The following is a 56189-nucleotide window of genomic DNA, read 5'->3' as shown; positions in this document are numbered from 1 at the left end:
CGGGAATTCAGATAATAAGTGCGACACTCATGGATGAATGGCGAGAGGTGGCCAACTGCTGATTGGTGGTACCCTTCTGCTCGCCAAAGTAAAAGCAGTATCACCATGAGCTATCAGCAGTTGACCGAGGGGCAACGATACCAGTTATCGGTGCTTCGCGCACAGGGGATGTCCATCCTTGCCACCGCACGCGCCATTGGCGTTCATCGCTCCACCCTCTACCGGGAGCTGCGTCGTAACGCCGGGCCGCAGGGCTACCAGCCAGACAATGCGCATCAGCACGCCACCCACCGACGGGCCAGTGCGGCCAAATCTCGGCTATCTGCCGATGTCATCCAGTTTGTCGAGCTGACACTCGCCTGGTGGTGGAGCCCGGAGCAGATAAGCGCGGTGGGCAAGCAGATAGGCCTCATGGTGAGTCACGAGTGGATATACCGCCATGTGGCCGCCGACAAAGCCCGGGGTGGCCAGTTGTACCGCCATCTGCGCCAGGGCCACAAGCGCTACCGCAAGGGGGCGAGCAGCCTGCGTTCTCCCATCAAGGAAGCCCGCTCTATTGATGAACGGCCGGCTATCGTCGATAGCCGGGAGCGGCTCGGTGATTGGGAGGCGGACACGGTGCTGGGCAAGCAAGGCACAGGTGCACTGGTCACCCTGGTGGAGCGCAAGAGCCGGCTCTATCTGGTCAAGCGGGTCGCGAGCAAACAGGCTGGGGTGGTGCGGGATGCGATAATCGAGATGTTAACGCCCTACATCGAGCAGGTGCATACCATCACCTTTGACAACGGCGGCGAGTTTGCCGAACACAAGGCGATAGAGGAAGCGCTGGGTGCCGAGACTTACTTTGCGCACCCTTACTCTTCGTGGGAGCGCGGTCTGAACGAGAACAGCAATGGGCTGTTGAGGCAGTTTATCCCAAAGGGAACAGACCTGAGAGAGGTCACGGACGAGGATGTCAGGAGAGCGGAGCAGTGGCTCAACCTACGACCTCGGAAATGTCTCGGATTCAGGCAGCCTGTCAAGGTATTCGAAGAGTACCGTCAGGCGGCATAGGCGAGTGTCGCACTTCGAAGTTGAATTCGCGAGGTAATTTCGTGGGCAAGTTTTTCTATTCTTTCGTCTTGAAGATGCTGAGCGGTAAATCCGGCCCCCCTCATCTGATCAACTATCAAATCCGCTGTTTGTTTTGGATGATTTTTAACGGTATCCAGTAGCTTTTTTTCACTTTCCTGGCGCATTGATTTAATTTGAAGCCACACTTCAATAAAATAAATAAAAATACTTAGACCAATTAACACCCACCCGGTTATAAACATTGGAGTTGATATTGGCCCACTATATTCTGGGAAGAATTTTTGGTTACTCAAAAGCCAATTTAAAATATCTAGCCATAAAGGAGTGTTGAGAATGCCTACTCCTGCCAACAACAACGGTACACTTAGTGCTTTCGCTAATGAAGGTCTATATAGTGCAACTAAAAATTTTATGTTTTTTCGCACAACATCCCAATCAATATTCATGTTGTTCTAAACCCTCTCTGAAGGTGGAGTTTCCTTATCAAATGGCTTGGATATCTGCGCCGTTTCGGTATTGGTTGGTAGCGTCACCTCTTTTGGTGGGCTCTTCTCTTATCAACTCGGTCATCTGTATGCCCATCTACCGCACAGAGAAGTAATCTCGTAGAGCTCATATTCCATGGCGCCATCGCAGATGGTTATTCCACTGCTGCATGTAGTGAATTCGCAGCATGGTGTCGAGTGGATAGGAACGGCTGCCGTTGTCAGCTTTCGGGTAGACCGGTTCAATGACACTGAGCATTCTGGCCCATGGGAGCAAAGCGTCCATGCGGGCTAGGAATGTCTCTTTGCGGGTTTTGCGGCGTTTACCATTGAACTTGCTATCCGCGAAAGTAAACTGTTGGACCATGCTGAACCTCATCCCTGATACCAAGTGAGACTGATAGTCTCACACCAGAGACTTGTTCGCACCTTCCCCAACACGGCTGAAAGATCAAAATGCGATCATTTTTATAATTTAATGACTCTCAGTCCACGGAATAATAAAAAGGCCCTGCTGTTGCAGGGCCTTTGAGTTTCCAACTTGAATGGTCGGTTTCCAACTTCAATGTCACGGTTTCCAACTTAAATGGCCGTGATCACGGCGCCGCGATTACTTGACGTAATCCTCGGTGGGTACGCAGGAGCAGAACAGGTTGCGATCGCCATAGACGTCGTCGATGCGGTTGACCGACGGCCACAGCTTGCTGGCGCGCACCGCGTCGGACGGGAAGACCGCCTCGGCGCGGCTGTAGCCACGGTTCCACTCTGCATCCATCACGTCGTCCTGGGTGTGCGGCGCATGGACCAGGGGGTTGTCGGCAAGGCTCCAGTGACCGTCCTGTACCCGGGCAATCTCGGCGCGGATGGCGGTCATGGCTTCCACGAAGCGATCCAGCTCGCGCTTGGATTCGGATTCGGTCGGCTCGACCATCAGGGTGCCCGCTACCGGGAAGCTCATGGTCGGCGCGTGGAAGCCGTAGTCCATCAGGCGCTTGGCCACGTCCATCTCGCTGATGCCACTGGCTTCTTTGAGCGGACGGATGTCCAGGATGCACTCGTGGGCCACCCGGCCGTTGCGACCTGTATAGAGCACGGGGAAGGACTCGCCGAGCTTCTTGGCCAGGTAGTTGGCGTTGAGGATGGCGACCTGGGTGGATTTCTTGAGCCCCTCGTCACCCAGCATGGCGATGTACATCCAGCTGATGGGCAGGATGCTGGCCGAGCCGAACGGGGCGGCAGACACGGCGCCGTTGTCACGGCTTTCCTTGTCGGTCTTGACCACGGCGTGACCGGCTACAAACGGTGCCAGGTGTTTCTTCACGCCGATGGGGCCCATGCCCGGACCGCCACCGCCATGAGGAATGGCGAAGGTCTTGTGCAGGTTGAGGTGAGAGACGTCCGCGCCGATAAAGCCTGGTGCCGTCAGCCCGACCTGCGCGTTCATGTTGGCGCCGTCCAGGTACACCTGACCACCATACTGGTGAACGATGTCGCACACCTCCTTGATGGTCTCCTCGTACACCCCGTGGGTGGAGGGGTAGGTCACCATCAGGCAGGAGAGCTGGTCTCCGACCTCGGCGGCCTTGGCGCGCAGGTCGTCCAGATCCACGTTGCCGGCCTTGTCACAGGCGGTGACGATGACCTTGAGGCCCGCCATCTGGGCGGAAGCCGGGTTGGTGCCGTGGGCAGAGGCCGGGATGAGACAGACATCGCGATGCCCCTCGCCGCGGGACTCGTGGTACTTCTTGATGGCCAAGAGGCCAGCGTATTCGCCCTGAGCGCCGGAGTTGGGCTGCATGCAGACCGCATCGTAGCCGGTCACCTTCACCAGCCAGTCTTCCAGATCTGCCAGCAGCAGCTGGTAACCCTGGGTCTGCTTGAGCGGCGCGAAGGGGTGCAGCTTGCCGAATTCAGGCCAGGTCACCGGGATCATCTCGGCGGTGGCGTTGAGCTTCATGGTGCAGGAGCCTAGGGAGATCATGGCGTAGTTCAGGGCCAGATCTTTCGCTTCGAGACGGTGGATGTAGCGCAGCATCTCGGTCTCGGAGTGGTACTTGTTGAATACCTCGTGGGTCAGCACGGCGTCGGTGCGCAGCAGATCTTGCGGAATGGCGTGATGAGTCTGGGCGGCCTGGTCGAGGGCCTCCACATCGAGGCCGTGACCCGCCCCAAGGAACAGGTCGAACAGCTCGGCCACATCCCCTCGGGTGGTGGTTTCAGAGAGGGACACACCGACCGCACCATCGAGATCCGCACGCAGGTTGATACCGAGCCCTTCGGCCTTGGCAATGAGTGCAGCCTTGTCCGACGTCAGTACTGTGAGGGTATCGAACCAGCTTCCGTGCTTGAGGGCCACGCCCTTGGCGGTAAGGCCGAGCGCCAGGATGGTGGTCAGACGGTGCACGCGGGAAGCGATGGTCTTGAGCCCCACCGGGCCGTGGTAGACGGCGTAGAAGCTCGCCATGTTGGCCAGCAGCACCTGGGCGGTACAGATGTTGGAGTTGGCCTTCTCGCGGCGGATGTGCTGCTCGCGGGTCTGCATGGCCATGCGCAGGGCGCTCTTGCCACGGGCATCCTTGGAGACGCCGATGATGCGACCCGGCATGGAGCGCTTGTAGGCGTCGCGGGTGGCGAAGAAGGCGGCGTGGGGGCCACCGTAACCCATGGGCACGCCGAAGCGCTGGGCACTGCCGAACACCACGTCGGCACCCAGTTCACCCGGGGATTTGAGCAGCAGCAGGGAGAGCATGTCGGTCCCGACGCAGGCCAGCCCCTTCTGGGCCTGGACGGCGGCAATGAGGGAACGCAGATCGGTCACATTGCCGGTGGTGCCCGGGTACTGGAACATGGCACCGAACACCTCTTCGCTCACGGCCTCGCCCGCAGGGCCGACCACCACATCGAAACCGAAGTGGACCGCGCGCTCCTTGACCACGTCGATCACCTGGGGGTGAACGTCGTCGGCCACGAAGAAGAGGTTGGATTTGGATTTGGCCATGCGCTTGGCCAGCGCCATGGCTTCGGCGGCGGCGGTGGCTTCATCGAGCAGGGAGGCGCTCGCCAGATCCATGCCGGTGAGATCCAGGGTGAGCTGCTGGAAGTTGAGCAGGGCTTCGAGACGGCCCTGGGCCAGCTCGGGCTGATAGGGGGTGTAGGCGGTGTACCAGCCCGGGTTTTCCAGCACGTTGCGCAAGATGACGTGGGGCACGTGGGTGTCGTGGTAACCCATGCCGATGTAGCTCTTGGCGATCTGGTTCTTGGCCGCATAGCCCTTGAGCTTGGCCAAGGCCTCCACTTCGGTCATGGGGGCGCCGATACCAAGCGGCCCCGGACGACGGATGGCGGCGGGGACCGTCTGCTCAATCAGATCGTCCAGGCTCTCGGCCCCCACGGTGGCGAGCAGGGCCCGCACTTCTTCCTCACCCGGGCCGATGTGACGGCGGATGAAATCGGTTTTTTGCTCGAGTTCAAACAGTGACTGGGTCATTTCCCTATTTCCTGGTAATAGGTCCTGGCATGACATCCTGATAACCAAGACCTGATGTTCCTGTAGCCGGTCGATACCGGCTCCACTCATGTTCTGTGTCCGCCGCGGGCAGACGGGGAATGCGGCAAGGGCATCCCGAAGGCGCAAAGGCTGCACCCTTCCTGCAACCGCCATGGCCGCAGGATGGCAATCATACAAGTGGGCCCTGCTGTGTTGGCAGGGCCCGGGGGCATTACTCTTCGTCCACCACGTTCTGGTAGCCTTCGGCATCCAGCAGGTTGGCGAGCTCGCCCGCGTCGTCCAGCTTGATGCGGAACAGCCAGCCGGCGCCGTAGGGGTCGGAGTTGACCAGCTCGGGGCTGCCTTCCAGCTCCTCGTTGACGGCCAGGATCTCGCCGCTCACCGGGCTGTAGATGTCGGAGGCGGCCTTGACGGACTCCGCCACGGCGCAATCTTCACCGGCGCTCACCTGCTTGCCCACTTCCGGCAGATCGACGAACACCATGTCCCCCAGCAGATCCTGGGCGTGCTCGGTGATGCCGACCACGGCTTCGCCGTTGGCTTCAACACGGACCCACTCGTGGGAGGTGGCATATTTCAGTTCGCTCGGGATATGGCTCATTTGTGCTTCCTTTATGCTCTTGGATCGCTTCAACAAAAATGGGGCGGCGAAGGTCAACCCTCGCCGCAATCAATGATTACACCAGCGGCTGGCCGTTGCGCACGAAGGCCGGCTTGGTGACTTTCACGGTGACCTGCTTCTTGCGGATCTCCACCTGGGCCTGTTCGCCGATATCACGGGGCACCCGCGCCAGGGCGATGCTGTAACCCAGGGTGGGCGAGAAGGAGCCGGAGGTGATCACCCCCTCCCGTGTCTCGCCGCTCTCGCTGGTGAAGGTGACCGGCATGCCGGCACGCAGCACGCCCTTTTCTTCCATCACCAGACCCACCAGCTTGGGCTGGTTGCCGGCGGCCTTCTGGGCTTCCAGGGCGGCGCGGCCGATGAATTGGCGGGAGGCAGGCTCCCAGGCCAGGGTCCAGGCCATGTTGGCGGCAAGCGGAGAGATTGACTCGTCCATGTCCTGACCGTAGAGGTTCATGCCCGCTTCCAGGCGCAGGGTATCACGGGCACCCAGGCCGCAAGGGGCCACGCCGTTGTCCAGCAGGGCCTGCCACAGATCGCACGCCTTCTCCTGGGGGACCACGATCTCGTAGCCATCTTCGCCGGTGTAGCCGGTGGTGGCGATGAAGAGATCCCCGGCCTGCACACCGAAGAAGGGCTTCATGCCTTCGACCGCCGCATTCTGCTCGGGGGTGAACACCTTGGCCGCCTTGGCCTTGGCGTGGGGGCCCTGCACCGCGATCATGGCAAGCTCGGGGCGCTCGGTCACGCTCACGGCAAAGTCGATGGCGTGATGGCGGATCCAGGCCAGATCCTTCTCGCGGGTGGCGGAGTTCACCACCAGGCGGTAGAAGGTATCGGTCAGGAAGTAGGTGATAAGGTCATCGATGACGCCGCCTTCCGGATTGAGCATGCCGCTGTAGAGGGCCTTGCCGGGGACGGTGAGTTTGGCCACGTCGTTGGCCAGCAGGTGTTGCAGGAAGGCTTTGACCCGCTCGCCGGTCAAATCGACGATGGTCATGTGGGAGACATCGAACATGCCTGCATCGGTGCGCACCACATGGTGCTCTTCCAACTGGGAACCGTAGTTGATGGGCATCTCCCAACCGTGGAAGTCCACCATCTTGGCACCCGCTTCCAGGTGTTTCGGATGCAATACAGTAGTCTGGATCATCGCTGTGTTTCCTTAAGCGTTCGCGACAACACTCGCAATCCGCCCCGGCTCGTCGGGAACTACGGACCACAAGCTCTGTGCTCGTTCCCGCCCGGGCGGGCAGGAGTGATTCCTTGAACGGAGCGGATTATATGACAAGCGTGCCGGGGCACCGCTCAAAAAAAACTAATCCTCACCCAACTCACTGACACCAGACACTAAGGCAAAAACAGTGATAAAAACAGCCAAAACCGCGCCACTGCGGGATTTAATGTTGATTTTTACCGTCCCGTCACAATTTACAGAAAAACGTTTCGCTTCTCGCCAACATTAAAGGCTGACACCCCGAAGGGGCATCTCGCCCTGTCAGATTAGTTTTTTTGTTAAAACCCCGGGGTAATATTAGATTTTTTCACCTTTGGCCAGGGTGGGCAGCTCCCCATCCAGCCCCATGGCGGCCCGGATCATGCCCTGCTTGAGGGGACCAAGACCGTCGACGGCGCGAAGCCCCACCCCGCGCACCAGCTTCTTGAGGGGGTTGCTGCCCGCAAACAGTCGCTTGAGCCCCTCCATGGCCGCCAGCATGCGCGCCGCCTCGCTCTTGCGCCAGCGCTCGTAGCCCCGCAGGTTGGCGAGCAGGCCGATGTCCGCGCCCTTGCCGTGATGAATGAGGATCTGCTCCGCCAGGGCGGCGGCATCCAGCAAGCCCAGATTCACCCCCTGCCCCGCCAGCGGGTGGATGGTGTGGGCCGCATCCCCCACCAGCACCAGGCGCTCGCGGGCAAAGTCGCGGGCGTAGCGGGCGGTCAGCGGAATGGCGCTGCGAGCCCCCTCCACCTTGCACAGCCCGAGGCGCCCATCAAAGGCGGCGGTGAGCTGGCGGTTGAAGCCGTCGTCATCCAGGGCGCAGAGCGCCTCGGCGCGGGCCGCGGGCACAGACCACACGATGGAGCAGAGGTCGGGCTGCCACAGGGGCAGGAAGGCGAGCGGCCCCTGGGGGGTGAAGATCTGGCGCGCCACCGCCTCATGGGGCTCGGCACAACGCACCGTCGCCACCAGGGCGTGATGACCGTAATCCCAGCTGGTGAGGGGAATGTCTGCCTGACGGCGCACCCAGGAGTGGGCGCCGTCGGCGGCCACCACCAGCTTGGCCGAGAGGGCCTGGCCATCTTCCAGCAGCAGCAAGGCGCCCGCTGGCCCGCACTGCAGGCTGGTGGCCCGGGCCGGGGTCAGCATCTGGATATTGCTGGCCCCCGCGATGGCGTCCAGCAGCGCAAGCTGGATCACCCGGTTCTCGACGATGTGGCCAAGGGCCCCCTGACGCAGGCTGGCAGCATCGAAATCGATGTGGCCGAAACTGTCCTGCTCCCACACCTGCATCTTCTCGTAGGGCTGCAGGCGGCGCGCCACTATGCCGTCCCAGGCGCCGACCCCTTGCAGGATGTGCTGACTCGCGAGGCTCAGGGCACTGACCCTGTTGTCCGGCGTCTCACCGAGCGTTGCATCGGGCAGCCGGCCTTCCACGATGGCCACCTTGATCGCCCGGTTCTTGAGGGCGGCAGCGAGCCCCAGGCCCACCATGCCCCCCCCCACGATCACCACATCCACATCTTGCATCTGCATTCTCTTGTGTCCTTTCCGGGCGAGTCGCCAGGATCTGCGAGGCGACGCCCACAGGCGTGCCTCTTGCTCGAAATCGTCTTTGCCGCCGGGGCGACAGCGCTTATTGGCCGCACACCTCGCCCACGAATCCCAGGGTGCGGGAGGCGAGCGGTGCCTTGAGCCAGGGCACTCTGCCCATCAGGGAGAGCGCCAGATTGCGGCCCACCACCAGGGGAGCGTGATGGTTTGAGAAGAGCTGGGCCAGGGAGGACGTGAGCCAGACGGTCTGGGCCTGATCGTCACGCCGCTGCTGCCAGTAGCCGCTTAGCACCTCAAAGCCGCCGATGTCTTCCCCCGCCGCGAGCGCACGGGCCAGGGTCCGGGTCAGCACGTCCAGATCCCGCATGCCGAGGTTGAACCCCTGACCGGCGATGGGGTGCAGCAGGTGTGCGGCGTTGCCCACCAGCACGGTGCGCTGGGCCAGCGGGTAGTCGGCCACCGTCAGCACCAGCGGATAGAGGTGGCGCACGCCGGTACGCTCGATGCGCCCGAGGCGCCAGCCAAAAGCCTGCTGCAGACGGGCGAGAAAGGCGGCGTCATCCAGTGCAAGCAGCCCCTGTGCCTCGTCCCGCGGGACGCTCCACACCAGGGAAGAGAGGCCGTCCTGCATGGGCAGCAGGGCCAGCGGCCCTCCGTCGGTGAAGCGCTCGAAGGCCCGCCCGGCGGGATCCTCGGCGGTCTTGACGGTGGCGATGATGGCGCTCTGGCCATAATCGTGGCGACTGACCGGCATCTTGAAATGCTGGCGCACGAAGGAGTGGCCCCCGTCGGCCGCCACCAGCAGCCGGGTGCGGTAGCGCGCCCCCCCCTCCAGGGCGAGCGTCACTCCCCCCTCGTCGGGGTCGATGGCCTCAAGCCTGGCCGGGCACAACATACGGATCTGCGGGCAGGCGGCGATCGCCTCTTGCAGCACGATGCCCGCCGCCGACAGCTCGATCACCTGACCGAGGGCGGGCAGGCCATACTCCGCCGCCGACAGCCTGGTCTGGCCGCAGTGGCCCCGATCCGACACATGGATATGGGTGATGGGGGAGCAGTGGGGCGCCAGGTGCGGCCAGAGGCCGTGACGGGCCAGCGCCTCGCAGGTACCGGCGGAAAGCGCGATGGCACGGGCATCGAAACCGGGATGAGCATTGAGCTCGGGCGCACTCGCCTCCAGCAGCAGGATCTGCAGGGGGGCGCCATCCTGTCCTTTCAGGGCGGCAAGGGAGAGGGCCAGCACGGCACCGCTCATACCACCGCCGACGATAGCCACGTCGACGTGAACCAGATCAGATTGAGACATGAGAAGAGGGCATAGGCGAAAAAACGTGGGCCAATCCTACCACAAAGGTGGCGGACGGGATGCGAAGCCACGGGCAAAAAACCGCTTTGGCACCATGGGTTAGCAGAGTTCCTCCCCTGCTCTCGCCCCTTGTAAAACAGAAAGAGCGCCGTGATGCGCTCTTTCATTGACCCGCGGGGCGGGCAGATCAGTGCAGGGTCGGCGGCGTGCTCGGCGCGGCCGGGCGCTTGCCAAACTCCTCGAACGCCATCATGACTCCGAGGCGCACGTGTTCGTAGAGCACCAGGAAGGAGGCTTCGTTCTCTTCATCTTCCTGATCGAACTCGGCAGAGACCTGGGTGATGCTGGCGATGTCCTGAATCATCTCCTGCAGCTCTTCGGATGCCTTGGAGAGCTCCTGTTGGACCACGCCAAAGCCGGCCAGGAAGGCCTGGGACCAGTCCACCAGCGAGTCGATGCGCTCATCGAGCGGCGCCTCGTCGCTTGGCAGCAGCAGCTCGACGCCCTTTTGTGCCATCAGGCTCTCGATCACCTCGTGATAGAGGTCGGTCATCACCTGGCGCACCGGGGCCGGCAGACCGAAACCGTCGTTGATCAGATCATTGAAATGGGGCTGCCAGCTTTTGTCGTCCAGGGCCACGCCACCGCACACCAGGCCGCAGATCACGCCATGGGCCTCGACGGCCGTCGCCATGAGGTCGTGCTGTGCCATCAGGTCCGCCACGGCGGCGTATTTCAGGGGGTTTGTTTTGCTCATCTAGGATCCGCTCAAAGTTCAGGCAAATATGCAGAATTTATGGCCGAGATCCTAGCATTCTCCCCCTGCCAGAGCCAGCAAGGCCTTGAAACTTCTGCATCTGCGCTATATAGTCCCGCCCAGTTGTCCACGTGGATAAAGGCGGAAATCAGCCCCGCCGTATTGAGGAAGGCATGAGCATAGAGGCCGTAGAAATCGTCATTCTGGGACGTCCCTACAAGGTGTCCTGTCCCCTGGGACAACAAGATGCCCTGCGCCAGGCCGCCGACCAGCTGACCGACAAGCTCATCGAGCTTCGTCAACGTTCCAAGGTCTCCAGCAACGAACAGCTGGCCGTCATGGCAGCGCTCAATTTCTGTCACGAGCTCTGCCTTGAAAAAGAGAAAAACCACCAATACTCTGAGACCATGGACAAGCGGATCAAGATGCTGCAACGCACCATCGAAGCCGCATTGATCGAGCACGGACAATACGGTGAATCCAGCGAAGAGGCGCAACAGCCCTAATCGCACCGAGTTTTGAAATTCCCTGGAGTGTTTGTCAGCCGGTTCAAGTCCCCGAGCCGATATTCATACCAAACAGGGGGTCTGCCTTCTGGCTATTGAGCATGCTCGGCCCGACCGAGAAGCCTGCGGCCAGATTAGATCTCCGCCTTGAACCGACGGTTCAAGGGCCCAAACCGGCAACGGCATCTCCGGGGTACCTACCCAAAAAAGCCCGTCATCACGACGGGCTTTTTCTTTGCCTGCGCGGCAACCCCCTTCCACTCGCCTGCGGCGTCTCGCCACCCGGCAGGAGGCAGTAAAAAGCCCGCCAACGGGGCGGGCTCTTGGCCGTGTCAGACGGCCATCTGCTCGTGGGGCGCGCCGTGGTGGCGCAGCCACACAAAGCTCAAGGCCACGATCAGCACCATCACCGTCATGATGGCCCCCAGGGTCACCTGCCCCGTCATCGGGAAGCTGGCGGCCAGCAGGGTTACCACGCCAGCCCCCAGATTCTGCATGCCCCCGAGTACGGCTCCCGCAGTGCCGGCCTGGCCCGGGAAGGGCTCGATGGCACAGGAGGTGGCGGTCGGGTAGAGGATGCCGCTGCCAATGAAGTAGACCGCAGCCCCGCCCACCAGGGAGGCAGCGCTCACCATGCCGAGCAGCCCGGGTACCAGGATGATGAGCGACCCCAGGGCCAGGAAGGCGATGCCAAGGCGCATCAGCTTGCCCTGGCTCAGGCGAAAACTCAGTCTGGCGGAAAGCCAGGCGCCGAACAGATAACCGGGCAGCGGCAGCACGAACAGCACGCTGACGGTGCGGGCACTCAGCTTGAGCACGTCCCCCAGCAACACCCCGGCCGCCGCCTCGAACACCGCGAGGCCGGCAAAGGTGGCCATCAGACAGAGCAGGTTGCCCTGAAAGCGCGGGTTGCCGAGCACATGACGATAGGCGGCGCCCACCCGCAGCGAATGCTGGCGGGCGGATGCTGGCAGCGTCTCGCCAAACCAGGCCAGCAGCGCCAGGGTGGTCAGGGCACCAAAACCGAACAGGAACCAGTAGCCGGCACGCCAGTTGAACAGCTCGGTGAGCCAGCCGCCCAGCACAGGTGCCAGCAAAGGGGAGAAGATGACCCCCATGCTCACCAGGCTGTTGGCACGGTTGAGCTCGGCGCCACTGTAACGGTCGCGCATCACGGTCCGGCTCATGGCGCCCCCTGCCCCGGTGCCCAGCCCCTGGATCAGGCTACCCGCCAGCAAGGCGGTGAAGCTCGGGATCAGCTGGATGGTGAGGGTGCCGACCAGGAAGATCATCATGCCGATGATGAGCACAGGGCGACGACCGATGCGATCCGACAAGGGGCCATAAACGAACTGGGAGAGGCCGTAGGGAATGAGGTAGCAGGCCATCACCGCCTGCAGCTGGCCGGAGGCCACATGGAAGTCCCCCGCCATCATGGGAATGGAGGGCACATAGAGGGTCTGGGTCATCTGACCCACGGCGACCATCAGAATGGTCAGGAAAAACAGGGGATAGAAGCTGTGCCGATACATATCTCGTCCGAAAAAGATCAAAAAGCCGCCACCCTCCGGGCAGGGATCTGCAGGAGGTGTCTGACAAAGGTCGTTGAAGAGGAACAAGGCGGAGGACCCGCACCCGCCAGCAGCAGGACGCTCTCTGGCTTACGACAATCTTAGTGATTCATATCACAAAAAACGAACGAAACTTTATAATCTGCTTACCCAAGTTTTTCTAATGCGACGGGGCCCAAGGCCCCGTCACTGGCATCTCATCATGGGGGAAGGATTCATCCTGTCCCCTCTTTACCCCACTCTTCTCACCTCGGCCGACGCGCCTTCGAACATGGGGTTACCCGCCTCCCCCAGTCTCAGACAACGAGGGGCAACCTTGCCGGCCAGCCCTTCGTCATGGGTCACCAACAGCAGGGCGCAGCCTATCTCTCCCAATTCCTCCAGCAGACAGGCGATGGTCTGTTGCTGGCTCAGGGGATCGAGCCGGGACGTGGGCTCATCGGCGAACAGCAGCACGGGACGCAGCAGCAGGGCCCGGATAAGCGACAGCCGCTGCAGCTCCCCTCCCGAGACCTGGTTTGGCAGGCGCGTCAGCAGCCGTTCGTCCAGCCCCAACCGGGCCAGATAGTCGACAAGCCGATGGCGAGGCAGCCTGTGCAGACGCAGCACATCATCGAACTGGGTGGCGAGGCGCACCCGGCTGGCAAAGGCCTGCACCGGATCCTGATAGAGCTTCTGCCAGCGGCAGGGGGCTATCCCTTCCCGGCGCAGCACCTCCCCTTGCAGGGGGCGTTGCAGCCCCAGCAGCACGTTGCCGAGGGTGCTCTTGCCCGCGCCGCTCGGCGCCATGATGGCCATTCGCTCCCCTTGCGCCAGGGCAAGGTCGAGCCCCGTGAACAGGGGTTGATCCCCATATCCCATGGCAAGCTCCTTCCCGCGGATGAGCCAGTCACCGGTGGGAGGGACGGCCGCCTCGGGCCAGGCGGAGGGCTCCGCCGCCAGCAGGGCCCGGGTATAGGCATGGGATGGCGTGTGCAGCACACGCTCGGCGGGCCCCTGTTCCACGATCTCTCCTCCCTTGACCACCAGCACCCAGCCCCCCAATGCGCGAGCCAGGGAGAGATCATGGGTGATGGTCAGCAGATGGCGTCCACGGGCCAGGTAGCCCAGCAACAAGGCACCCAGCCTGGCTGCGGCCCGGCTGTCGAGCCCCTTGGTGGGCTCGTCGGCCACCAGCAGACGGGCCTCCCCCAGGGTGGCGGCGGCAAAGGCCGCGCGCTGGGCCATGCCTCCCGAGAGCTGGTGTACAAAAGCGCCCTCCCGCCCGGCCAGTCCAAGCCGCTCGAGGGCGGCGCGGGCCCGCGATCGGGCCTCCTTGCCCCCTGGCAGCCACCCTTCCTCCACCTGGGCAAGCAACCCCATGGTGGGATCCAGCGCCAGCACCGGCTCCTGGGGCAGCATCGCCAGCTCCCGCCCCCAGAGAGTGCGCAGGCGAGGCGTGTCGGCCAGGTTGTGATGGCGGCCACCCGACACCATCTCGCCCCGGCCTGTCAGGGGGGCTGGCAACGTCCCCATCAGGGCATGAGCCAACAGGGATTTGCCCGAACCGCTCTCCCCGATCAGGGTCAGGGCGGTGCCGGGATGAATGGTGAAATCCAGCGCCTGCAACAGGGTTTTCTGGCCATCATCGACCTGCAACCCCTTGATATGAATGGCCGTCATGAGGTGGCTCCTTGTGAAGATGGCATGTCAAGGCCGCGCGTCTGATGAAGCAGCACCAGAGCCAGCAACATCAGCCCCATGACAAGAATGGGGGCCAGTAGCAGACGGGGAGCCTCCTGATAGTGGGGCAGCGCCTCCGTCATCATCAACCCCAGCTCGGGCGTTGGCGGCTGAATGCCCACTCCGACAAAGCCCAGGGTAGAGAGGGTTAGAATGGCACCCGCTAGGCCGAAGGCCATCATGGTGAGCAACTGGGGGGCGAGCTCGGGCCAGAGATGGCGCCGCACCACATGGGCATGGCCGAATCCCAGCAGACGGGACGCCTCCACCTGGGGCGAGGCGAGCAGCCCCCGGCTGCGGGCACGCACCACCCGGTAATACTCCACCCACTGGGCCATGGCCAACCCGAGATAGAGGATGGCAAAGCCCCCCTGGGCCATGGCGGAGAAGAGCAGCACCAGCAACAGGCCTGGCAGGGCCAGCACGCCGTCGGCCAGACTGCGCAGCAGACCGTCGACCCAGCCGCCGCGCCAGGCCGAGAGCCAGCCCAGCAATGACCCCAACAGCGCCGCCGTGATGACGCACAGCAGTCCCAGCAGCAGGGAGAGCCGGGTCGCCGCCGCGAGGCGCGCCATCAGGCTGCGCCCCATCTGATCCCGCCCGAGGGGCTCCTGCCAGGAGGGATCAGCCAGAAACTGTGCCAGATCCTGAGCCGCTGGATCGGGCCAGAGCACGGGGCCCAGCAGGGCAAACAACACCACCAGCAGGAGCAGGCCCAGCCCCGTTTTGACAGACAACGACATGATCAGGACTCCTTGGGACCACGGGGGTCAATGGCAAGACAAAGCAGATCGGTGAGGGTATTGAGCAGCACGAAGAGCACCGCCAGCACCAGCACGGTCCCCTGAACCATGGGGATGTCGCGCCAGAAGATGGCGTGCACCAGCGCATGGCCGATCCCGGGCCAGGCAAACAGGCTCTCGACCACCACGACCCCCTCGATGAGCAGCACCAGCTGCACGCTGGTGTAGGCGATGATGCTGACCCCGGTGTTGCGCAGACCGTGGCGCCAGAAAACCCGGGCCGGCGAAAGCCCCTTGGTGAGGGCAAATCGGTAATAACCGGACTGCACCACGGTGAGCACGCTTTCACGCACCACCCGGGAGAGCACGCCGGAGAGCCCCAATCCCAGGGTCAGGGCGGGCAGCAACAGGTTGCTCCCCTCCCCGTGCCCTGCCGCACTGACCCAGCCCAGCTCCACCGAGAGCATCACCATGAGCACCAGGCCGAGCAAGAAGGGGGGCAACGCACGCATCAGCACGCTCCAGCCCAGGGTCAGGCGATCACACCATCCCCCCGGGCGCAGCGCACTCAGGCTGCCAAGCGGCAGCGCCACCACCAGCGCCAGCACCACGGAGGCGCTCGCGAGCGTCAGGGTGGCGCCCAGGTGATGACCCACGTCGGTGGCGACCGGTGCGCCCGTCACCAGGGAGCTGCCGAGATCCCCTTGCAGCAAGGCCCACAGCCAGTCGCCAAAACGGGCAAGGGCCGAGCCGGCCAGCCCCAGCTCGCTGCGCACCGCGTTGGCCGCCTCGGCGGTGACATAGTCATAGCCATAACGACCCGCCGCGATGCGAAAGGCGATGTCTCCGGGCAGGGACTGCACCATCAGAAAACAGAGTCCGGCCACCAGCAGGGCAACCACCAGCGCCTGCACCAGACGCTGACCCAGTATCCCCATGACGCGAGACAAGGGTGTCGCTGTCATCGTGCACTCCATGTCAACTTGTCCAGGCCATAGCTGCGCTCCTGGGGATCGAGTTCAAACCCCTCCAGCCCCCGACTGACCGCCGCGCTCTGGCGGTACCAGGCGATGGGCAGGAGCGGCAACTCCTGTTGCAATGTCGTGGCTATCTCCCGGCGAGCCGCGGCGGCGTCTGTGGGCGACAAGGCTTGCGTGGCAAGGCGGGTCAGTGTTTGCGTCATGGCCGGGGAGTGCCAGTTCATCACCCCCCAGTCCGCACCGGCAGGGGTCAAGTCCCCCAGCAAGGTAACCAGGGGATCCGGTACCAGGGCATAATTGCGGGCGTAGAGACCAAGCTGGAGCGAGCCGTCCTGATGGCCCGCCGGGATCTCGCTCGAGTTGCCCACCGCCACCTTGAGCTCCACCCCCACCGCCTTCCACTGCGCCTGCAGTGCCGTGGCGAGGAGCGGCAGCTCCGGACGGTCAGGGAAGGTACGCAGGGTCAGGGCGAAGCGCTCTTCCCCCTTGCGCAGCACACCGTCCTCCCCCGGCTGCCAGCCTGCCGCCGCGAAGGCCGCCCGGGCCGCCTTGACGTCATAGGCAAGCGGCGTCAACCCGAGCTGGTGCCACTCCCCCAGGGTGGGAGGAAAGAGCTGGGTTGCCGCCATCTCTGGATCCCGCAGCAGGGCGGCTGCCATACCACGACGATCGATGGCGAGACTCAGGGCACGGCGCACCACCGGATCGCTCAGACGAGGATCGGCGCCATTGAGCTTGAGCTGGATGGTTCGTGGCAGGGTGACCGAGGCGATGGAGACCCGTGACGCCTGCTGCAAGCGGCGGATGCTGACCGGATCCAGCCCCCAGGCGATGTCGGCCTGACCGCTCTCGGCCATCAGGGTGCGGCTCTCTGCACGCCCCACCGTCAGGTAGCTGACCTCCTCGATTGCGGGCCTGGCCCCCTGCCAGCCGTCGAAACGCACAGTCTCTATCCGCTGGGGTTGTTGCAGGCGGGTGATGCGGTAGGGGCCAGAGCCTATCACCTGGGTTACCTCCCCCTTGGCATCGTAGGCGGTCTTCGCCAGGATCTGGGTGCTGGGGTGGGCCAGCACGGCGGGCAGGGAGGCGAAGGGTTCGCTCAGGGTGACCTTCAAGACACCATCTCCAGATCCGATGGACGCAATGGGAGCGCTGGTCATCACGCCGGGCTTGAGCCAGGCCTGTTGCAGGGCAAAAGCGGCCTGCTCGGCGCTCACCTCGCTGCCATCGTGAAAACGGGCCCCGGGGCGCAACGTGAATCGCCACTGCAGACCGTCATCGCTACGCGACCACTCACTGGCAAGCCCGGGTTGCAGATTGCCTTTCCCATCGACATCCACCAGGGTCTCCGCCACCTGCATGCGAGTAAAGAAGACCCCGTTGCTGGCGGGGTCGACACTGTGGATCTCCCAGGGCCCCACCATGGCAAGCGGTTTGCCATCGGCTGCAGTCGTTCCTGCCATCAGAGCCAGGGCGAACCACCCGGCTGCGGTGCATTTTTTTGTCATCCTTTCCATCCAAGCTTCATGTTCATCAACCAAAGAGGCTGTGTTATAACATAACAATTAATCAGGAAGAATGACTTTTGATTTTTGATAAATGGCTTATTTGAAAGACAAAAAGCGACTGCGATGCAGATCGTCAAACAACGGGGAGTCAAAGGGGAATAAAAAAGATGGCCCGTCAGGGCCATCATGATGGTGTCAGCGAGTCACCATCTGCTGCGCCCGCTTGACCTGATCCTCGGGGCTTTCATTGCGCGGTGGAATGGTGATGCCCTTCTGGCAGGCGGGCCTGGCTTCCATGCGTGCCATCCAGGCCTGCAAATGCACCAACCCTTCGATGGAGATACCACTCCAGTCGTGGATGCGCACCCAGGGCCAGGTAGCGATGTCGGCGATGCTGTACTCGTCCGCCAGATACTCATGGTGTGCCAGATGACCGTCGAGCACCTCGAACAGGCGTCGCCCCTCCTTCTGGTAACGCTCGATGGCGGCCGGGATCTTCTCGGGGAAATAGCGATAGAAGACGTTGGCCTGACCCATCATGGGACCGACGCCCCCCATCTGGAACATCAGCCACTGGATGGCCTGGGAGCGGCGCTTGGGATCCTGCGGCAGCAACTTGCCGGTTTTTTCCGCCAGATAGAGAAGGATGGCGCCGGACTCGAACACTGCGAAGTCACCATTGTCCCGATCGACGATGGCCGGGATGCGGCCATTGGGGTTGATGGCCAGGAACTCGGGCTTCTTCTGCTCCATGGTCGCGAAATCAAGGGGAATGACCTTGTAGGGCAGCCCCAGCTCTTCGAGGGCAATCGACACCTTGAACCCGTTGGGCGTGGCGGCTGTGTACAACTCTATCATCTTGGACTCCTTGAACGTTCAGGGGAAAGGATCAGGCCTGGGCGCTGGTCCGGGCACTCACCCGGTCATGCCAGTCCTGCAAACGGGGCTGTTGGGGGGTGATACGCAGGCCGACCACCTTGCCAAAATCAATGGTACAGAGGGCAAGAATGTCGGCGATGGTGAAGCGTTCCCCCGCAATATAGGGCACCTCGGCAAGACGGGCATCAAGCTTGTCAAACCAGATCTGAGCCTGTTGCTTGCACTCCTCCCCCCATTCGGGGAAGACCCGCTCCCGGTCTTTGTAAAAACCGGTGATATGACGAAACGCCATACCGGTCGGCAGCCAGAGGTTGAACTCGATGAAGCGACTCCACATCTCTATAGTGGCGCGCTCCAGCGCGGTGCTGCCAAACAGGTTCGGTTCGGGATGAAGCTCTTCAAAATAGCGACAGATGGCCAGGGTTTCACTCAGACAGGTTCCGTCATCGAGTTCCAGCACAGGAATGCGCCCGGCCGGGTTCTTGGTCAAAAAGGTGGGCGCCAGGTTTTCCCCCGCCCCCAGATCGACCTGCTGATATTCCATCTCGATCCCCTTCTCCGCCAGAAACATTCTGACCCGACGGGCATTGGGGGCTCGTCTCAGCTCATAAACCTTCATGTCACCTCCGTCGACGAACACACGGTGAACCGCTGCACAGGCCATAGCAAAGCGGCACAATGTCGGTCAGTTATGACAAATATTGTGCCGCTTGAACAGCCCGCATCGAGGGGGAGATGATTAGCTGCTCAGTACCCCTGGTTGGCGCTGGCGCAGCAAGATAAGACGGGAAAGCAGCGGAAAATAGGATTCAAACTTGCTTTTCAGCACCAGGCTGCAGGCAGGATCCGCCAGTTCGGCCTCATCCAGCAGAATACCGTTGGAGACGAAATAAAAATGCGGATCCCGGACATCCGGCCCCTGTGGAGTATGTTCATACTGTCGATGCACCAACAGGGGAAGCACCGGCAATCCCAGTGCACTGCCTCCTGCAGGCCAGAGCGGAGCAGGCCAGGCAGCGCCCTCTTCTTCCAGCAGCAGGATCGCCGCTTCATCCTTCGACGGTTGCCACTGCTGGGGCTGTGCCACCCGGACCTCGGTGACATAATCGCTCTCTTCGCTGGCGGCACGCAGTGCGGCCAACACACCCAGAGTCGTCCGCGACGACGGTTTCTGACTGACTAATGACAGATTCATGGCTCATATCCCTATGCTCACCACAGCCTGTTATCCGGCTGTCGCGATAAGACTAGTTGATTACAGGTCTTTATTGGAGCCGTCAGATCTGTCAGTCACCACCCTGACCGAATGAGGGCATAGCAGTTGCTATTCCCGAATATCTTGGTAAGATGTCGCGTCCTTTTATCCCCCGTTCTTTAACATCCAGTGGTGAACCTATGCATCCGATGCTGAATATCGCCGTGCGCGCTGCGCGCAACGCCGGTCAAGTAGTAGTAAAAGCCTTTTCTCAACCCGAGAACATCGAGGTTATCCAGAAAGGCAGCAATGACTTCGTGACCAACGTTGACCGTGACGCCGAAGCGGCCATCATTCACACCATCAAAAAATCTTACCCGGAACACAGCATCGTTGCTGAAGAGTCTGGCGAGATTGCCGGTACCAATCCGGACTACCAATGGATCATCGACCCACTGGATGGCACGACCAACCTGGTCAAAGGCATTCCGCACTTTGCCGTTTCCATCGCTCTGCGCGTCAAGGGCAAGACCGAACAAGCCGTTGTCTACGATCCCATCCGTGACGAGCTGTTCACTGCCACCCGCGGCAGCGGCGCCCAGCTGAACGGCTACCGCATCCGCGTCGGCAAGGCCAAAGAGCTCTCCGGCACTATCTTGGCCACCGGGTTCCCGTTCAAGCAGAAGCACCACATCGAACCCTACCTGAAGATGTTCCAGAGCATGTTCATCGAGTGTGCAGACATCCGTCGTGCTGGCTCCGCCGCGCTGGATCTCGCCTATGTGGCCGCTGGTCGCGTCGACGGTTTCTGGGAAATCGGCCTGAAACCCTGGGACACCGCCGCCGGTGAGCTGCTGGCCAAAGAAGCCGGCGCCATCGTCACCGACTTCGTTGGTGGTCACAACTACGAAAACTCCGGCAACATCGTGGTGGCCAACCCCCGCGTGCTGAAAGAGATGCTCGGCAAGATCCGCGAAAACCTGCCGGAATCCCTGGCCAAGTAATCCCGGATACCCGTGAAAAAAATGCCAGTCGGTTCGCCGACTGGCATTTTTTATTCCTTACTACAGCGAAAATCCCGCCCCTCTCGATGACTCAACGGGATCAGATAGTGCCGTTGCGTCCCATGTTGATCACCACCCGGCGGTTCTTGGCTCGGCCAGCTTCCGTTTCGTTGGAGGCCACGTGCTGTTTCTCACCGTGCCCTTCCACCGAGATCTTGCCCTCCTCGATGCCGAGATCCACAAACACCTGCTTGATGGCATCCGCTCGCTTCTCGGAGAGCTTCTGGTTTGGCCAGCGGCCGCCATAGCTGTCGCTGTAGGCGTCGATCACCACCACATCGATGCTCTTGTCTGCCTTCACATAGTCACCGATCATCGCCAGCCGCCGCTTGGAGGCCGGTGACAACTGATCGCTGTTCTTGTCATAGGAGAGCACGCTGAAGGCGATGTCGTTGAAGCTGTAGGGCAGCAAGCCACTCAGGCAGTCCATGAACGCCTGGTACTTGACCCTGAAATTGACCGACGAGAGCGATACCCGCACCGGCCTGTCCTGACGATACCAGTCGCGATACTGGAAAGTCGGCATACGCCCTCCTTCCAGCTCGTCCAGCATGGTCCAGGCGGTCTGCCCCGCCACCAGGCCGTCAAACTGCTGATAGAACTGCAACTGGCTGATCTGACGCCCGGCCACCCCGGGACGCCAGCTGGGGGGCATGATCCCGAGGCTCACTGTCTGGGTACGCGCCTGGGGTCGCTGCCCCTTGAGCTCGAAATCCAGATTGATCTTGCGCCCGGCCCGGCTGACAAAGGCCCCGGTTCCCCAGCGGGGAATAGGATGCTCCAGCCTGCACTCCACCTGGGTATCAGAGGTCAGGCGCCAGACGGATTGATCCAGACCGGCGCCAAATTCGGTCACGCCCGCCTGCAACTGCATACTCACTGATATGCTGATCAACCCCAACACCCAAGCATTCAACGGCTTGTCCTCCACACTATCTCGAATTATCTATCGGCAGCGGCAGGACAAGCTTTAGGTCAAAACGCTCAGTGGGGGGAAGAAGGGGCCATCAGCTTGAAGCTGGCGATGCGTCCCGCCAGATCCCGGGCCAGGGCATCCAGTTCGGCACTGTGTTGTTGCAGGGTATGGGAGTGCTGGCGATGGGCTTCATACACGTCACGGATGGTCATCACGTTTTGCTGGATGTCGTCGGTCACGTAACGCTGCTCCTCGGTGGCGGTGGCCACCTGGGCCGTCATGTCGCTCACCTTGCGCACCTCGTTGACGATGTCGGTCAGCTCGCTCCCCGCCCGCTTGGCCTCCGTCACGCTAAGGCTGGCCTGTTCGGTGCCCGTGTGCATGGCAGCCACCGCCTCGTTGGCCCCCTGGCGCAAACGGCCCAGCATCCGCTCTATGTCGTCCGCCGCCTGCTGGGTACGGGAGGCAAGCGCTCTCACCTCGTCGGCCACCACCGCAAAGCCGCGCCCGGATTCACCGGCACGAGCCGCCTCGATGGCGGCATTGAGGGCCAGCAGGTTGGTTCTGTCCGAGATCTGCTTGATGAGGTTGAGCGCTTCGCCCACCGACTCGGTATCCTGATGCAGGCTGTCCACCAGTTGCTGGGTATCACTCAGGGTACCCGCGACCTGCTGGATGGTGTGGATGGTCTGATCCACCTCCTTGTCACCCTGCTTCGCCCGGCCGATGGCCTGCTGGGTCGCCTGGGAGGTCTGGGTTGCGTTGCGGGCAATCTCCGCGACAGTCGATGCCATCTCGGTGGCGGCAGTCGCCACCAGATCCACCTGCCCGCATCCCCTGACTACGCCGGCATTCACCTCGGCAATGACCTCGGCAGAGCTGGCGGCGCTGCGTATCAGCACGTCACAGGAGTGGCGCACAGCCAGCAGCAAACTCTCCAGGTGCCCGAGGAAATGGTTCAGATCCCGCGCCAGGGCCCCCAGCTCATCCCCGGATCGCCAGTCGACCCGCACGGTCAGGTCGTTCTCCTGCACCAGGCGCTTGAAGGTCTGGTGCAGGGCCATAAAGCCCAGATGCAGATCCCGCACTACCCGCCAGCAGACGAAGGTGGTCAGGACGATGCACAGCAACACGCCAACCGCCCCCCACCAGAAGTCACTGGCACTCCCGACCCGCATCTGTTCAACCCGCTCGAAGAGCTGCTGATAGAGGCTGTCTTCTATCTCCTTGAGCAGGCCTATCTTGTCGGTACTCAAGGCAAACCAGGCCTCCGCATCGACACCAAAACCGCCGCTTGCCGCCTTGTCCAGGGCCAGTTTCTCCATGGCGGCCACCTTGGCCACCACGGGTGAGGCGAGGCTGTCGTTCAGCAACTGACGCTGGGCTGGACTCGCCACCGCCTGGAAACGTTCGAGATAGGTGTTCTGGGCCGCCAGCAGGGAAATGAACTGCTGCAACAGCGCAGGCGTGAAGCTGTCACGGCCAAAGACGTTGCTGAGCGTCGCCCGCTCCAGCCCCGCACGCTCCTTGCTCTGCAGGAAGGCAGCGTAGGCATTGGTCTGCAGGGCGATGGTGGCATCCATGCTGTCGACACTTATCTTGTCCACTACCGCCAGCAAGGCGGTCACGAGGCGGGTATAGAAGCCGACCTGTTCCGCCATCTCGACCCCCAGGGCGCTGACCCGCTCACGCATGGCGGTGAGTCCCGCCACTCCTTGCTGCACCTCGGTCAGCGCCAGCAAGGCAGGATCCTGATGAAAACGCTGCAACAGGCTGTCCACCACCTTGCGCTGGGCAGGCAGCGCATCGCGAAACTTGCTGCCGCCAGAACCGAGGAAGCGGCCGACATGCCGCGCTCCCGTTGCAGCTCATGGGCCAGCTGCGCCGCCTCCTTCACCACCGCCAGCGCGACCAGGGCGCCGCTCATCTCCTGTTCGACCCGATAACGTTCATAGACGTACCGGCCGGAGAAAAACAGCAGGGCCAACAGCGGCAGACAGACCACCAACATCATCTTGTGTGCCAATCCCAGCTTCTTCATCGTCCTCTCCCTCCATGGTTGACGTCGCCCATTATAAGCACAGGTGTTTCAAAATGGCCCTCTTGCCGTCCCATGGCGGCAGATAAGGGACAAGGGCACGCTTTTTTGCCATAATGCCGCCTCCTTTCACGCCGACCGAGATACCATGACCGACGCCGTTCACACCCTCAAGGGCCGTTTTCGCGGCTTTTACCCCGTCGTCATCGATGTTGAAACCGCCGGATTCAATGCCAAGACCGATGCCCTGCTGGAAATAGCCGCCCACACCCTCAAGATGGATGAGCAGGGCTGGCTCGTCCCTGACCAGATCTTCCATTTTCATGTCCAGCCTTTTGAGGGCGCCAATCTGGAGAAAGCGGCGCTGGAGTTCACCGGCATCGACCCCTTCAACCCGCTGCGGGGCGCGGTGGACGAGAAGGAAGCACTCACCGAGATCTTCAAGGGGGTGCGCAAGGGCATGAAGGAGCAGGATTGTGGTCGCGCCATCATAGTGGCCCACAACGCCACCTTCGACCACGGCTTCGTGATGGCCGCCGCCGAGCGGGCCGGCCTCAAGCGCAATCCGTTCCACCCCTTCGCCACCTTCGACACCGCCGCCCTCTCGGGTCTTGCCCTGGGGCAGACGGTGCTGGCCAAGGCCTGTCAGAGCGCCAATATCCCCTTTGACAACAAAGAGGCCCACTCGGCCCTCTACGACACCGAGCGCACCACAGAGCTCTTCTGCCACATCGTCAATCGCTGGAAGAGCCTGGGAGGCTGGCCTCTGGCCAACCCGGATGAAATGACGGACACCGAAGACGAGGGCTGAACACTCCCAGCCCCTGCCCAGACAGGCTGCCCATGGCAGCCTGTCTGCATGAGGGGACCTGTCTGGGCAACGAAGAAGGGCCATTTTCCCGGTTCCCGTTCACCGCCAGCAGAAGATGCGTCCCTTGGCCGGGATCCGCCGATTTTTTTCTCGACATTTAGCCTGTTTTTCGCAAACTAGCTGGCTTTCACACGACTGACAGCAACACAATCCATAAGGAAATCAAATGAATCCTGTTGTTATCGCGGTGGCGCTGATGCTGGTGCTCAGCCTGCTGCGGATCAATGTGGTGGTCTCCCTCGCCATCGGTGCCATCGTGGGTGGCCTGCTCGGCGGACTCTCCCTCGAGCAGACCCTCAGCACCTTCACCGGCGGCCTGGGCGGCGGTGCAGAAATCGCCCTCTCCTACGCCATGCTGGGGGCGTTCGCGGTAGCCATCTCCCGCTCCGGCATCACCGATCTGCTGGCCCGCAAGGTCATCAACCAGCTCGGCAAGGATGCCAGCAGCACCCGCATTCTCTGGGTCAAGAGCCTGCTGCTCACCTCGGTGCTCGCGGTCTCCATCTCCTCCCAGAACCTGATCCCGGTGCACATCGCCTTCATTCCCATCCTGATCCCGCCGCTGCTGCATGTCATGGCCCAGATGCAGATAGACCGCCGTCAGGTGGCCTGCGTCATCACCTTCGGCCTGACCGCTACCTACATGCTGCTGCCGGTGGGCTTTGGCGGCATCTTCCTGAACAACATCCTGGCCAAGAATCTCGTCGACAACGGCGTACCGGTGGAATTCAGCCAGTTGCCCCTGGCGATGGCCATCCCGGTATTCGGCATGTTCCTCGGCCTGCTCATCGCCGTCTTCTTCAGCTACCGCAAGCCGCGTCAGTATGATCTGGAGAAGATCCTGGCCGCCGAACCCGAGACGGTCGAGCTCAATCTCAACCACATCTGGGTCGCCCTGCTGGCCATCGCCGTGGCACTCGGCCTGCAACTGATGACCAACAGCATCGTGCTGGGGGCGCTCGCAGGCTTCATCATCTTCACCTGCGGCGGCGTCATCAAATTCCGCGAGAGCCAGGATGCCTTCACCCAGGGTGTGCGCATGATGTCCCTCATCGGCTTTATCATGATCTCGGCCGCAGGCTTCGCCGCCGTCATGAAGGAGACCCACGGGGTGGAGAGTCTGGTGCAGTCCGTCTCCACCATGATGGCCGGTCACAAGGGACTGGCGGCCTTCCTGATGCTGCTGGTGGGCCTGCTCATCACCATGGGGATCGGCTCCTCCTTCTCCACCGTGCCCATCATCGCCACCATCTATGTGCCCCTGTGCATCCACCTCGGCTTCTCGCCCATGGCGACCATCGCCCTGGTGGGCACCGCGGGCGCGCTGGGGGACGCGGGTTCCCCCGCCTCCGACTCGACGCTCGGCCCCACATCGGGCCTCAATGCCGACGGTCAGCACGACCACATCTGGGACAGCGTGGTGCCAACCTTCATCCACTACAACATCCCCCTGGTGATCTTCGGCTGGATTGCCGCCATGGTGCTCTGAGTCCATCCCGAGCAGACAGACAAAAGGCGACCCCGGAGTCGCCTTTCTTGTCTTGCACATGCCTCAGATGGCCGGTTGCAGCCCCCGCCTGCCGGCCAGGGCGCAGAGACAGGCAACCAGGGCCAACCCCATGCCGGCTGCTCCCACCCCGAGCCAGTGTCCCTGTTGCCAGACCAGCATCCCGAGGCTGGAGCCGAGGGTTCCCCCCAGGAACATGCCGGTCATGAAGAGGGTATTGATACGCCCCCTGGCCTCAGGTCTCAGACCATAGATGCGCTGCTGATGGGCGATGAGTGCGCTCTGCACTCCGAGATCCAGCAAGATGACCCCGCACGCCAGCCCGGCCAGAGAGAGCCACAGCTCGAAGCAGATCCAGGCAAGCACCACCAGCACGGCACCGGCCAATACCACTGGTCTGGCCCCCAACCGATCCGCCATCCGGCCTGCCAGAGGGGCCGCCACCACCCCAGCCACCCCGATGACGCCGAACAGACCCGCCACGTCGGCCCCCAACCCATAGGCAGGTTCGGCCAGGTAGAACGCCAGCACGGTCCAGAAGGCGCTGAAGGAGGCAAACAGCAAGGCCTGGGTCAGGGTCGCGCTGCGCAAGGCGGGCTCCTCGCGCCACAGACCGACCAGAGAGTGAAGCAGACGGCCATAATCGAGAGGAGAGCGCGGCAATCCGGACGGTATCATCCTGGCCATCAGCAGGGCCCCCGACAGGGCCAGGGGAATGGCCAGCCAGAACATGGCGCGCCAACTGCCATAGGCGGTGACCAGGCCGGCGACGGTGCGGCTGAGCAGTATCCCGGCCAGCAGGCCGCTCATCACGCTGCCGACCACGGCACCACGGCGGGCGGGATCTGCCAGGGTCGCCGCCACCGGAACTATCTGCTGGGCCGCCGTGGCCCCGATGCCGAGCAGGACTGAGGCCAGCATCAAGGTGGTGGCACTCGCGGCCGTGGCCGCCAGCAGGGAAGCCAGCGCGATCAGTGCAAACTGCCCCGGAATGAGCCAGCGGCGCTCGACTACATCGCCAAGCGGCACCAGCAAAAGCAGACCCATGGCATAGCCAAGCTGGGTCAGCATGGCGATCAATGGCATGCCCGAGTGCCCGGGAAAGTCCTGCGCGATCACCGCCAACATGGGCTGGTTGTAGTAGATGTTGGCAACTGCCAGGCCGCATGACAGGGCCATGGCGAAGAGCAGGGAGGGGCCGGGGGTTGCGGCCCCTCCGGCAGAAGGCGATGTACTCATGATCTTCTCCTCGTGTTAGAAGGGCTCCCGCCAGGATACGGGCCCCATGCGCACAGCCTACCCGGGGAGCGTCGCCACCAGTAGAGCGGTGGGGACCATAACAGTTATTCCGCTGGCGTATGCCCCACGCCGGGCAGGCCGGTCACGAATGCCAGAAAGGCGCTAGCCTTGGCACCGGGCTGGCGACCTGCCGGGAGCAGGCTCCAGAGCTCCTGCATGGGCAGTTGCCATTCGGGCAGCACCGCCACCACCTCGCCGCGGGCAAGCTCGGGGGCAAACATCCACTCCGAGGCGATACCGAGCCCCAGTCCTGCCAGCACGGCGGCGCGCATGCCTTCGGCCGCCGAGACCGTCAGCCTGCCTTCTCCGGAAACCACCCTCTCCTCGACGCCGCGGCGAAATCGCCACTGCAGCCCCACTCCGGGCCGTGGACTGTAAAGCACCAGATCATGCTGTTGCAGAGCCTGAGGGGTCTCAGGCTCTCCTTTGGCGGCCAGATAGGCCGGCGTCGCCAGCACCCGCACGTCGCTTCGGGCGAGGCAGCGGGCGACCAGCGACGAGTCAGCCTGTTTGCCGATCCGCAGAGCCACCTCGATGCCCGCCGAAATGAGATCCACATTGCCGTCATCCAGCAGGATCTCCAGATCCAGTCCCGGGTGAGCCTCCAGAAAACCGGCAAGATGGGGAATGATATGCAGGCGGGCGAAGGTGACGGGAGCGCTCACCCGCAGACGCCCGCTCAGCCCGGCCCGGCATTGCTGCACCATGGCATCGGCCTCGTTGACCTGGGCCAGGATCTCTCTCGCCCGCAGATAGTAGGCCTCTCCGGCCTCCGTGGGCGCCAGCCCCCGGGTCGAACGCAGCAACAGGCGGCTGCCAAGGTGCGCCTCAAGCTGGGCAATCAATCTGGAAACCGTGGGTTGCCCCATCCCCAGTCGGCGGGCCACCGCCGAAAACGAGCCGGTCTCCACCGCCAGCACGAACACCTCCATCACCCCCAAGCGATCCATTTATGGCTCCTCTGCCCTGTGGCACTGTTCGTGGCACAAGGTAGCACCGGGCCTGCCCTCTCGCACCCTCGTTCTGGCAGGAGGCACAAGAAAACCGCGTCAAGGGCGGTGCTGCCATGGAAGAAAGGTGTCGGGATGAAATATCAACCAGGAACAATCGAACAGAGGGACTCGAAGACAAGGCTACAGGAGCTCGATTGCCCCAAGGCTACCCCAGTGCCACTTCCTGAATAGCGGCGCTGTGGGCGAAATAGCGGTGACAGAACTGCATGAACTCCGGCAGCGGCAAGGGACGCGAGTAGAAATAACCCTGGATCTCATCCACCCCTATGGTGAGCACCGCCTTGAGCTCATCGCTGTTTTCCACCCCTTCTGCCACGACACGCACCCCCAACTGATGAGAGAGGGTGGTGATGGTCTCGACGAACAGCGCCTGACGGGGATCCTTGTCGATGGCGGTGATGAAGGAGCGGTCGATCTTGAGCTTGTCGAAAGAGAGTTCACGCAGGTAAGAGAGCGAGGACCAGCCGGTCCCGAAGTCATCGAGGGCCACCCGCACCCCTATCTGGCGCAGGGAGTGAATGATCTGCTTGCTCAGGGCGATGTCATCAAGGGCGATGGTTTCGGTCAGCTCCACTATCAACTGGTGCAGCCCCAACGGCCCATCTTCCATCTTCTCTTCAATCTCCCTGGCCAACCCCATGTTGAACATGGAGTTGGAGAGGTTGATGGAGATCTCGAGCGGTGCTAGCACCTCCTCCGGGAAGCCGGACAGATCGAGCTGCATGCGCCGGATGATCCAGCCCCCGAGCGCCTCGCCCAACCCGTTCTCTTCTGCCAGCGAGATGATGTCGAGGGGGGCAATAAAGCCATATTCCGGATGATGCCAGCGGATCAGCGCCTCGGCCCCCAGCCTCACTACACTCTGGCCGCGCACGATGGGCTGATAGTAAAGGGCCAGTTGCGGGCATTGCGGGCATTGCGGGCATTGCGGGCAGTGGATAAGCTCCCGCAGCTCGGTCGACAGCCGGCGTTTGCGCTGATAGTGCTGATACATGCTGCTGGAGAAGAGCACATTGTCATTCAGCCGTTTGCGCTTGGCGCTGTCGAGGGCGATATCGGCAAACAACAGCATCTCTTCCGGTGAATGATCCGGTTTCACGTACTGGCTGGTGCCCATGAAGACCCGCACCCGGTGCGCCGGATCGGCGGCAAACACCAGATCCGCCAGCTCGCTGCGCAGTTGCTCCAGAAACGGGAAGCGCAGATAGGTGGGCATGGTGCCGGTGATGATGAGGGTGAACTCGTCACTGCCGGTTCGGGCAGCGAAGATCCCCTGGCCAGAGGCGGCCTTGATCCGCGCCGCAAGCCGTTTGAGCAAGGCGTCCCCCACTTCGTAACCCAGACTGTTATTGACCTCCCTGAAATGCCCCAGATCCATGAGGCAGACGGTGATGCTGCTGCGCCGCCCGGGGTGGCTGGTCCACTGCTGGAGGTGCTTGATGAGCGCCGCCCGGTTAGGGAGACGGGTGAGAGGGTCGTTCCACGCCAGAAAATGCTGGCGACGCACTTCGCGAAACAGCACCATCAACATCACCATAGTCGCCAGCATCAGAAACCCCAGGATGAAGAAGTTCTGGGTTCTCGACTCGTTGAGCAGCTCACGCTGGGCGATGGCAGAAGGCCCGGTAAAGTTTTTCACCATCACGTCCCGCACCCCGCGCATCTCGTCATCGAGTGCGGCCGTGAACATCTTGAGTGCGGGGGAATCCGGCTCCCCTTGCACCACATCCTGCTCATAATGTTCGAAGAGAGCGAGGATCTTGCCGACCGCCTTGTCCGCACCGAATCGGGCCCTGACCGACTTTGCCTCCTCCCCGTGCAGGAAGACATTGAGCCGGTTCCAGGCAATGTCAAAGCGTTTGTTCATCTCCTCCCGGCTGACGGCACCGGCACGATAGAGCTGCAAGCCCTTCTCGAAGGCGTGGATCTCCAGCTCGAGCTGGGCCAGTGCCCAGGCGGAGAGCTGGGTGTAGCGCGTCACCTCATTGAACGCGCGGTCATAGTTCCAGACCGACCAGAGGGTCACCCCCAAAAAGGTGGTCACCATCAGGATCAGGCTCAAGAACTTGCTGCTCAGCATCTTATTTGCTCTCCAGCGCCGTCAGCTGCCACACCATCCGGCTGTGATAGATCTCCTTGTTGAGTTCGGGATGGTCGGTGAGGGGATAAATGACCCAGAGCGGCCCCTTGTTGCGCAGGGTCAGAGCCTTGCCATCCTGCTTCTCGGCCACCAGCACCGGGTACTTCTCCCCGTCTTCCAGCGGCAGTGCGGCCCAGTATTCATTGACCGCGAGGGCCTTGACCTCCTGGCTCTTGAGACCGTAGATCCTGACCAGGTCCCGCAGCAACACCCCGCGATAGAGGTGCTCCCCCTCGGTCCAGGGCGTCCCCGTCTTAACTTCCGTCTGCGGCAAGGCCTCAAACTCGGCACGGGTCAGCACCACCTCCCCCTTGCCATTGCAGCACCCCGCCCCCGCAATTCTGAAGAAGGGCTCCTCCGCCAACACCATACCCGACACGAGCCATCCAGATATCAGCAACACCTTGCCAAGCCACTTGCCCATCACGCACCTCCCTGTCATACGGTTTATTTATTCATCTCACTCTGCTGACTCATATGCAAACAACAGAATGCACCTTCAGACCAAAGTCGCAGTCGTTTGCAACCAGCAACGATTGTGCGTCTTCCAAAAGTATCCAATCGATTCCCAAAGAATGACACCAGGCGCCACCCCCAGGCAAATGGATTGCACCATTTTTCTTTCACTGGCTCCTCATCAAACCGGATGCCCACCACGGCCGGAAAAAGGTGACAATCTTCGCTACGCATCTGAAAAAAAGACACAAAAAGGGCCACTCCATGGAGCGGCCTTCTCATCAGTGCAGTCAGGGTTTAGCTGTCGCGGCGCTTGTTGCCACCGAATTTGCGACCCTTGTCGAAACCGCCTTCACGGCGATCCTTGTTGAAGGGACGGTCACCCTGGGGACGGCGATCCTTGTTGAAAGGACGGTCGCCACGGAACGGACGATCACCACGGGGCGGACGGGGAGCAGTGTTGCCACCGGCCGGCACTTCGGTGTAACGGGTGATCTGCAGCGGACGCTGGCAGACACGGGCCTTCTTGATCACTTCCAGCACCTCGGCGCTCATGCCCTTGGGCAGATCGACGGTGGAGAAGTCATCGGCGATGTCGATGTTGCCGATGAAGCGGCTCTCGATGTTCGCTTCGTTGGCGATGGCACCCACGATCTGGCCCGGCTTGACGCCGTGATGGGCGCCCACGTCGACACGGTAACGCTCCATCTCCACGTCCGGGTTGTCTTTCAGCGGACGCGGTTCGAGGGACGGCATGCGACGGGCCGGACGATCGCCACGGTCACCGAAGTCACGACCGCCACGGTCGTTGAACTCACGACGCTCGAAGCCACCGCGATCGTTGCCAGCGTTGAACACCGGATCCGGAATGGAGTCATCCAGCAGCAGCGGTTGATCGCCCTGTACCAGCTTGGCCAGTGCAGCAGCCAGCTCCAGCGGATCGGCAGAATCTTCTTCAATCAGCTCGTTCACCAGGTTGTGGTAGATCTCGAGCTCTTCACCCATCATGGTTTCGCGGATGCGCTCCTTGAACTTGGCCAGACGGTGCTGGTTGATGTCCTCGGTGCTCGGCATCTTCATCGGCTCGATGGCTTGACGAGTGGCGTGCTCGATGGCACGCAGCATGCGACGCTCGCGCGGTGCCACGAACAGGATGGCTTCACCCTTGCGACCGGCACGGCCGGTACGGCCGATACGGTGAACGTAGGATTCGGTGTCGTAGGGAATGTCGTAGTTCACTACGTGGGTGATGCGCTCAACGTCCAGACCGCGGGCAACTACGTCGGTGGCGATCAGAATGTCCAGCTGGCCCTGACGCAGCTTGTCAACGGTACGCTCACGCAGTTTCTGCGGGATGTCGCCGTGCAGCGCTTCACAGGCGTGGCCACGAGCGGCCAACTTGCCAGCAAGCTCTTCAGCGGCGTTCTTGGTACGCACGAACACCAGCAGGGCTTCGTAGGATTCCACTTCCAGCAGACGAGTCATGGCGTCCAGCTTGTGCAGACCGGTCACCTGCCAGTAACGCTGGCGAATGGTGGTTGCGGTCGCGGTCTTGGAGGCGATCTTGATCTCTTTGGGCTGCTTCAGGTGCTTCTGGGCAACACGACGGATCTGCTCCGGCATGGTGGCAGAGAACAGGGCAACCTGACGACCGGCCGGGCACTGATCCATGATCCAGTCCACGTCGTCGATGAAGCCCATGCGCAGCATCTCGTCTGCTTCGTCCAGCACCAGGGCTTTCAGGCCAGAGAGGTCCAGGTTCTTGCGACGGATCAGGTCCATCACGCGGCCCGGGGTACCCACGACAACCTGAGCACCGCGGCGCAGGGCGCGGGTCTGGGTTTCGTAGGAGGCGCCGCCGTAGATGGGCAGCACGTGGAAATCAGGCATGTGGTGGGCATAGCGTTGGCACGCTTCAGCCACCTGCAGGGCCAGTTCACGAGTCGGCGCCAGCACCAGGATCTGGGTGTTACGGTTACCAGCTTCCAGACGAGACAACAGAGGCAAGGCAAAAGCAGCGGTCTTCCCTGTACCGGTTTGTGCCTGCCCCAGCAGATCGTGTCCCGCCATCAGGTGGGGGATTGCTGCGGCCTGGATGGGAGACGGGCGCTCATAGCCCACGTCCTGCAGCGCTTTCAATACGGGCGCGGCCAGTCCAAGCTCACTAAAAAGGGGCAGTTGTTCGGTATCAGACATAGATTCTTCCAGATTAAGGCAGGCGGCTAACACCGCGGAATAGCAAAAAGGCGGCGATTATAGCGCCACTTTGTTCTGCTGTCTTGAAAAATGTGATAGGTGTCTCAAGACGTTGGCAATTATAGAGGGATCTCGCGACTATGGCTTGCTTATTTTTCACTCATGATGCGTTATTGCGGATCACGCTTCGCCAGAGTCCTTGTCCCGCTTGTGCTTGAGCACCGCCATGGTCAATCGGCTGGTGCACAATAAACGACCACGTTCATCGCGAATCTCGATCTGCCACACCTGAGTCGTCGCCCCCAGATGCAGCGGCGCGCAGCGCCCCGTCACCACCCCTTCCCGCTTGGCCCGTAGGTGATTGGCATTGACCTCCAGCCCCACGCAATAACTCTCCTCCCCCACCGCCATGTTGGCCGCAAGCGATCCCAGCGTTTCCGCCAGCACCACGGAGGCGCCGCCGTGCAGCATGCCGAGCGGCTGATGGGTGCGATGATCCACCGGCATGGTGGCCTCCAGCCAGTCGGGGCCAAAGGCGGTGTAGACGATGTCGAGGTGGGCCATCAGGGTGTTGCGGGAGCTGGCGTTGAGCCCCTCCAGGCTCATGGGTTTGCGCCAGATGGGGCTGCTTTCTTGACTCATGGTGAGCGGACTCCTTGCGTGATCAACGGGTTATCGCTGCGCTGTAGTGGCAAACCAGCAGTGTCGGCGAAAAAGGAGCAAAAAAAAAGATGCCCACGCCGGGGCATCTTGCATCGAGATTGACCCTCACCAGGGATAGGTCACCCCTGGCCACTCGGCCCAAGGGCCGTCCCGCCCCGGCAGGCGCGGCTCGGACCAGCGCCATACCTTGCCGAGCCAGGTGCGCAGTTCGGCTTCGAGTTCGCTGTCAGTGAGCGGCACCTCGGCCACCTTCCAGAAGAAGAGCTCCACCTGCACCTCCGGCAGCACCGACGGATAGAGGTAAACCCCGCCCCAGAAGCGGGGCTCCCTGTCCGGGCTCCAGAGGCCATAGGCAAAGGAGCGCTTGGCCAGAAACTCGGAGTGCTGCCACTCCAAGTCGGCCTCGTGCTGACTCAGGCTGAAATGGGCGGAGGGCCACACATCGTCCGGGCGAAACAGCTGATGGAGCTGATCCCGCTCGCGCAGGATGGCGACAAACTCCACCACGGCCTGGGACGGCGTGGTGGGGAGCAACAGAAAATGCGGGTGCCGATATGCCTTTGGCACCCGGAATCCCTTGGGAAAGTGGAGCATCAGAGCAGTTCCAGCAGGGCTTGCAGCGGGTGCTTGAGCTTCTCCCCCTCCATCCGCTTGACCTGGCTGCGGCACGAATAACCGGTGGCCAGGCAGCGAGCCTTGGGCAGGCGTTCAAGAGGTTCGGCCCAGCTCAGACCGTAGATCCCCTTGGAGTTCTCCACCTGTTTGGCGTCGTGACCATAGGTGCCCGCCATGCCGCAGCAACCCACCGACACCGGCTGCAAACGCGCACCGAAGCGGCCGAACAGGGTGCTCCAGTCACCGTGGGTGGTGGGCTTGGCGGTCTTCTCGGTGCAGTGGGCAAACAGATACCAGGGGTCGGTGCCAGCCTCTTCCCGCAGCGGCAGCGCCTCGGCAGGCAGGGAGAGCAGCCACTCCTGGGGCAGCAGCACCTGGAAATCGCCGCGGGCGGGGCCGAGCGCCTTCACGTACTCGTCCCGGTAGCAGAGCACCAGAGAGGGGTCGACCCCCACCATGGGGATGCCGAGGGCCGCCACCTTGTTGAGGAACTGGGCGCTGCTGGCAGCAGTGCGGGCGAAGGCGCGCAGGAATCCCTTCACGTGCTGAGGCTTGCCGTTGGGTTTGAACGGCAGCAGGTAGGGCTGATAACCCAGCTTGCTGGCCAGCTTCACCAGGTCACGCACCACGGGGGCGTCGTAGTAGCTGGTGAAGGGGTCCTGCACGATGAGCACCACTTTTTGGCGCTGCTCGGGGCTCATGGCCTCGAGGCCTGGCAGATCGAAATAGCGGGCGCGGTGATCCCGCAGCTCCTCGGCCAGGGTCGGCACGGAGAGCAGCGGCACATCCACCATGCCGATGCTCTTCTCGGTCGCCTTCTGGGCCCACTCTTTTTCGAGGAAGAAGTTGACCAGCTTGGGGGCCTTGGCCAGCAGGGGCGCATAGCTTTCTACCGTGCCCACGAAGTAATCCTTGGGGCCGCGCAGATATCGGCTGTGATAGAGCTGCATGAAGCGGGCGCGGAAGGTGGGTACATCCACCTTGATGGGGCACTGGCTGGTGCATGCCTTGCACGCAAGGCACCCCTCCATCGCCTCCATCACCTCGTGGGAGAAGTCATACTCGCCCCGGGCGCGGGCCACCGTATTGCGGAACTTGTCGACGATCTGCTTGAAGCGTAGACCCCCGCTTTGCAGCGCCACCTCTTCGGCAAGGGGATCGAAGCCCTGCTCCGACAACTGGCGCAGCCATTCACGCATCAGGCCAGCCCGCCCCTTGGGGGAGTGACGGCGGTCGCGGCTGATCTTGACCGAGGGGCACATGGGGGAGTCGGTCTCGAAGGTGAAACACAGACCGTTGCCGTTGCAATCGAGGGCCCGTGTATAGCTCTCGCGCACGGCAATCGGGATCTGGCGGTCGAACTTGCCGCGCTTGGGCCCGTCCACCGAGACAAGCGAAGCGCCGCTGCCATAAGGCATGCAGATCTTGCCCGGGTTGATGCGGTTGGCCGGATCGAACGCCCCCTTGACCCGTTGCAGCTCTTCCCACAGCTCGCCGAAGAAGGCGGGGCTGTATTCGGAGCGAAAGCCCTTGCCGTGCTCCCCCCACATCAGGCCGCCGTATTTGGCGGTCAGCGCCACCACCTGATCCGAGATGCGCCGCAGCAGCACCTCCTGCTCGGGATCGCACAAGTCCAGCGCCGGGCGCACGTGCAGCACCCCGGCATCGACATGGCCGAACATGCCGTAGTCAAGGCCGTGAGCGTCCAGCAGGGCGCGAAACTCCATGATGAAGTCCGCCAGGGATTCCGGCGGCACGGCGGTGTCTTCGGTGAAGGCCACCGGCTTCTTGCGCCCCTCGGCGTTGCCGAGCAGCCCCACCGACTTCTTGCGCATGCCATAGATGGTCTCGATGCTCGGCAGGTGGTCGCACACCTGATAGCCAATGACCCCCGCCTCCCCCCTGGCCAGCAGGGCGTCGATGCGCCGGCACAGCTCCTCCACCTTGGCCTTGTGTGCATCCTCGTCGGTGTCGGCAAACTCGACGATGTTGAGCCCCTGCAGATCCTTGCCGGGCACATCCTGGATGAGATCCTTCACCGAGTGCCAGATGATGTCGGCGCGGGCCAGTCCCAGCACCCGGGAGTCCACCGTCTCCACCGACAGGGCGTGGGCCTGTACCATAAAGGGGGCATTTCTGAGCGCGGAGGGGAAGCTGTCGTACTTGACGTTGACCAAGGTGCGGTAGCGCGGGATGGGGGTGATGTTGAGGCGGGCTTCGGTGATGAAGCCCAAGGAGCCTTCCGAGCCGCACAGCACCCGGCTCACGTCCAGAGTGTCGGTATCGGGCTGATAGAGGTGCTTGAGATCGTAACCGGTCAGAAAGCGGTTGAGCTTGGGGAAGGTGGCTTCGATGTCGGCGCGCCGCTCGCGGCCGATGCGATAGAGGGTGCGATAGATCTCCCCTTCACGGGTCTCGAGGGCCAGCTTGTCCGCCAGACGCTGGCCGGTCACCGGCTCGGTCGCCATGAGATCGCCGTTTTCCAGCACGGCCTTGAGGCCGAGCACATGATCCGAGGTCTTGCCGTACACCAGCGACCCCTGCCCCGAGGCGTCGGTGTTGACCATGCCGCCTAAGGTGGCGCGGTTGGAGGTGGAAAGATCCGGCGAGAAGAAGTAGCCGTGGGGCTTCAAATAGGCGTTGAGCTGGTCTTTGACCACCCCTGCCTGGGCCCGTACCCAGCCCTCTTCCAGATTAATTTCCATGATCTGGTTCATATGGCGCGAGAGATCGACGATAATGCCGCCGCCCAGGGATTGGCCATTGGTACCGGTACCGCCGCCGCGAGGGAAGAAACTCAAGGTTGCGTACTCGGGCCCCTGGGCCAGCTTGAGCATCACCGCAATATCGTCCGCACTGCGCGGATAGAGAACCGCCTGAGGTACTACCTGATAGACGCTGTTATCCGTCGCCATCGCCAACCGGCTTGCATAAGACTTTTCGATATCACCACGAAATGCTGATCGCGCCAGCAACTCAAGAAACTGCAGGGTTGTAGATGACAAACTGTCCTGGTAATCGAGTCTCGGGATCATGAATCCTTGTTCCCATCCTTTGCTTGATGCCGGCATTCCGGCGACAACGACCGTTCGGGCCTGCCTCTTTGCGGGTGTCCGAACCAGTCCGCTCACATGTGAGCGGGCAGTATATCAGCTAGAAAACCGCTTGCGCGCGCAATCTTCACCATTTGAAAGGAGGACTTTTATGGCTCGCTACAGCCATGTTATCAGTACGCTTATTCGCACCGAAAAACAGGCGCTGACCCTGTCGCTGTTTGGTTGCATCACCTTTGCCATTTTCGGGATCGGCTATGGTCTGTTCGTCGGTTCCAACGCCATCATGCTGGACGGCATCTTCACCCTGTTCAGCATGGGCATGACGGGCCTTGGGCTCATCACCGCCTACCTGGTTACCCGCCCCTCCGACGCCCGTTTCCAATACGGCTACGCCCATTTCGAACCCATCGCCAACGTCATCAACGGCGCCATCATTCTGCTGCTCTGCCTCGGTGCCCTCTATGGCGGCATCACCTCCCTGCTGGCGGGCGGACGGGAGATCGATCTCGGCCACGCCCTCATCTATGCCGTCGTCTCCACCTTCTTCTGCAGCATCCTCTATCTCATCGAGGCCGACGTGGCCGAGCAGGTCAACTCCGAGCTGGTGCGGGTGGACTCCAAGGAGTGGCTGGTGGATACCCTGCTCAGCGCCACCCTGCTCATCGGCTTTCTGGTCGCCATCGGGCTCGATACCCTGGGTTACGGCCACTACAACCGCTACATAGACCCCATGCTGGTCTCCCTGCTGGCCCTGTGCGCCACCCTCATTCCCATCAAGGTGCTCGGTCGCAACCTGCGGGAAGTGCTGAAGATCGCCCCCAAGGGAGAGGTCAAGCAGCGAGTCGAACACGAGATCGAGGCCCTGCGCCAGCGCCATGGCATCGAATGCTACAGCCACCTGGCGAAAAGCGGCCGCCGCTTCGATCTCGAGCTCAACATCCTGGTGGCCCCCGGCCAGGAGTGGCCCGTCGAGCGCCAGGATGCCCTGCGCCAGGAGCTCTGGTCCCGCCTCGGCGACACCCTGGGAGACGCCTGGCTGTCGGTCTGCTTCACCCGCGAGAAACGCTGGCTCTGATCCGGCGCTCGTCATTGCGCTGCAACGCGGGGCCCAGTCGCCCCGCGTCATGACTCCCGGCGCAACCGCCGCCAAGTTCCCTCCTCTGTCGAGGCCCCATCCTGCTTACCCCCTCACTCCTCGCGCCTTACCCCTGTCCCGTTCAACCCGCCAGGAGAAAACGTTTGCCACCCCTTCCGGATCAATATTCACTTTCATCCCAGGGAAAAATAATAAAAATTCGTTGCTAAAATAAAGTACCGACGCTATTTATTCCGATCAGGGATGAAGGCTATTTCCTGCCTGGCAATGGAATTGTTGTTAACCGGAAAAATAAAATAATAAATCTCGTATCATTAAACAGTTGAGGTAATGTCCATGAAGAAAGTACTGATCGCTGCCATAACCCTAGCCATGGCGGGTGCGGCGAGCGCCGCCATTCCACAGTTGAATTATCAGTGCCCGGGTCAAATCCAGATGCACAGCGATGAAGGTGGCCCCGTCTATATCAATGGCAAGGAGGCCAAACTCAAGAAGTACAGCGAGGAGTTCTACGAGGCCAAGGGCGCCGGCGTCACCCTCTCCATCAGCAACACCGGGGGCCAGTACGATGTCTCCTACACCAGCAAGAAAGGCTCGGGTACCTGCCAGCCAGGCTCCTCTGCGGCCCCTGCTGCAGCCACTGCCTCAGCCACTGCCCACAAGGCCAGTCTCGCAGAGAAAGCCTGTCTCAAGGCGGTCTCCGACAAGACAGACGTGGCACAACAGCAGCTCCAGGTGATCGACGTGATGGACTCGGAAGCCGGGGTTGGCGTCACCATCAAGGTGCCGGGCGCAGAGGCTCCCTGGTCCTGTCTGAGCGACAAGAAGGGGCATGTTCAGGGCGCGGCCTATACCGGCAATTGACCTGACGACCAGGGTTAACGTCCCCTGAAACAACCCGTGTGAGCGCAAACGAGGAGGCCTGGGCCTCCTTGCTTTTTATACGCTGAATATATGATTCATGTGAATTAGTTGGTGGCGAACAAGTTAAATTTAGAATAATAACTCCATATCAAACACCATAACCCCCTCTATTCCTTCTTTCTCCCATGACACAGCCGCAATATTTCCCCCTGAAACAAATTATTACAAAAATAATGGATATATATGAGCCTGATGAATCCGGTTGTTGGTATCAGATCGTTTATTTTCCTTGTTCAGCACCTATGTTTGTGGTCGTGTCAATGTGTCGCTCTTTTATCTCCAGTCAAACTTGGCTGCGCATCAATGCCCCTTTCCCTTGCCTCTCCCGTTGGCAATCCCCTCGTCGCGTCCCCCTGACAGCCCCCTTGCCAAATGGCGGCGAGTCGTTATCATCAGGGCTCACTTTTGACCCGAGGTTTTATTGCCCATCATGGACAATCCCCGAAGTAGCCCTTCGTCTTTTCCCATCAAAGCCTATCTGTACCTGCTCAACCAACGCCTCTGAAGCGATCGTCTCCGTCACCACGGCCACGCCGTGACCACGATTCACTGCATCTGTCTTCATTGAGGTCAATCACATGGAATTCTTGCTGGACCCGTCAATCTGGGTCGGTCTGCTTACCCTGATCATCCTGGAAATCGTTCTCGGGATAGACAACCTGGTCTTCATCGCCATCCTGGTGAAAAAACTGCCCCCCGCCCAGCGGGACAAGGCGCGCATCATCGGTCTCTCCCTGGCCCTGCTGATGCGCCTGGGACTGCTCACCATCATGTCATGGCTGGTCACCCTCACGGCTCCTCTGCTGCACATCTGGGATCACCCCTTCTCCGGTCGGGATCTCATCCTGATGGGAGGCGGACTCTTCCTGCTGTTCAAGGCCACCTCCGAGCTGCATGAGCGACTCGAGGCCAAGCCCGAGGAGCAAGGCGGCACCGGCGTCTATGCCGGGTTCGGGGTGGTGATCGCCCAGATCCTGGTGCTGGATGCGGTCTTCTCCCTGGACTCCATCATCACCGCCGTCGGCATGGTGGATCACCTGGGCGTCATGATGGCGGCCGTGACCATCGCCATGGTGGTGATGGTGCTCGCCTCCAAGCCCCTGACCCGCTTCGTCAACGCCCATCCCACTGTGGTGGTGCTCTGCCTGAGCTTCCTCTTGATGATCGGCTTCAGCCTGGTGGCGGAGGGCTTCGGCTTCCACATTCCGAAGGGCTACCTCTACGCGGCCATCGGCTTCTCGGTGCTCATCGAGTTCTTCAACCAGCTCGCCCAGCGCAGTGCCCTGCGCCATGAGGCGCGCCAGCCCCTGCGCGAGCGCACCACCGCCGCCATCTTCAAGCTGATGGGGGGGAACAAACGCTCAGCCCACCCGCAGGAGGACGAAGAAGAGGTGCAGACTCAGCCCCTGCCCCCTGGTTTCGGTGAAGAGGAGCGTTACATGGTGAGCGGCGTGCTGTCACTGGCCGAGCGTTCCATTCGCACCATCATGACCCCGCGCTCCGAGATGGAGTGGATCGACGTGAGCGACAGCGAGGACGAGATCCGTGCCCTGCTGCAACGGGCCCCCCACAGCCTGTTCCCGGTCTGTGACGGGGAGCTGGACGAGGTGATCGGGGTGGTCAAGGCTCGGGATCTGCTGTTTGCCCTCAACGAGGGGCAATCCCTGGCAGCGCTTGCCAGACAGAACGAGCCCGTCATCGTGCCCCAGACCATCAACGTGATCCGGCTGCTGGCGGAGCTGCGTCAGGCCAGGGGCAGCCTCATTCTGGTGGCGGACGAGTTTGGCGTCATCCAGGGGCTGGTCACCAACCACGATCTGCTGGAGGCCATCGTCGGCGAGCTGCCGGACGAGGACGAGACCCCCGATGTGGTGCGCGAGGGCGAGCATTGGCTCATCCACGGCACCACCAACATCCATCAGGTGGAGCAGGCACTGAACTGCGACGGGCTGGTGAGCGAGAGCGACGAGTACGTGACCCTGGCGGGCATGCTGCTCTCCCACTTCGGCAGCCTGCCCGACGTCGGTCAGCAGTTGCACCTCGGCCAGTTCTGCTTCGAGGTCATGGCCGTGAGCGAGCGGCGCATCGAGCGAGTACGGGTCACCCCACTCTCCCCCTGATCATCGGTGGCAATGCAGCAAAAGAGGGCCTTTGGCCCTCTTTTTTCTGGCGCGAGCCCGGCCCCTCCCGGGCCATTGTTGCGATAACGGCAATTCTCTTCTGCAATACCCCCTCTTTTTCACAATAATAATCCCCTTTAGAGTCACCTCACTCCCAAAGATTGAGGAATCCATCATGCACCACGATCCCCTGTTCTGCCCCCTTCGCCTCGGCCAGCTGCACCTTGCCAACCGCATCGTCATGCCCCCCATGACTCGCTCCCGCGCCAGCCAGCCCGGGGACGTGGCCAACGCCATGATGGCGACCTACTACGCCCAGCGTGCCGGGGCCGGCCTCATCATCAGCGAAGGCACCCAGATAGATCCCCTGGGCAAGGGCTACGCCTGGACACCGGGCATCCACAGCGCCGAGCAGGTGGCAGGTTGGAAGCAGGTAACCGATGCCGTCCACGCCGAGGGGGGCATCATGTTCGCCCAGCTCTGGCACGTGGGCCGGGTCACCCATCCTGACAACATCGGCAGCGCCCAGCCCCTCTCCTCCTCCGCCATCCAGGCCAAGGGAGTGAAGGTATTCGTCGACAACGGCAGCGATGCCCCGGGGTTTGTGGAGACCGTCACCCCGCGCGCCATGACCCAGGCCGACATCGACGCCGTGGTGGGGCAGTTTCGCCAGGCCGCCCGCAACGCCATGGAGGCGGGCTTTGACGGCATCGAGTTGCACGCCGCCAACGGCTACCTCATCAACCAGTTCCTCGACTCCGAGTCCAATACCCGCACCGACGGCTATGGCGGTTCGCTCGAAAACCGGCTGCGTTTCCTCAAAGAGGTGACCGAGGCGGTCTGTGACGAGATCGGTCCCGACCGGGTCGGGGTACGCCTTGCGCCGCTCACCACCCTCAACGGCACCGTGGATGCCAACCCCCAGGAGACCTATCTGGCCGCCGCGCGCCTGCTGGGCCAGCTCGGCGTGATCTATCTGCACGTCGCGGAAGCGGACTGGGACGACGCCCCCCTGATGGCGGAGAGCTTCAAGCAGGGGCTACGCGACGCCTTCCCCAACACCCTCATCTACGCCGGCAAGTACGATGGGGAACGCGCCCGCGCCGCCATCGAGGCGGGCTGGGCCGACATGATTGGCTTCGGTCGCCCCTTCGTGGCCAACCCCGACTTGCCGAACCGCCTGCGCCACGGCCATCCGTTCGCCCCCCATGATCCCGCCACCCTGTTTGGCGGCGGCGAGAAAGGGCTGACCGATTACCCCGTCTATGGGGCAGAGCGGGCATAAGGCGGCTGGCGCCGAACCTCTTCCCGGGCGGGCCCTCCAACAGGGGGCTCGCCTTGTTGTCTTGCCAGTGCAACAACAACCCAAGACATTGTTACGCCATGTGATTCAATCTGCGCCCCTCTCTTTCAAGGAGTCACCATGAACCATACCCAGGCCTGGTGCTGGCACGCCCCCGGCGAACCGGACCAGCTCACCCTCACCCGGCAAGCGCTCCCCACCCCCGGGCCCGACGAGGTCCTCGTCGCCAACCGGATCATCGCCTTCAATCCGGTGGACTGGAAACTCATCGAACAGGGTCATCCCCACTGGCAGCCAGGCCATGTGCCCGGCGTCGATGGCATGGGCACCCTGGTGGCACTGGGGGCCAATGTCACCCACCTGCGCCCCGGCACCCGGGTCGCCTATCACACCGACCTGCGCCACGGCGGCAGCTTTGCCCGCCACACCCTGGTGCCGGCTCGCGCCCTGATGCCGGTGCCCCATGCCCTGAGCGACGAGGCGGCCGCCGCGCTCCCCTGCCCCGGCCTCACCGCCTGGCAGGCGCTGGCCAAGCTGCCTCACCTGCACGGGGAGGCCCTGCTCATCACGGGGGCTGGCAGCAGTGTCGGCCGCTTCGCGGTGCAACTTGCCCTTAAGCAGGGGGCCTGCGTCTTTGCCAGCGCCAGCCCGCGCCACCACCAGTGGCTCAAACAGCTAGGCGTGCAGGGGGTGGCGGACTATCGGGATCCCGACTGGCTGGCCCAGTTGCAGGCCGCCAACGGCGGTGAACCCTTCGAGGGGATCATCGATCTGGTCTCCAGCCAGCAGGCAGAAGCCTTGCTGCCTGCCCTTGGCTATTACGGCCACATGGTGACGGTGCTCGGGCGCATCGCGCGCAATCCGCTGCCCGCCTTTAGCCATTGCCACTCATTGCACGAGATTGCCCTCGGCGCCCAGCACCCCTTTGGCTCGGACAAACAGTGGAGCCGTCTGGTAGCGGCCGGTGTCGCCATGATGGCGCAGATGGCGAGCGGCGAGCTGACCCTGCCGCCGCTGGTGGTGGGCGACTTCGACGCCCTGCCTGCCCTGCTCACCCGCGTCAAGCAGGAGGGACAAGGAGAGAAGTATCTGGTGCGGGTGGGTTGATACCCGCCCAACGATGGCACAAAGAGGCCCGCCAGCCATGGCGGGCCTCCTCCATTCAAGGTGTGCAAGGCGGCCTGCTCAGTGCAGGCTCACCCCGTGCAGGGCGGCATGGAGGCGAATGTCCCGGGTCAGACGCACCTTGTCCGCAAGGCTCAGCCAGCTCGCCTCCACCGCATTGAGGCACAGGCGGCAGAGCTGCTCCCGGCTGGCGCCGAGCGCTTGCACCAGCGCCCGGAAGTTGGCCGTCAGGTAGCCGCCAAAATAGGCGGGATCGTCGGAGTTGATGGTGACGCAGAGCCCCTGCTCCAGCAGAGTCAGCACGTTGTGGTGCGCCATCTCGTCAAACACCTTGAGCCGCACGTTGGAGAGGGGGCAGACGGTGAGCGGCAGCCGGGTATCCGCCAGATAGCTCAGCAGCTCGGGATCCTCGCTGCAGCGCACCCCGTGATCGATGCGCTTCACCTCAAGCTCCCGTATGGTCTGCCAGATGTACGCCGCCGGCCCCTCCTCCCCGGCGTGGGCCACCACCGGCAGCCCCAGCTCCCGGCAGCGGGCAAAGACCCGGGCAAACTTGCCGGGCGGGTTGCCAAGCTCGCTCGAGTCGAGACCGAAGCCGTGGATGCGGGAGAGGAAGGGGCTTGCCTCTGCCAGCGTGGCGAAGGCCGCCTCCTCGCTCAGGTGGCGCAGGAAGCTCATGATAAGGCGCCAGCTGATACCGAACACCCGCTCCGCCTCCTGCAGCGCCCGCTCTATGCCCCCCAGCACCGTCTCGAACGCAATGCCGCGAGCGGTATGGGTCTGGGGATCGAAGAAGATCTCCACGTGCACCACCTTGTCGGCGGCGCAGCGCTCCAGATAGGCCCAGGTGAGGTCAAAAAAATCCTGCTCGGTGACGAGCACGCTGGCCCCCAGGTAGTAGAGATCGAGGAAGGATTGCAGGCCGTCGAACTCATAGGCGGCCCTCAGGCTCGCCACGTCGGGCCAGGGCAGGGTCACGCCGTTGCGCTGGCCAAGGGCAAACATCAGCTCGGGCTCCAGGGTGCCCTCGATATGCAGGTGCAGTTCCAGCTTGGGCAAGCCGGCAATAAAGTGCTCCATGATGACGGCTCCATCGTCAGATCCTGTGCGGGCACCACCGGGGCGGCGCCCTCCCTTGTCTTCCATTGTGCACCCATCTGGCCCGCCGGGGGAGACTTGTCATCAAAGCGCCTTATAATGGCGTCACAAAAAACAACATAACTATTTGAAGATCTTGAGGGTTGGCGCAACGTTCCGCCGCCTCTTGCGCCTACACAAGGAGTCCCCATGAAAAAAAGCGTCATCTGCGACATCGACGGCGTCATCCTGCACAACAACGATCTGGTGCCCGGCGCCGATCGCTTCGTCCATCGCCTGCTGGAGCAGGGCAGCAAGCTGCTGTTTCTCACCAACTACCCGGCCCAGACCCAGAAAGATCTGCAAAACCGCTTCCGCTCCGCCGGCATCGAGGTGCCGGAGGAGTGCTTCTATACCTCCGCCATGGGCACCGCCGACTTCCTCAAGCGTCAGGACGGCAAGAAGGCCTATGTGATCGGCGAAGGGGCCCTGACCCACGAGCTCTACAAGGCGGGCTTCACCATCACCGACATCGATCCCGACTTCGTGGTGGTGGGGGAGACCCGCAACTACAACTGGTCCATGATGCAGCTGGGGGCCAAGTTCGTGGATCAGGGGGCCCGCTTCATTGCCACCAACCCGGACACCCACGGCCCATTGATGCACCCGGCCTGCGGCGCCCTGTGCGCCCCCATCGAGCGGATGACCGGCAAGAAGCCCTTCTACGTGGGCAAGCCGAGCGCCTGGATCATCCGCGCGGCGCTCAACCGGATGGAGGCCCACTCCGACGACACCATCATCATCGGCGACAACCTGCGCACCGACATACTGGCGGGCTTCCAGGCCGGTCTCGAGACGGTGCTGGTGCTCTCCGGGGTGAGCAAGGTGGCGGACATCGACCGCATGCCGTTTCGGCCGAACCACATCTTCGACTCCGTGGTCGACATCGACATCGTCTGATCCCCTGCCCCGCCCCCGGGCGGCAAGCGCACAACACGGGCCCCCTTGGCAAAGGGGGCCCGTTTCGTTTAACGTAACCGCAACATTGTTAAACAAACTAAACGGGAGCAGGATGCTCCCCTCGCCACCGCAAGGACGCACCATGAAGAGCCTGAACGACTGGATCCTGCTGGACCAGCACCCCGTCTCCCCCACCCCGCTGATGCCCGCCCCCGAGCGGATCCGGGCCGGCAACCCGAGCCAGACCCTGTGGAATCACTACTCGGACCCGAGCCAGCAGTTTCACGTGGGCTTCTGGGCCTGCGAGCCGGGCCGCTGGGCCGTGCACTACACCGAGCACGAGTATTGCCAGTTGCTGGAGGGGGAGGCGCGGATCCACGACGGTCAGGGAGGCCAGCTGCACCTCAAGCCGGGCGATCAATTCGTCATCCCGGCGGGCTTCGTCGGCGAGTGGGAGACCCTGGTGGCCTGTCGCAAGCTCTATGTGATCTTCGAACCCGCCGCGACCTGACGCGCACGTCAACCTCGTTCCCTTTTCCGGGCGACCGGGCGGTGACCATCCCCTGGCACGGCTTGACGCTTACGGCATGATTTTCTGCGGTTTTCCCGCTTGCAAAAGGGTTTTCCGCTAGGCATTGTGATTGGCGAGGAATGTAAATGGAATTTCGAGCCCAAACGTGGGGGGCTCATATAAAAATCAAGAGGATTACCGCCAATGTGTTCTATTTTCGGCATTCTGGACATCAAGACCGACTCCGCCACTCTGCGCAAATCGGCCCTGGAGATGTCCAAGCGACTGCGTCACCGCGGGCCTGACTGGTCCGGCGTCTACAGCTCCGACAAGGCCATCCTGGTGCACGAGCGCCTGGCCATCGTCGATCCGGGCAACGGCGCCCAGCCGCTCTACAACCCCGAGCGCACCCACGTATTGGCCGTCAACGGCGAGATCTACAACCACAAGGAGCTGGAGAGAAACCTCAAGGTCGATTTCCAGTTCCAGACCCACTCCGACTGCGAGGTGCTGCTGGCCCTCTACAAGGAGAAGGGCCCCGCCTTCCTGGACGATCTCAACGGCATCTTCGCCTTCATCCTCTATGACGCCGAGCAGGATGCGTATCTTATCGGTCGCGACCACATGGGGATCATCCCCCTCTACACCGGCCGCGACGAGCACGGCAACTTCTACGTCGCCTCCGAGATGAAGGCCCTGGTGCCGGTGTGCAAGAGCGTCGAGACCTTCCCGCCGGGACACTACCTCTGGAGCAAGGATGGCGAACTTAAAACTTGGTACAAGCGCGACTGGATGGAGTACGCCGCAGTCGAGCACAACGTCAGCGACAAGGCCGAGCTGAAAGCCGCTCTGGAAGCGGCGGTCAAGCGCCAGCTGATGTGTGACGTCCCCTACGGCGTGCTGCTCTCCGGCGGGCTGGATTCGTCCGTCATCTCCGCCATCACCAAGCTCTATGCCGCTCGCCGGGTCGAAGACGATGACAAGAGCGAAGCCTGGTGGCCGCAGCTGCACTCCTTCGCCGTCGGCCTGGAAGGCTCGCCGGACTTGGCCGCCGCCCGCAAGGTGGCAAACCACCTCGGCACCATCCACCACCAGATCCACTTCACCGTGCAGGAGGGGCTGGATGCCCTGCGGGACGTCATCTATCACCTCGAGACCTATGACGTCACCACCATCCGCGCCTCCACGCCCATGTACCTGATGGCACGCTACATCAAGGCGATGGGCATCAAGATGGTGCTCTCCGGCGAAGGCTCCGACGAGCTGTTCGGCGGCTACCTCTACTTCCACAAGGCGCCCAACGCCCGGGAGTTCCACGAGGAGACGGTGCGCAAGCTGTCCGCCCTGCACCTCTACGACTGCCTGCGGGCCAACAAGTCCATGGCCGCCTGGGGCGTGGAGGGCCGCGTGCCCTTCCTCGACAAGGAGTTCATGGACGTGGCGATGCGCCTCAACCCCGCCGACAAGATGTGCGGCAAGGGCAAGATCGAGAAGCACATCCTGCGGGAAGCCTTCGAGGATCTGCTGCCCCACGAGGTGGCGTGGCGCCAGAAGGAGCAGTTCTCCGACGGCGTGGGCTACTCCTGGATAGACAGCCTCAAGGCCATGGTCGAGCAGGAGGTGACGGATCAGATGTTCGAGGCGGCGGCGTTCCGCTTCCCCATCAACACCCCGCTCACCAAGGAGGCCTACTACTACCGCGCCATCTTCGACGAGCACTTCCCGCTGGAGTCCGCCGCCCGTACCGTGCCCTACGGCAAGTCGGTCGCCTGCTCCACCCCAACCGCCCTGGAGTGGGATGCCAAGTTCAAGGAGATGGCCGACCCGTCAGGCCGCGCCGTGATGGACGTCCACCAGCAGGGTTACTGATCGCCCCTGACCTGAATACAAAGCCCCTCTCGAGGGGCTTTGTTGTTTTCTGCCATTCCATTGCCGCTTTTTTTGCCTTCCCCTTCCCTGTTTGCGGCTTGGCGCAGGAAACGCCTCGTGTCACATTGTCTGCGCCTGGAAGCAAAGATAACGACACAAGGAAGAGACCATGAAACGACTGTTACTGCCCCTGATGCTGGGCTCCCTCCTTTTCAATGGCGCCACCTGCGCGGGCGACCACCTCTGGAGTCAGAGCCTGCCCGATTACAGCCAGGGTTATGACGAGACGCGGGATCCGGCCCGCGATCTCGCCGCCGCTACCGCCAAGGCCAGTGCCGAGGGCAAGAAAGTCCTGCTGCTGGTGGGGGGCGAATGGTGCAGCTGGTGCCAGGAGATGAACCGCTTTCTGGACCGGGAACCCGATCTCGCCGGCCAGCTCAACCGCACCTTCGTGGTGGTCAAGGTGAACGTCAGCGAGCAGAACAAGAATGAATCCTTCCTGAAAGCCTATCCCGAATATCTGGGGGTCCCCCACTTCTACGTGCTGGATGCCAAAGGCAGGCTGCTCGAGTCCTTCAACACCGGGCTGCTGGAGAAGGGGAAGAGTTACGACGGGGAGAAACTCGGCAAATTTATCGCCTATTTCCAGCCCAGGACCACCCACGGCTGACTCGCCAGTCAATAAAACAGGGCCCCGCACGGTCAGTGACAGTGCAGGGCCCTGATGGCTACGCAAACAGGGAAGTGGCATGTCTGCGACAAACAGGCCATCCATCACCCCGGACAAGGACGAAAAAGATGTTGCGAATACTGGGCAAGGTGTCGTCAATCAATGTGCGCAAGGTACTGTGGACTTGCGCCGAACTGGCCCTCCCCTTCGAGCTGGAGGAGTGGGGATCCGGCTTAAAACCCACGGACACCCCGGCGTTTCTGGCGCTCAACCCCAATGCCATGGTGCCCGTCATTCAGGATGAGGATTTTACGCTGTGGGAGTCGAACACCATCATCCGCTACCTGGCGACGCGCCATGGTGCCAATGCACTCTATCCCGCCGAGGCGAGAGCCAGGGCCAGGGTCGATCAATGGATTGACTGGCAGGCATCGGACTTGAACACCGCCTGGCGCTACGCCTTCCTGTCGCTGGTGAGGCGCTCTCCCCAGCATCAAGACCATCAGGCCCTTCACGCAGCTTGCCTGCAGTGGTCTCACTGCATGGAGATCCTGGAGAGACAGCTTCAAACAACCGGAGGATATGTGGCCGGTCCGCACTTCTCGCTGGCAGATATTCCCATCGGGCTGTCAGTCAACCGCTGGCTGGAGACGCCCTATGATCGCCCGTCGCTACCCGCCGTGGACGACTACTATCAGCGACTGAAAGAGCGGCCGGGGTTTCGACGCTATGGGGCCAATGGCACGCCCTGAGGCGAGCAAGATAACTCGGGCAAGGAAAGAGACGGCAGACCGGGCCAACGCGCTGGTCCGGTCTGCACAGCTTCAGGGCTGGGCATCCGGCTGATTGGCGGGGGCGGCCTTGATAAAGGCCTGCAACTGCTCGCAGTTGGCGACGATGCGCGCAATGGTGGGGTAGTCATCCAGGGTCATGTCGAAGCGGAGGGCGTTGTAGACCTGGGGTACCAGCATGCAGTCCGCCAGGGTAACCTCATTGCCCACGCAATAGATGCCGGCGGTGGTCATGAGAAGCTGCTCCAGCGCGGTGAAGGTCTCGTCTATCCAGTGGCGATACCAGGCATCCCGCGCCATCTTGCTCTGCCCCAACTCCTGCTCCAAGTAGTGCAGCACGCGCAGGTTGTTGAGGGGGTGGGTGTCACAGGCGATCATGTTGACGATCTGGCGCACCCGGGCACGTTCGATGGGGGCGGAGGGCATCAGGGGGTAGGCGGGATAGGTCTCGTCGAGGTACTCCATGATGGCCACCGACTGACCCAGATGCACGTCATCGTCCACGAGAAACGGCACCAGTCCCTGTGGATTGACCCGGCGGTAGGCCTTCTCCTTCTGCTCACCCTGCCGCAAGTTGACCGGGTGCTGCTCATAATCGAGCCCCTTGAGTTGCAGTACCAAACGCACGCGAAAGCTGGCCGATGAGCGCCAATATCCAAACAACTGCAGCATAGTGTGTCCCTGTGGTGGCAGGTGTCTGCCACCTGCCGTGTCGCCCGCCCCTCCCGGGGTCGGGCTCTCCTAGCTCGTCCGCTCGGCCGTTGCTTGCGTGACCCGCTGCAAAATGGTGCCAAACAGACTCATCCCGTTGCGATCCTGCATCGCGATGGACACTGTATCACCAAAGCGCAGAAAGGGTGTAGTGGCTTGACCTGACTCGATAATTTCCAGCATCCGCCGCTCGGCAAGGCAGGAGGATCCCCGGCTTCTGTCGTAGTTGGAGACGGTGCCCGAGCCGATGATGCAGCCCGCCCCGAGCGGCCTTGTCTTGGCGGCATGGGCAATCAGCTCATCAAAGTTGAAGGTCATGTCCACCCCGGCGTCGGGCTGCCCGAACAGGGCGCCGTTGAGGTGGGTCACCAGGGGCAGGTGGACCTTGCCATCGCGCCAGTCATCCCCCAGCTCGTCCGGGGTGATGGCCACCGGCGAGAAGCTGCTGGAGGGCTTGGACTGGAAGAAGCCGAAGCCCTTGGCAAGCTCCCCGGGAATGAGGTTGCGCAGGCTCACGTCGTTGACCAGCATCAAGAGCTTGATGTGGCTCGCCGCCCTCTGCGAACGGGTGCCCATGGGCACGTCGTCGGTGATGACGGCAATTTCCGACTCAAAGTCGATGCCCCACTCCTCGGAGCCCATCACGATGGGGCCACGGGGCGGCAGGAAGCTGTCAGAGCCTCCCTGATACATCAGGGGATCGTGCCAGAAGCTTTCTGGCATGTCGGCGCCGCGGGCCTTGCGCACCAGCTCCACGTGATTGACGTAGGCACTGCCGTCAATCCACTGGTAGGCGCGGGGCAGCGGGGAGAGGCACGCCTCCTCATCGAAGGGGAAGGCGTCGGGGCAGGCGCCCTCGTTGAGTCGCTGATAGACGTTCGCCAATTGCGGCGCCACTTCGTCCCACTGATCGAGGGCCGACTGCAGGGTCGGAGCAATGGTCGTCACGTGGACGGCGCGCGCCAGATCGCGGCTCACCACCACCAGGGCGCCGTCGCGCTTGCCATTGTTCAGGGTTGCCAGTTTCATATCGAATTCCTTATTTGCCGAGCGTCTCTGGACGCTGCCAGCTGGTGACATAACCGGGGTGTTCGACCCCTTCGCAGATCGGGCCGACAGCCAGGGCATCACGGGTGTCGAGCATCACCGCCACCTCGTCGGTGAAGGTCTTGGCATGGGCCAGCCCCGCCGCAAAGGCCTTGGGATGGGGGCCGTGGGTGAAGCCGGCAGGGTGAAAGGTGACCATGCCCCGCTTGATGTTGTCCCGGCTGAAGAAGTCCCCGGCGTGGTAGAAGAGCACTTCGTCGAAGTCGTCGTTGCTGTGGTAGAAGGGCACCCGCAGGGCACCTGGGTCGCTCTCGATGGGACGCGGCACGAAGGTGCAGACCACGAACCGGCTCGCCACGAAGGTGGTGTGGGCCGAGGGAGGCAGGTGGTAGCGGTGGCTCATCAGCGGGCGGATATCCCGCCAGTTGAGGCGCACCACGCACAAGTCCCCGTGCCACCCTTGTGCATCCAGCGGGTTGAACGGCCAGGTGACGACCGAGACCTGATCGTGGCGCTTGATCTGCAGCGACCAGGGGTTTTCATCCTGCTGGGCCAGGAAGCGCTCATTGATGGCGGGCACGTCCAGGGCCGCCGGATCGAAGATGGCGTGATTGCCCACCAGTCCCTTGTCCGGCAGCTGATAACTGTCTTCCGTCGCCTCGATCATCAGGATGAAGAGGGGCGCCGTCGGCTCGATGCGCCACATGGTGCCACGGGGGATCACCACATAGTCGCCATCTCTCAAGATGAGGTGCCCGTAGTCGCAGTAAAACTCACCGCTCCCCTCGTGAATGAACAGGAGCTCGTCGCCATCGGCGTTTCGCACCAGAAACGGCATGGGCTCATGCAGGCGCCAGATGCGGTAGCGGCAGTGGGGGTTGCTGAGCAGATCCGGCATCACCCAGGGGGAGAGAGAGCTCACCTCCTCCTGCAGATCGTTCAAGTCAAACGCCCGTGGCCGAAGCGGCCCCTCCCAGTTGACCCAGTCGGTGGGTGCGTGCTTGTGGTGCATGTGGGTGGCCGGACCGAAGAAGCCCGAGCGCCCCAGCTCGCGCTCATAGATGGCCTGCTCCGGCAGGTCGGCATGGGCCTGGCGGGAGTGGGTTCCCTCCCGATGGGGGAAGCTTATCCAGTTACGCATCGCTCGGTTCTCCGTTTTTCTGGCCCTGCGCGGCACTGTTCACCTCCCCTTGCGTGGATCCGTCCAGCACGCCACGGCGGATCTGATCCAGCTCGATGGATTCGAACAATGCCTGGAAGTTGCCCTCACCAAAGCCCTCGTTGCCCTTGCGCTGGATGATCTCGAAGAACACGGGACCGATGACGGTGTCGGTGAAGATCTGCAGCAGGATGCCGTCCTTCGTCGGCGAGCCGTCGATGAGGATGCGCAGCTCTTTCAGCGCCGCCAGATCCTCCTGATGACCCGCGACCCGGCTGTCCACCTTCTCGTAGTAGGTGTCCGGCGTCGGCATGAAGCCGGTTCCCCGCCCTCTGAGCGTGCGGATGGTGCGATAGATGTCGGCAGAGGCGAGCGCGATGTGCTGGATCCCCTCCCCCTTGTACTGGCGCAGGTACTCCTCTATCTGGGACTTGTCGTCCGCCGACTCGTTGATGGGGATGCGAATTTTGCCGCAGGGGGCCGTCATGGCGCGCGAGTGCAATCCGGTCAGCTTGCCCTCGATGTCGAAATAGCGGATTTCCCGGAAGTTGCCGATCCGCTCGTAGAAATTCGACCAGAGGTTCATGTTGCCGCGATGGACGTTGTGGGTCAGGTGGTCGATCTCATAGAGCCCCGCGTCCACCTCGGCCATGCGGGCCTGCCAGTCGGGGTAGAAGATAAAGTCCACGTCATAGATGGAGCCCCGATCGCCATAGCGATCGACAAAGGAGAGGGTGCTCTCGCCGATGCCGTAGATGGCGGGGATGTTGAGCTCCATGGGGCCGATTTTGCCCACAAACGGCTTGGCCCCCTGGCCAATGGCGTACTGCTGGGCACGGCCGGCATCGCTCACCCGAAACGCCATGCCGCACACGCTCGGACCATGGGCCCGGGCAAACTCCTCCGCCTGGGAGTGGGGCTCGGCATTGACCACGAAGTTGATGTCCCCCTGGCGATAGAGCCAGCACTGCTTGTGCCTGTGCTTGGCCACTTCGGCAAAGCCCAGTGAGACGAACAGCGCCTTGAGAGCCGCAATGCCCTTGAGATCCGGCGCCGTGTACTCGACGAACTCAAACCCGTCGGTGCCAAGGGGGTTGATGGTGTGAGTACGGGAAGAAGGGGTGGTCATAATGCGCTCCTTGCGATGAACTGATAACGAAACGGTTCACGCCGCAAGGGCTCGACAGGCAGCCCGCACGGCTTTGTTAACAACTTGTTTCATTAGAGTGGCGAGCGCAGGGAATGAGAAGGGGCGGCGTTCAGATAGTTTGGCGGGGATCCGCGCCAAAAAATGTAAATGAAATGTGACATAGCAGCCCCAACCTTGCACTGCGCTCGTTAGCGTCCCGCAAGGCTGTCAGCTTTGCCTTACAGCGACCAATAACGGGGTTCGATATGGGGCAGCACCGCCCTCGCCTTTAGCAATCGAGTCCTTTGCGGGTTGATGAGCCAGGCCTGCTCCCCCAACGCCAGCAGGGGCAGATCGTGCAGGCTGTCACTCAGGGTGAGTGCGGCCTCCAGGGTCAGGAGCTCGGGCAGCAGCTTGTGCCTGCCATGGCAATAGAAGCGCGGCACCAGGCCGCCGAAACGGTAACCCATCCGCGAGCCGATGATGCGGTGAGGGAGCCTTGGCAGTTGACGATGGAGCTGGGCACGGACCAGGGCGCGGGGACTGGCGGAGATGACCCAGCAGCGGTGCCCCTCCCCCGTCAGGAGGGCTCGCGCCTCCCGATACAGACCGGGCCGGGTCAGGCTGTACTGCCGTACCAGGGCGCGCCAGGCCAGGGGGGATAGCCCGAGGGTGATGGCCCACCAGATGAGTGCAATGCCGCGACTGCGCTGACCTGGCAGCAGATAGATCACGGCACCGAACGCCATCAGTGGCCACAGCAGCAGCGGCCAGATACGGCGGCGCAAGATGAAACGCAGCAACCCCGCATGGCTGTCATCCGGCGCCAGGGTGTCATCGAAGTCGGCCAGGATCCAGCCACGGGCTGGGACTCTCGCGGTTGCAGCGCTCATTCGGTGATCTCTGCGATGGCGGCATGCAACTCGGGCAGGAGGAACAGCGCCCCCTCATCGGGCGGACAAACGAGATCGAAGCTCTCACCTGCCAGGGTGAAGGCGAGGCGCCAGGCGTGCAGATAACCGCGATCCGCCGCCGTGCCGCCGTAACGCTCATCTCCGAGGATGGCGGCTCCCACGCTCTTCAAGGCCACCCGGATCTGGTGGGTCTTGCCGGTCCGGGGCTTGATGCGATAAAGGCGCAGCCCCTCGCGCACCGAAACGGAGTCGAACCAGCTGATGGCCGGGTTATCCTGGGTGCGGCTCAGCATCCAGCTGCCGCCTCGCCCTTTCTCCATGTCCCCCTTCACCCAGCCCTGCTTCTTCTTCGGCTTGCGATCGGAGAGTGCCAGATACTGCTTGCTCACTTCCCGCGCCGCGAAAGCCATGCTGAGGGCGCGATTCGCTTCGGCGGTGCGGGCCAGCAGCACCAGCCCAGAGGTCATCTTGTCCAGTCGATGGACCGGATAGAGGTCAAGACCGGTATCCATTCTGACCCGATTGACGAGACCCGGCTCGCCGGCATCATCGTGCATGCCAATGCCCGGACGCTTGTTGATCACCATGAAATCTTTGTGCTGCAATAGTATCCGGTACATGTATAACCCTTTAGAATGTTACTTGTTAACAACTTGAATGCAGGCCTGCAGGCCATCTTCATGGACCCTCAGCACAAGAATCGCACGAATGAAAAAAGGTTCATCGCGGCTTTCCGGGGAAGGCCGCCTTGATTTTCAGAAAAAAGTATTCTGAGTCCCTAAATCCATATGCCATGCGCTTTATCACTTTGATCTTGTTGTTCACCCCTTCCAGCACACTCGTGTGCATCGGGTAGTTTGCACTCGCCAGGATCCCCCGCATATATTTCGATAAATTTCGACCAAATCGTTGCAGCGGCGCTAGCCCGCTTTCCTTCACCTGCCGCATCCAGCTCCGCCATCGTCGCCATCCTTCCCACACGCTCGGCGCATACCAGATGCCCTTCAACGCCTCTTTCAGCACGTACACCATCGCCAGCGGTTGATTCGCCGCCAACAGCTCCTGCAACTTCACATCCTGTTTTTCACTCAGCTTCGTCCGATTACGTAGCAGCAACCAACGCGCACTTTTGACCACTTTTCGCGCCGGTTTATCGCTTTTCAGTGCATTCGCCTGCTCCACTCGCACCCGGTCCACCACCTCTCGGCCATAGCGAGCCACCACGTGGAACAGGTCGTAGACCACCTCCGCCTGCGGGCAGTGTTGCTTCACCTCCAGGTCGAACGCCGTGTTCATGTCCATCGCCACCGCCTCAATCTG

General features: G+C 62.2%; 46 protein-coding genes, 1 other RNA gene and 3 pseudogenes. 16 read left to right on the top strand and 34 right to left on the bottom strand.

Annotated features, from left to right (window positions below; all coding sequences use genetic code 11):
- Positions 1-105 precede the first annotated feature (105 nt).
- Positions 106-1053 (top strand): IS30-like element ISAs2 family transposase, encoded by a 948-nt coding sequence (locus AB5Y54_RS08870; protein ID WP_019706001.1) that lies wholly within the window; start codon positions 106-108, stop codon positions 1051-1053.
- Here AB5Y54_RS08870 and AB5Y54_RS08865 read toward each other — a convergent pair.
- From AB5Y54_RS08865 to AB5Y54_RS08830, 8 genes and pseudogenes are all read right to left on the bottom strand, one after another.
- Positions 1041-1520: a hypothetical protein gene (locus tag AB5Y54_RS08865; protein WP_368153459.1), complete on the bottom strand. Its 480-nt coding sequence runs from the start codon at positions 1518-1520 to the stop codon at positions 1041-1043. The genes AB5Y54_RS08870 and AB5Y54_RS08865 overlap by 13 nt on opposite strands.
- Before the next feature lie 144 nt (positions 1521-1664).
- Positions 1665-1926, bottom strand: a pseudogene (locus tag AB5Y54_RS08860) (transposase); the annotation flags it as partial.
- A gap of 243 nt (positions 1927-2169) precedes the next feature.
- Positions 2170-5046: an aminomethyl-transferring glycine dehydrogenase gene (gcvP, locus tag AB5Y54_RS08855; RefSeq protein ID WP_368153458.1), complete on the bottom strand. Its 2877-nt coding sequence runs from the start codon at positions 5044-5046 to the stop codon at positions 2170-2172.
- A 232-nt stretch (positions 5047-5278) separates the two neighbouring features.
- Positions 5279-5668 carry a glycine cleavage system protein GcvH gene (gene gcvH, locus AB5Y54_RS08850; protein ID WP_010675081.1) on the bottom strand — a complete coding sequence of 130 codons (390 nt, stop codon included), beginning with the start codon at positions 5666-5668 and terminating at the stop codon, positions 5279-5281.
- Between the two features lie 76 nt (positions 5669-5744).
- Positions 5745-6842, bottom strand: coding sequence for a glycine cleavage system aminomethyltransferase GcvT (gcvT, locus tag AB5Y54_RS08845; protein WP_010675082.1), 1098 nt, complete (start codon positions 6840-6842; stop codon positions 5745-5747).
- A 381-nt stretch (positions 6843-7223) separates the two neighbouring features.
- Positions 7224-8444, bottom strand: a complete 1221-nt coding sequence (locus AB5Y54_RS08840) for an FAD-dependent 2-octaprenylphenol hydroxylase (protein WP_010675083.1) — start codon at positions 8442-8444, stop codon at positions 7224-7226.
- Between the two features lie 100 nt (positions 8445-8544).
- A complete protein-coding gene (ubiH, locus tag AB5Y54_RS08835; protein WP_213319204.1) occupies positions 8545-9768 on the bottom strand; it encodes a 2-octaprenyl-6-methoxyphenyl hydroxylase in 1224 nt (407 codons plus the stop codon).
- 187 nt (positions 9769-9955) lie between these two features.
- Positions 9956-10525, bottom strand: coding sequence for a UPF0149 family protein (locus AB5Y54_RS08830; RefSeq protein WP_042864005.1), 570 nt, complete (start codon positions 10523-10525; stop codon positions 9956-9958).
- Positions 10526-10698: 173 nt separating this feature from the next.
- On the opposite strand from AB5Y54_RS08830, the gene zapA reads away from it, so the two are divergent.
- Positions 10699-11031: a cell division protein ZapA gene (gene zapA, locus AB5Y54_RS08825; protein WP_010675086.1), complete on the top strand. Its 333-nt coding sequence runs from the start codon at positions 10699-10701 to the stop codon at positions 11029-11031.
- A 16-nt stretch (positions 11032-11047) separates the two neighbouring features.
- Positions 11048-11230: non-coding RNA, 6S RNA (ssrS, locus tag AB5Y54_RS08820), on the top strand.
- 133 nt (positions 11231-11363) lie between these two features.
- Here the strand turns inward: ssrS and emrD are convergent.
- From emrD to AB5Y54_RS08780, 8 genes are all read right to left on the bottom strand, one after another.
- Positions 11364-12563, bottom strand: a complete 1200-nt coding sequence (gene emrD / locus AB5Y54_RS08815; protein WP_039038746.1) for a multidrug efflux MFS transporter EmrD — start codon at positions 12561-12563, stop codon at positions 11364-11366.
- 270 nt (positions 12564-12833) lie between these two features.
- On the bottom strand, positions 12834-14264 hold the full coding sequence (locus AB5Y54_RS08810; RefSeq protein ID WP_368153457.1) for an ABC transporter ATP-binding protein: 1431 nt from the start codon (positions 14262-14264) through the stop codon (positions 12834-12836).
- On the bottom strand, positions 14261-15067 hold the full coding sequence (locus tag AB5Y54_RS08805; protein ID WP_010675089.1) for an ABC transporter permease: 807 nt from the start codon (positions 15065-15067) through the stop codon (positions 14261-14263). The genes AB5Y54_RS08810 and AB5Y54_RS08805 overlap by 4 nt, the downstream gene beginning before the upstream one ends.
- A gap of 2 nt (positions 15068-15069) precedes the next feature.
- Positions 15070-16032 carry an ABC transporter permease gene (locus AB5Y54_RS08800; RefSeq protein ID WP_039038749.1) on the bottom strand — a complete coding sequence of 321 codons (963 nt, stop codon included), beginning with the start codon at positions 16030-16032 and terminating at the stop codon, positions 15070-15072.
- Positions 16029-17555, bottom strand: coding sequence for an ABC transporter substrate-binding protein (locus tag AB5Y54_RS08795; RefSeq protein ID WP_368153455.1), 1527 nt, complete (start codon positions 17553-17555; stop codon positions 16029-16031). Before AB5Y54_RS08795 ends, AB5Y54_RS08800 begins: the two co-directional genes overlap by 4 nt.
- 195 nt (positions 17556-17750) lie before the next feature.
- Positions 17751-18413, bottom strand: a complete 663-nt coding sequence (locus tag AB5Y54_RS08790) for a glutathione S-transferase family protein (protein ID WP_041215003.1) — start codon at positions 18411-18413, stop codon at positions 17751-17753.
- A gap of 31 nt (positions 18414-18444) precedes the next feature.
- Entirely contained in the window at positions 18445-19053 is a 609-nt protein-coding gene (locus AB5Y54_RS08785) for a glutathione S-transferase family protein (RefSeq protein ID WP_203764921.1), read from the bottom strand.
- Between the two features lie 120 nt (positions 19054-19173).
- Positions 19174-19629 carry a hypothetical protein gene (locus AB5Y54_RS08780; protein WP_104454311.1) on the bottom strand — a complete coding sequence of 152 codons (456 nt, stop codon included), beginning with the start codon at positions 19627-19629 and terminating at the stop codon, positions 19174-19176.
- A gap of 200 nt (positions 19630-19829) precedes the next feature.
- Here AB5Y54_RS08780 and suhB point away from each other — a divergent pair, with 200 nt between their 5' ends.
- Positions 19830-20633: an inositol-1-monophosphatase gene (suhB, locus tag AB5Y54_RS08775; RefSeq protein WP_039038754.1), complete on the top strand. Its 804-nt coding sequence runs from the start codon at positions 19830-19832 to the stop codon at positions 20631-20633.
- Between the two features lie 100 nt (positions 20634-20733).
- Here the strand turns inward: suhB and AB5Y54_RS08770 are convergent, their stop codons facing one another.
- Positions 20734-21609, bottom strand: coding sequence for an OmpA family protein (locus tag AB5Y54_RS08770; protein ID WP_039038755.1), 876 nt, complete (start codon positions 21607-21609; stop codon positions 20734-20736).
- A 68-nt stretch (positions 21610-21677) separates the two neighbouring features.
- Positions 21678-23650, bottom strand: a pseudogene (locus AB5Y54_RS08765) (methyl-accepting chemotaxis protein).
- A gap of 145 nt (positions 23651-23795) precedes the next feature.
- Between AB5Y54_RS08765 and rnt the strand changes: the two are divergent.
- Complete coding sequence (gene rnt, locus AB5Y54_RS08760) at positions 23796-24458, top strand: ribonuclease T (RefSeq protein ID WP_161469648.1); 663 nt, start codon at positions 23796-23798, stop codon at positions 24456-24458.
- A 226-nt stretch (positions 24459-24684) separates the two neighbouring features.
- Positions 24685-26007: a Na+/H+ antiporter family protein gene (locus AB5Y54_RS08755; RefSeq protein WP_041213040.1), complete on the top strand. Its 1323-nt coding sequence runs from the start codon at positions 24685-24687 to the stop codon at positions 26005-26007.
- Between the two features lie 63 nt (positions 26008-26070).
- Here the strand turns inward: AB5Y54_RS08755 and AB5Y54_RS08750 are convergent, their stop codons facing one another.
- The 8 genes from AB5Y54_RS08750 to AB5Y54_RS08715 form a co-directional block, all read right to left on the bottom strand.
- Positions 26071-27264: an MFS transporter gene (locus AB5Y54_RS08750; protein ID WP_161469647.1), complete on the bottom strand. Its 1194-nt coding sequence runs from the start codon at positions 27262-27264 to the stop codon at positions 26071-26073.
- Between the two features lie 104 nt (positions 27265-27368).
- Complete coding sequence (locus AB5Y54_RS08745) at positions 27369-28274, bottom strand: LysR family transcriptional regulator (protein WP_323899714.1); 906 nt, start codon at positions 28272-28274, stop codon at positions 27369-27371.
- 208 nt (positions 28275-28482) lie between these two features.
- The gene (locus AB5Y54_RS08740; RefSeq protein WP_323899712.1) at positions 28483-30417 is read right to left on the bottom strand and encodes a bifunctional diguanylate cyclase/phosphodiesterase; all 1935 of its coding nucleotides are present in this window, start codon (positions 30415-30417) and stop codon (positions 28483-28485) included.
- Position 30418: 1 nt separating this feature from the next.
- The gene (locus AB5Y54_RS08735; protein WP_043154943.1) at positions 30419-30901 is read right to left on the bottom strand and encodes a molybdopterin-binding oxidoreductase; all 483 of its coding nucleotides are present in this window, start codon (positions 30899-30901) and stop codon (positions 30419-30421) included.
- A 329-nt stretch (positions 30902-31230) separates the two neighbouring features.
- Positions 31231-33129: a DEAD/DEAH box helicase gene (locus AB5Y54_RS08730; RefSeq protein ID WP_029314717.1), complete on the bottom strand. Its 1899-nt coding sequence runs from the start codon at positions 33127-33129 to the stop codon at positions 31231-31233.
- 180 nt (positions 33130-33309) lie between these two features.
- Positions 33310-33771 carry a hotdog fold thioesterase gene (locus AB5Y54_RS08725; RefSeq protein WP_039038762.1) on the bottom strand — a complete coding sequence of 154 codons (462 nt, stop codon included), beginning with the start codon at positions 33769-33771 and terminating at the stop codon, positions 33310-33312.
- A gap of 126 nt (positions 33772-33897) precedes the next feature.
- The gene (locus AB5Y54_RS08720; protein WP_128344657.1) at positions 33898-34386 is read right to left on the bottom strand and encodes a hypothetical protein; all 489 of its coding nucleotides are present in this window, start codon (positions 34384-34386) and stop codon (positions 33898-33900) included.
- Positions 34386-37442, bottom strand: a complete 3057-nt coding sequence (locus tag AB5Y54_RS08715) for an FAD-binding and (Fe-S)-binding domain-containing protein (protein ID WP_201920723.1) — start codon at positions 37440-37442, stop codon at positions 34386-34388. The genes AB5Y54_RS08720 and AB5Y54_RS08715 overlap by 1 nt, the downstream gene beginning before the upstream one ends.
- A gap of 169 nt (positions 37443-37611) precedes the next feature.
- Between AB5Y54_RS08715 and AB5Y54_RS08710 the strand changes: the two genes are divergently transcribed.
- The 5 genes from AB5Y54_RS08710 to AB5Y54_RS08690 all read left to right on the top strand — a co-directional run bounded on the left by AB5Y54_RS08710 (position 37612) and on the right by AB5Y54_RS08690 (position 44013).
- Positions 37612-38538: a cation diffusion facilitator family transporter gene (locus AB5Y54_RS08710; RefSeq protein ID WP_143237680.1), complete on the top strand. Its 927-nt coding sequence runs from the start codon at positions 37612-37614 to the stop codon at positions 38536-38538.
- A gap of 357 nt (positions 38539-38895) precedes the next feature.
- Positions 38896-39423 (top strand): hypothetical protein, encoded by a 528-nt coding sequence (locus AB5Y54_RS08705; RefSeq protein ID WP_143237681.1) that lies wholly within the window; start codon positions 38896-38898, stop codon positions 39421-39423.
- A 638-nt stretch (positions 39424-40061) separates the two neighbouring features.
- Positions 40062-41603 (top strand): TerC family protein, encoded by a 1542-nt coding sequence (locus tag AB5Y54_RS08700; RefSeq protein WP_202041848.1) that lies wholly within the window; start codon positions 40062-40064, stop codon positions 41601-41603.
- A gap of 175 nt (positions 41604-41778) precedes the next feature.
- Positions 41779-42888: an alkene reductase gene (locus AB5Y54_RS08695; RefSeq protein WP_223932029.1), complete on the top strand. Its 1110-nt coding sequence runs from the start codon at positions 41779-41781 to the stop codon at positions 42886-42888.
- 138 nt (positions 42889-43026) lie between these two features.
- The gene (locus AB5Y54_RS08690) at positions 43027-44013 is read left to right on the top strand and encodes a zinc-binding dehydrogenase (protein WP_223932028.1); all 987 of its coding nucleotides are present in this window, start codon (positions 43027-43029) and stop codon (positions 44011-44013) included.
- A 78-nt stretch (positions 44014-44091) separates the two neighbouring features.
- Here AB5Y54_RS08690 and AB5Y54_RS08685 read toward each other — a convergent pair whose 3' ends face one another.
- On the bottom strand, positions 44092-45111 hold the full coding sequence (locus AB5Y54_RS08685; RefSeq protein ID WP_223932027.1) for an adenosine deaminase: 1020 nt from the start codon (positions 45109-45111) through the stop codon (positions 44092-44094).
- Positions 45112-45318: 207 nt separating this feature from the next.
- Here AB5Y54_RS08685 and AB5Y54_RS08680 point away from each other — a divergent pair, with 207 nt between their 5' ends.
- The 5 genes from AB5Y54_RS08680 (at position 45319) to AB5Y54_RS08660 (ending at position 49870) form a co-directional block, all read left to right on the top strand.
- The gene (locus AB5Y54_RS08680; protein WP_052816355.1) at positions 45319-46068 is read left to right on the top strand and encodes an HAD-IIA family hydrolase; all 750 of its coding nucleotides are present in this window, start codon (positions 45319-45321) and stop codon (positions 46066-46068) included.
- Between the two features lie 142 nt (positions 46069-46210).
- Positions 46211-46579 (top strand): cupin domain-containing protein, encoded by a 369-nt coding sequence (locus AB5Y54_RS08675; protein ID WP_111911474.1) that lies wholly within the window; start codon positions 46211-46213, stop codon positions 46577-46579.
- Between the two features lie 204 nt (positions 46580-46783).
- Positions 46784-48448, top strand: coding sequence for an asparagine synthase B (gene asnB / locus AB5Y54_RS08670; protein WP_201920733.1), 1665 nt, complete (start codon positions 46784-46786; stop codon positions 48446-48448).
- A gap of 169 nt (positions 48449-48617) precedes the next feature.
- Entirely contained in the window at positions 48618-49118 is a 501-nt protein-coding gene (locus tag AB5Y54_RS08665; RefSeq protein ID WP_052814548.1) for a thioredoxin family protein, read from the top strand.
- A gap of 128 nt (positions 49119-49246) precedes the next feature.
- Positions 49247-49870: a glutathione S-transferase family protein gene (locus AB5Y54_RS08660; RefSeq protein ID WP_201920736.1), complete on the top strand. Its 624-nt coding sequence runs from the start codon at positions 49247-49249 to the stop codon at positions 49868-49870.
- 72 nt (positions 49871-49942) lie between these two features.
- Here AB5Y54_RS08660 and maiA read toward each other — a convergent pair whose 3' ends face one another.
- From maiA to AB5Y54_RS08625, 7 genes and pseudogenes are all read right to left on the bottom strand, one after another.
- On the bottom strand, positions 49943-50581 hold the full coding sequence (maiA, locus tag AB5Y54_RS08655; RefSeq protein ID WP_199767321.1) for a maleylacetoacetate isomerase: 639 nt from the start codon (positions 50579-50581) through the stop codon (positions 49943-49945).
- A gap of 69 nt (positions 50582-50650) precedes the next feature.
- The gene (locus AB5Y54_RS08650) at positions 50651-51649 is read right to left on the bottom strand and encodes a fumarylacetoacetate hydrolase family protein (protein WP_103242964.1); all 999 of its coding nucleotides are present in this window, start codon (positions 51647-51649) and stop codon (positions 50651-50653) included.
- Positions 51650-51659: 10 nt separating this feature from the next.
- Complete coding sequence (locus AB5Y54_RS08645; protein WP_201985241.1) at positions 51660-52808, bottom strand: homogentisate 1,2-dioxygenase; 1149 nt, start codon at positions 52806-52808, stop codon at positions 51660-51662.
- Positions 52801-53955 (bottom strand): 4-hydroxyphenylpyruvate dioxygenase, encoded by a 1155-nt coding sequence (hppD, locus tag AB5Y54_RS08640; protein WP_201920743.1) that lies wholly within the window; start codon positions 53953-53955, stop codon positions 52801-52803. The genes AB5Y54_RS08645 and hppD overlap by 8 nt, the downstream gene beginning before the upstream one ends.
- A 239-nt stretch (positions 53956-54194) precedes the next feature.
- Positions 54195-54848 (bottom strand): HAD family hydrolase, encoded by a 654-nt coding sequence (locus AB5Y54_RS08635; RefSeq protein WP_049635979.1) that lies wholly within the window; start codon positions 54846-54848, stop codon positions 54195-54197.
- Positions 54845-55489: a TIGR01621 family pseudouridine synthase gene (locus AB5Y54_RS08630; protein WP_201920746.1), complete on the bottom strand. Its 645-nt coding sequence runs from the start codon at positions 55487-55489 to the stop codon at positions 54845-54847. The genes AB5Y54_RS08635 and AB5Y54_RS08630 overlap by 4 nt, the downstream gene beginning before the upstream one ends.
- A gap of 100 nt (positions 55490-55589) precedes the next feature.
- Positions 55590-56189: pseudogene (locus tag AB5Y54_RS08625) on the bottom strand (ISL3-like element ISAeme19 family transposase); the annotation flags it as partial.

This window comes from Aeromonas sp. s9, assembly GCF_040907765.1.
Taxonomy (GTDB): Bacteria; Pseudomonadota; Gammaproteobacteria; order Enterobacterales; family Aeromonadaceae; genus Aeromonas; species Aeromonas caviae.
The sequence above is the reverse complement of the archived record's forward strand: the minus strand, read 5'-3'. Positions and strand labels throughout refer to the sequence as shown.

Bases quoted from the DNA above. Each gene is read 5' to 3' on its own strand.
- suhB (WP_039038754.1), top strand. From the start codon at position 19,830: ATGCATCCGATGCTGAATATCGCCGTGCGCGCTGCGCGCAACGCCGGT.
- AB5Y54_RS08810 (WP_368153457.1), bottom strand. From the start codon at position 14,264: ATGACGGCCATTCATATCAAGGGGTTGCAGGTCGATGATGGCCAGAAA.
- gcvH (WP_010675081.1), bottom strand. From the start codon at position 5,668: ATGAGCCATATCCCGAGCGAACTGAAATATGCCACCTCCCACGAGTGG.
- AB5Y54_RS08635 (WP_049635979.1), bottom strand. From the start codon at position 54,848: ATGAGCGCTGCAACCGCGAGAGTCCCAGCCCGTGGCTGGATCCTGGCC.
- AB5Y54_RS08695 (WP_223932029.1), top strand. From the start codon at position 41,779: ATGCACCACGATCCCCTGTTCTGCCCCCTTCGCCTCGGCCAGCTGCAC.
- gcvP (WP_368153458.1), bottom strand. From the start codon at position 5,046: ATGACCCAGTCACTGTTTGAACTCGAGCAAAAAACCGATTTCATCCGC.
- AB5Y54_RS08690 (WP_223932028.1), top strand. From the start codon at position 43,027: ATGAACCATACCCAGGCCTGGTGCTGGCACGCCCCCGGCGAACCGGAC.
- AB5Y54_RS08795 (WP_368153455.1), bottom strand. From the start codon at position 17,555: ATGACAAAAAAATGCACCGCAGCCGGGTGGTTCGCCCTGGCTCTGATG.
- AB5Y54_RS08840 (WP_010675083.1), bottom strand. From the start codon at position 8,444: ATGCAGATGCAAGATGTGGATGTGGTGATCGTGGGGGGGGGCATGGTG.
- AB5Y54_RS08720 (WP_128344657.1), bottom strand. From the start codon at position 34,386: ATGCTCCACTTTCCCAAGGGATTCCGGGTGCCAAAGGCATATCGGCAC.
- AB5Y54_RS08740 (WP_323899712.1), bottom strand. From the start codon at position 30,417: ATGCTGAGCAGCAAGTTCTTGAGCCTGATCCTGATGGTGACCACCTTT.
- AB5Y54_RS08745 (WP_323899714.1), bottom strand. From the start codon at position 28,274: ATGGATCGCTTGGGGGTGATGGAGGTGTTCGTGCTGGCGGTGGAGACC.
- AB5Y54_RS08790 (WP_041215003.1), bottom strand. From the start codon at position 18,413: ATGATAGAGTTGTACACAGCCGCCACGCCCAACGGGTTCAAGGTGTCG.
- AB5Y54_RS08660 (WP_201920736.1), top strand. From the start codon at position 49,247: ATGTTGCGAATACTGGGCAAGGTGTCGTCAATCAATGTGCGCAAGGTA.
- hppD (WP_201920743.1), bottom strand. From the start codon at position 53,955: ATGACCACCCCTTCTTCCCGTACTCACACCATCAACCCCCTTGGCACC.
- AB5Y54_RS08730 (WP_029314717.1), bottom strand. From the start codon at position 33,129: ATGTCTGATACCGAACAACTGCCCCTTTTTAGTGAGCTTGGACTGGCC.
- AB5Y54_RS08750 (WP_161469647.1), bottom strand. From the start codon at position 27,264: ATGAGTACATCGCCTTCTGCCGGAGGGGCCGCAACCCCCGGCCCCTCC.
- emrD (WP_039038746.1), bottom strand. From the start codon at position 12,563: ATGTATCGGCACAGCTTCTATCCCCTGTTTTTCCTGACCATTCTGATG.
- AB5Y54_RS08735 (WP_043154943.1), bottom strand. From the start codon at position 30,901: ATGGGCAAGTGGCTTGGCAAGGTGTTGCTGATATCTGGATGGCTCGTG.
- AB5Y54_RS08865 (WP_368153459.1), bottom strand. From the start codon at position 1,520: ATGAATATTGATTGGGATGTTGTGCGAAAAAACATAAAATTTTTAGTT.
- gcvT (WP_010675082.1), bottom strand. From the start codon at position 6,842: ATGATCCAGACTACTGTATTGCATCCGAAACACCTGGAAGCGGGTGCC.
- AB5Y54_RS08755 (WP_041213040.1), top strand. From the start codon at position 24,685: ATGAATCCTGTTGTTATCGCGGTGGCGCTGATGCTGGTGCTCAGCCTG.
- AB5Y54_RS08705 (WP_143237681.1), top strand. From the start codon at position 38,896: ATGAAGAAAGTACTGATCGCTGCCATAACCCTAGCCATGGCGGGTGCG.
- AB5Y54_RS08785 (WP_203764921.1), bottom strand. From the start codon at position 19,053: ATGAAGGTTTATGAGCTGAGACGAGCCCCCAATGCCCGTCGGGTCAGA.
- AB5Y54_RS08710 (WP_143237680.1), top strand. From the start codon at position 37,612: ATGGCTCGCTACAGCCATGTTATCAGTACGCTTATTCGCACCGAAAAA.
- AB5Y54_RS08805 (WP_010675089.1), bottom strand. From the start codon at position 15,067: ATGTCGTTGTCTGTCAAAACGGGGCTGGGCCTGCTCCTGCTGGTGGTG.
- AB5Y54_RS08830 (WP_042864005.1), bottom strand. From the start codon at position 10,525: ATGAGCAAAACAAACCCCCTGAAATACGCCGCCGTGGCGGACCTGATG.
- AB5Y54_RS08715 (WP_201920723.1), bottom strand. From the start codon at position 37,442: ATGATCCCGAGACTCGATTACCAGGACAGTTTGTCATCTACAACCCTG.
- AB5Y54_RS08680 (WP_052816355.1), top strand. From the start codon at position 45,319: ATGAAAAAAAGCGTCATCTGCGACATCGACGGCGTCATCCTGCACAAC.
- AB5Y54_RS08645 (WP_201985241.1), bottom strand. From the start codon at position 52,808: ATGCGTAACTGGATAAGCTTCCCCCATCGGGAGGGAACCCACTCCCGC.
- AB5Y54_RS08650 (WP_103242964.1), bottom strand. From the start codon at position 51,649: ATGAAACTGGCAACCCTGAACAATGGCAAGCGCGACGGCGCCCTGGTG.
- AB5Y54_RS08780 (WP_104454311.1), bottom strand. From the start codon at position 19,629: ATGAATCTGTCATTAGTCAGTCAGAAACCGTCGTCGCGGACGACTCTG.
- asnB (WP_201920733.1), top strand. From the start codon at position 46,784: ATGTGTTCTATTTTCGGCATTCTGGACATCAAGACCGACTCCGCCACT.
- ubiH (WP_213319204.1), bottom strand. From the start codon at position 9,768: ATGTCTCAATCTGATCTGGTTCACGTCGACGTGGCTATCGTCGGCGGT.
- AB5Y54_RS08665 (WP_052814548.1), top strand. From the start codon at position 48,618: ATGAAACGACTGTTACTGCCCCTGATGCTGGGCTCCCTCCTTTTCAAT.
- rnt (WP_161469648.1), top strand. From the start codon at position 23,796: ATGACCGACGCCGTTCACACCCTCAAGGGCCGTTTTCGCGGCTTTTAC.
- AB5Y54_RS08870 (WP_019706001.1), top strand. From the start codon at position 106: ATGAGCTATCAGCAGTTGACCGAGGGGCAACGATACCAGTTATCGGTG.
- AB5Y54_RS08800 (WP_039038749.1), bottom strand. From the start codon at position 16,032: ATGACAGCGACACCCTTGTCTCGCGTCATGGGGATACTGGGTCAGCGT.
- AB5Y54_RS08685 (WP_223932027.1), bottom strand. From the start codon at position 45,111: ATGGAGCACTTTATTGCCGGCTTGCCCAAGCTGGAACTGCACCTGCAT.
- maiA (WP_199767321.1), bottom strand. From the start codon at position 50,581: ATGCTGCAGTTGTTTGGATATTGGCGCTCATCGGCCAGCTTTCGCGTG.
- AB5Y54_RS08630 (WP_201920746.1), bottom strand. From the start codon at position 55,489: ATGTACCGGATACTATTGCAGCACAAAGATTTCATGGTGATCAACAAG.
- AB5Y54_RS08700 (WP_202041848.1), top strand. From the start codon at position 40,062: ATGGAATTCTTGCTGGACCCGTCAATCTGGGTCGGTCTGCTTACCCTG.
- zapA (WP_010675086.1), top strand. From the start codon at position 10,699: ATGAGCATAGAGGCCGTAGAAATCGTCATTCTGGGACGTCCCTACAAG.
- AB5Y54_RS08725 (WP_039038762.1), bottom strand. From the start codon at position 33,771: ATGAGTCAAGAAAGCAGCCCCATCTGGCGCAAACCCATGAGCCTGGAG.
- AB5Y54_RS08675 (WP_111911474.1), top strand. From the start codon at position 46,211: ATGAAGAGCCTGAACGACTGGATCCTGCTGGACCAGCACCCCGTCTCC.